The organism is Rubrivivax sp. A210, assembly GCF_904426505.1.
In the GTDB taxonomy this organism is placed as follows: Bacteria; Pseudomonadota; Gammaproteobacteria; order Burkholderiales; family Burkholderiaceae_C; genus Rubrivivax.
Genome location: NZ_CAJGBN010000018.1, coordinates 1 through 45697, shown reverse-complemented (window position 1 = coordinate 45697; position 45697 = coordinate 1). Strand labels below are relative to the sequence as shown.

Below are 45697 nucleotides of genomic sequence, written 5' to 3'. Positions count from 1 at the left end.
GGACCTCCTCCCACAACGCCCGGCACCGATCTGCCAGCCAGGCGTTGAGTTCGGTGAAGCTGCCGAACTTGACCTTGGCCGCGTCGATCCAGATGCGCCGGCGGCTGTCCTGCACGTTCTTCTCGACCACTCCCTTCTCCCACCCCGAGGCCACGTTGCAGAAGTCGGGGTCGACCAGGTAGTGCGCGCACATGGTGGCGAAGCGCTCGTTGACGATGCGGCCCTTGCCCTTCTTGACCTTGTCCACCGCCGTCTTCATGTTGTCGTAGATGCCCCGGCGGGCCACGCCGCCCAGCGCCGCGAACGAGCGCGTGTGGGCATCGAACAGCATCTCGTGGCCCTGGCTGGGGTAGGCCACCAGCCAGAAGGCGCGCGAGGCGCACAGCTTCATGTGCGCGACCTGCACCCGGTAGTAGATGCCGCCCACCACCAGGCCTTCCTCGCTCCAGTCGAACTGGTAGGCCTCGCCGAGCTCGAACGCCAGCGGGATGAAGGCGTTGACCGCAGCACCCTGGCCCTCGCCCTGGCGCCATGCTCGGATGAAGTCCGTCACCCGGGTGTAGCCACCGTCGTAGCCAGACGCCTTGATCTCGGCGTACAGCGCCTTGGCCGTGCGGCGCTCGTGCTTGGGTCGCCGCGCGTCGGCCTTCAGCGCCTGCTTGAGGGCTTCGTGGAAGACCGTGAGCTTGCCGGGCTGCTCACCGCGCCGGTACTTCGGCGGGCCATCGACTTCGCCGTGCAGCCACTTCGAAACCGTGTTGCGCGACAGCCCAGTCATGCGCGAGATCTCGCGCTCCGACTTGTTCTTCCGGCTATGCAAACGCCGGATCCTGCCAATCATGTCCATGGTGATCACTCCTCTCCCCTGCTGCACAAAAATGCAGCACGGTAGGTTGTTCACCTGGCTCAGTTTTGGGTCGGCATTACCCTCAAAATTGGCTCAGTTTTCGGTCGGCGCCAACACGAGGACTCCGTCACCTGGGTCAGCGTGGAGAAGAATCGCCTGCGTGAGCTGAAGTCTTTCGCGGCCCGGCGCACGGTTCCCATGCCCCACTTGCGCGCGCTGGAATTGCGCCTCCTGAAGCGGATGCTGGCCGACGCCAACCAGATCGCACGCGGCCATGAGGGCCCGCACTACCTCTTCGCTGATCCCCTTGAGCCGGGAGCCATGCTCGACGTCGGTCGAATCAAGCGCACCGTCAACGCCGAGATCAAGTGGGTGGCGGCGCAGGACCATCTGTCTATCCACCATCTACGCCATAGCTTCGCCACACGGTTGTCCTTCGAACTGGACACGCGGCTGCACATCGCGATCGGCACCTCTGGCCCGGTCAGGGCGTCCTGGGCAAAAGTCAATTGGGCCAAGTCGGCCGTCAGAACCAGGGCCGTCCTGGGTCTCGGAACTGATGCCACGAGGCTTTCTCGCCGTTCGGCCTGGGTGCTTTGCCGATTGCTCGGCCATGCCCATCCGCGAACAACCTTTGCCAGCTACGTGCACACGCTGAGCGATCTTGCGGAGCATCTGGCCTTTTCACCGGCGGTCGGCCGCTGGAAGGCGCCACGCCGAGGCGGAGGGCTGGATCTCGGAGTGCTGGCATTGGCGAGGACACCGGAACGGCATGAACGTCCTTCGGCACAGCCGTTGGAGGCCGAGCATGTGCTGTCGATGATCTGCGACCTGGACAGCGCAATCCCTCCGGGTCGGCTGCCCTCCCGGTATCCGATCAGCCTCGCCGGGGCAACGAGATTGGCCCGGCTACTTGCTGAGGCCGAGCGGCGCCTTGGCGCAGCCGATCAAGGGAGTCCAGTCGCTGAGGCTCGCGAGGACGAGGACAAGGCCTCGACCGCGGGTCCAGGCCGCTCGCGGCGGAAGGTCCCACTGGCGCGCTCCGGTCTGATGAACCACGTTCTCGAGTCTCACCTGCCGCGGCTGCGGCCTGTCCTTGCACTTTTCTACTCAGAGCGTTGCAGGGCAGAGCTTGCCGCCATCACGATCACCGAGGACGAGTTCGTCGGCATGTTCGGCTCGCGGCGCAATATCAGCATGGTTCGTGACCCGCAGTTTCGGCTTGTTGCCCACGCCATCTCGACCTTATCTGTCGCAGACAGCCGGCTGCGCCTTGCGATCCCACCGGATCTTCGCGTCGCAGTGGCCGAGCGTGCCATCTGCAGCGGCTGGCTTGTGCGCGGGCCGGATGGCGCCCTTTTTCCTGGGAGGCACGGGATGCGTCTGAGGCCAGAGATCAAGCCCGACGGGATCCTGCTCGACGATGAGCGTGTCCGTCACCGTGTCGTTCTCAGCCTTGACCATGGAGATGGTGCAAACGTCCAGACCCGCTGGGAGCTTGCCCTCATGTTGCTGTCAATTGCGCCCCTGCTCAACTTCGTTCGCCCCTCACTATGATGTTCCGGCAGGAAGAGCGCAGCCCTTTCGCGAGCCGAAAGAAGGCACCGATCTGTTGCGGTTGCGGCCAATGCGGTCGATCAGGGTCGATTGTTTAGAGAGCCACGGCGACATGCAGCGCCTTCTGAGCGGCACTACTTGAGGAATCCGTCCTCCCGGGACGCATTGAAGTCCGCCAGAGCGGCCAGTTCGAGTGTGTTGATCTCCTCCTTAAACTTGATAAGGGGGACCATCCCATCATCCTGAATCTTTCCGATGATGCGTGTAATGGTGCCGGCCAGAAAGTCGTCCGCTAACTCGGTTGGAATTGTCGACGGGGCGCACCAGCCGCCAAGCAGCCGCTCACGCAAGCGCCGAACCACCTCAGCCGACACGATCTGGTACACCGCAATGAACCATGTAGGCGAGTCGAACGACATGGCACCGAGGTCTGCAAGCGCGACCCGAACCTGCCTGCGCAGGTAGGCCAAGCTCTGGCGAGCGGCCCGTTGTTGCTCGCTCTCGGACCGAACGAGCAGAACGTTCAGCGTTTCCAACAGGGGCGCGCAGCCATCGCGGTGGGCGTTTATCAACCAGCCCGCCTTACTGGCGGCCTTGACAAGCCTTTGCAGCGAGTCCGAGCGGGCCTGCCTACCCTTGTGGTCAATCGTCTCCGTCACGGTGGACCAACGCAGCCAGTTGCGTCGCAGGGAAGCCGGGGAAAGGCCCATCTCGCCTCCTAGGCGCTCGAAAAGGTCCTTGGGAGCCAGCTCACTGGCCTTCTGAATGGAGGCCAGCAACCCCGGTATGAGATGGCCTACGTGCAACAGGTCAGCTTCGCGTCTGCTCATGGTTGGGCTCTGAATTGAGACACTTAGTGTACTGCAGTATGTGTCCACGTCAAAATAAACTTCTAAACGCCCTAAAGTCATCGACGCAACCGCCGAAGAAGCACACATACACGGACCACTCACTCCTCAGGATTCAACATGGACACTAAAGCACATCTGATCTACGACCATCATACGGTCGAGGCAGCACAGACCTCCTACGCAACGGCAACGTCGGTAACGCAGGCCGCGGCTGCGGTGTCCACGCCGGCCGTCTGCAGTGGGCATCAGGTCTTTCATGTGCTTTCCAGGTGCGTGTACGAGATGACCTGCCTGTCAAGCGGCGAGATGGACCTCAATACCCTCGAAACGAAGTTGCCCAAGGAATCAGCCGCAGCCACTGCCGGCATCGGCTATCTGTGCACGGGCCTTGGGCTGTCACCCCAGGACTTCGCAATCGGCTTCGCAATCGTCCCGACGCACACCACCTCGCACAGCGGGCCACGACGGGTCAATCTGGGGGTGTCCGTCAGCTTCATTAGTAGCCCAGCGGACTTGAACAGAGTCCTCGCCTACTACAAAGATGCAGTTCATCCTCATTGGAACGCCATTTTCGACAGCGTTCAGAACATCACCAAGCACGCATCATCACAAGCCAGTCTCGATCTGGATTCCCGGGCTCCCGCGGTTCCGTCGATGCCATCCGACGCCGAACTGCCATTGCCCGACCGCTGCCTTGAACCAGGGAGGACGACAGACGAAGCAGCAGAGGCTGACGAAACCACGAGAGCACAGCTAACCGCGGCAGCACAGCAGATCGCAGCAAAGGTACAAGGGAAGACACTAAATCTTCTAATTGCCAGCAATGAATGCACGCCCATCGAACGTACAGAGCTGGTTCAAAAGTCCCAACGCAAACCACAGCATCCTGAAGAGGAGCGGATTTACGGCCGTCTGAACTTGATCTGCAAAACTCCAGCGGTGATTCAGATTTTAGGAGTGTCGTCTCGGGACGAGAAACGCAAAAAGAAGCTCCACAAAGTGTCCTACAAGTTCACCACCGAGATGATCCTGAAACTCGCTAAGTGCCTCGTGGCACACGGCGACTCAGAGTTTGTCATCGACCAAACCACGTACAGCGATGCCACGGGGGCCTACCTGTACCGAGAACTCAAGGACTTCGAGTTACCACGCTTGTTGCCGACGGAGACGCGGACCGAAGATTCAATCGCCGCCGATCTGGAATCGACCGAATAGTTCACCGACGGGCACTCGCAAGTCCAAAGGGCAAGCTCGCACTAGGCAAAGGAACGAGGCACTGATCATGTACAGAATCACACAGAACGGCACTCGGACGTTGTTCGGGCGCAGCACGCTCCAGGAGACAGTGGTCCAGCGAATGCTCCGTGCAGCCACGCAGCCCATGGGATCTGTTACCTGCCTCTGCAAGGGTGAACCGGGCGCACCGCTACAAGTAAAGGAAGTGAATGGGAATATCTATCTTGCACGCAAGGATGGCACGGCGGGTCAGCATCTCAGTGGTTGCTTTCACTCCAGTAGCGCGGCGTTCGGCCAAGCCTTTGGGTTTGAACCGGGCACGGTAACGGAGGTAAAAGGAAAGTTCGAAATCAACTTACGCAGCCTGCTTGAAGACCCAAAGTCGAGCGGCGGTACTGGCAGAAATGGAAGCACGCGGCGCCACCCGCCAGCCCTTCTCTCCCTGCTCTGGCTGATCCTCGTCCGATCGGGGCTGAACGTGTTCCACACCAGCTTGTGCCATCGAAATGAGTGGCAAGAGTTTCAGTTTGGGGCCAGCGACATCGTGCTGGTAAGTGGCTCGGACCGGATTCCACTGAACAGCCTGCTGCTACTTCCAGAATCGACGTCCTCAACTCAATTCGCGACCAATCGCGAAAGGCTGCAGGCGGCACTCATTCGCGACGGACGCATCTTCTTCGCAGCAATCTTCCCGAATGAATCCAGATTCAGTGCCAGCAAGAACAAGTTCATCAATGTGATGCCGGGCGGTCGGCCGCCAGTCCTTATCGAGAAGGACGAACTCCCTAGTCACATGCGCAGATATCGCGAGGAAGAGAAGCGTTGGAAGAACGGCTGCAATCTCCTAATGCTGGCAACAGGCAAGGCAGCCAAGGCTCGCAACCCCGGGACCGGAGAGCCCGAAATCGTAATCCTCCAGAAGATGGCCTTCCTGCCAGTTGATTTGACACTGGCGCCAGTACCAACGTCTTCTCTGGAGCAAGAGCTAAGTCGATGCAGAAAGCGGGACGAATTGTACGCAGTCGGACCCGAACACGACAAGCATCTCGCAGTCGGCCGGAAGAGTTGAATAGCGCGAATTAGAGCTGAGATTCAGTTCAATGACGAATAGCTGTCAGGCCAATTCCTACTGTCAACTAGTCTCAGGACAACTCTGTCCAGCCCTCTCACGCTGCGCTTTCAGCGGCGTCATCCCAATGGTCCCGAATCAGGAATGGAGTCTCAAATGAATACCACTACCGGAGAACTGCTTCAAGTGCAGGGTCAGTCATGGCTGTGTGGCGACTACCACGAGCATCGTGAGGCACTTTGCCAGCACTGGGAGCAGCTTCAGCGCGAGGACGACGGGGAAGGAGACGCAACCCATGTCGCGGCAAACTGGCTCGTCCTGAGCCAGGGCCTGTCCGGAGGGTCGTCGGCCTCACTCGGAATTCTGCGTTGCGCTGAGCCGGTACTGCGCAGATCGCATCCGAGGCCGAGCGTCGCGCTAGGGCTCAATCTGCTTATGCAAGCGAGCCTGAGTCTCGGGCCAGTCCAGCAGGACCTGCCCCGCGCGCGTGAGGGACTCGATCTCCTCCTATCCGCCGACAAGATCAACAGCCTCGACGCCGAACTGGGCGCCGAGTTGCTCGCCACGCTTCTGCTGGGCAGCGGCCAGGCACTCGAGGCGATGCGGACACTGGACTTGATGCTGCCGCTCCATCTTGGAACGCTGTTCGTCGAGATGCCTCCGGCCATCGTCAACTACCTGGACATGAGGGCAAATGTGCTCAGGTCAATCGAGACCAGCAGCAAGGACCTGGCGTGCTACCGAACTTGGCCGATTGCGAACGCTGAGGAAGCTGGCGAGGATGCGATCGAAGCCACCTTTGCGCGCGCGGCCACGCTGAGGAAGGCCGGCCGACAGGCTGAGGCCGACCACGAGATCCGGTTGTGCATGGAGTTTTCCTTCGCACAGCGGGGCACGACCTCGAAGGAGTTGCGCTCCGTGGTCTCCTACTTCCGCAAGACTCTGGCCGACGATCGCAAAGCCGGACGGATTCCTCGAAAGCCAGGTGCTAACCGGCAAGTACAGGCTCTTCAGCGGCAACGGCTTCTGCTACAGGAAAAGTTTCAATGAACTGCATCGGGACGGTGCAGATCCATGCCCAGCCTGCATCAAGGATCCTCCAGGACAAGGAGCTGCTGTTTCCAGAGGGCAGCCTTGGAGATCGCCAGCCGCGCGTGTCGTCGCAGGGGCCCGGCGACAGGGGGTCGCCGCCATGGATACCTCATCCACCCGACGCAATCCGGTCCCCGGCACTGGAGCTGGGACGGCATTGCGTCAAGAGACATCTTTTCTCTCCCCTGGCCCCCAATCAAAGGACATGAATGATGGAAGCGATCACTGGCGAAATGCTCATCTCGAAGCCCGGTTCGTGGCTTAGCGCCGACTACAAGGTCTTTCACAATGAGCTGCTGGTGCGCTGGCTGACTCAGCAGGACAGCTTCGGTGCTGATAGCGACGAGGCCCACATCGCAGCATGCTGGTTCGTCCTGAGTCATGGTCTGGCTAGTCCACCGCGGGAGGCGCTGGGCCTGCTGCAATGGGCAGAGCCCGCGCTGCGCCGTGGCGGTGAGACGCAGCGCGTCGGCCTCGGACTCAATCTTGCCCTTCAGGCGCGCCTGCGCGAGGGTTCGACGTTCACCCAACGTCAGTGCTCGGCCGAGGCCGTGGCATTGCTCTGCCACGACAGTGCCGTAAACAGCGCAGACGCCGCGATGACGCTCGAGTTGCTGGCTCGTGGCCAGCTCAAGGAAGGCAAGCCCCTGGAGGCCATGCAGGCGCTCGAGAAGCTTCTTCACCTTCATCTCGGTCGACTGTTGGTCAGCAGGCCGCTGGTGGTAGCAAGCCACGTGGAACTGAGGGCTGATGTTCTGCATGTCCTCGAAACTCAAGACAAGGACGAGGACCTCCAGGCCTACAGGAGCTGGCCCATCGCGGTCCCGGAAGCGACAGACAGCAATCCCATCGAAGACTCGTACCTCCGAGCATGCACGCACCACAAGGCAGGTCGAATGGCGGACTTCGACCGCGAGATGCGAAGCTGTGTCGAGTGCGCTTTCGGGCACCGGAAACTAACGTCCGAAGACCTGCGAAGGCTCGCGCGCGGCTTGCGCGACTCCCCACTTGCCTCGAAGGCACAACTGCCAAGCGCACATCGTCCACGCGAGTCCCGGGCCGAAAGAAGGCGCAAGCGGCACTGAGCACCGAGAATTCCTTCGGAGCTTGTCCTTTCGCGGAGATGTGCAGACGACTTGGACAGCCACGCGCCAGGCCTGCAAGATCATTGCGTGGGCCTGGCGGCCGGCCAGCTCCGTTGGCTATTGGAGCGTCTCCCGCTGCGCCCTTGGAGTCAATTTCCATAGGCAAAAGATTCATGACATTGGACAAGCTCACCTGAAAGGCGAAAAATCATGAGAAAGAGCAAGAAGGCTACGCGCTTCGCGAGGAATCCACTGTCGCGTTACATGCGGACGGCGGTAAAGGCCGTTGAGAAGTTCGACAGCGGGGCCCCGGGACTGCTGCAGGACATCATGGAGTTGTTCTCGCACAATCCATCTACAGATCGTGAATACACTGAGGAAGAGGGCAGTCGTGCTGGCAGTGCCAGCGCCGACCTGTGCTACGCCGTGGAACGATGGTTTCCTGCCGAAGCGGCTTGGTTCGGCGACCAGGACTTCGACGATCAGGTGGCTATTCTGGACAAGTCAATGTACTTCATCACGCGCGTGGCGCGGCGGCGCCTGTGCGCGACGACTGCGGCGGCGCGAAGCGGCCAATCAGAGCTCAGTCCGGCCACGTTGGCGAGTTGGTGGCAGCACCGCACGGATGAGCCTCTCTGTTGAACTGGCGATGCCCCCAGATAGCTACGGCCAACCGTGGAATCTTCGATGAGCAGAACGGAACATTGTTAGCGGGGCGGCCCACCTGGCTAACCAAGGTCAATTGGATGCGATGACGATGGCGCACTCGAAGTTGACCACGGGCGATGCGCGATTGCGCCACCGGCTACCATCGCGAAATGCCTGCCGCCACCCACCTCGGCGTCGACGCCACCATCGCGCTATTGGACGCCAGCCGCGCCCAGGTCGATGCCCGACGCCAGGCCGCCGACATGCTCACAGTCACCGAAGCAGCCGCCCTTGGCGGCACCACAGAGGCGGTCCTGCGCCGATGGATTGCCACCGGGCGGTGCTTAGGCCTTGCCAGCGCCACCGACCGCCAGGACTTCGCGGTGCCGCGCTGGCAGTTCCAGGCCGACATCTGGCGCGCCTTGCTGAAGCTGCCATCCGCGCTCAACACCACGAGCGGTTGGGAGTTGCTCAGCTTCCTTGAGTCACCTACCGGCGCCCTCAGCGGCCGCACACCACGCTCCGCCATCGAACAAGGTGAAGTTGACCGCGTGCTGGTCATCGCCGCGTATGACAAGTAGGTCTGGCGCCGCACCGCACGGCAGTTCCAGTGTCCGCCCAGGTCACCGCCTTCAAGTTAGGGGGACGGCAGCAGTCGCTCGACCTGGCCCGCTCCGATGCGGTCGTTCACTTTCGGCGGTCCCGGCCATAACCGGCCCCTCGTGGTGCGCTCAGAATTTCCCCCACTGTGCTGCCTTGGATGACCGGTTTACGGCGGCCAACTTGAACTCCGCTTTGGCTCGTCCCGGCCATCACCAGACATTCAATACATTGCCGGGAAGCTGCCGTTCGCATCCATCGGGCATGTCTTCTAGCGCCATTTTTGGTCCCCCCTGGAGCCATTCGAAAGCGCCCCCGAATCGGTCTGCACGATGAGAACGACACGTGCGCGGGCATTGTCGGCAACGACACCTGACCAGCCGGGAGGATTCACTGGCTTGAACCGGCAAATGTAGTACCACCGCAAGTGCCGCGCAGGCCGTGCCGGAGTACTCGCCGCAGCGGCCGTCCTCACATCTATGGGTGAGGACCGACTCACCCGCATGAGTGATTGCGATTCACCGCGGCGTGCGATTCGCTCTTCGTGCCACGCCGTCACTATCGACCCCATCGTTCGAAGACTTCGGGCGAACCGCCACCGCAGCCGGCCGCCCGAGCCGGCGCGGCGCCTCGAAACGCAGTACGGAGACACGGCATGGCCCTCTACGAGTACCGATGCGACACGGACGGCACTTTTGATATCCATCGACCGATCGGCACCGCGCCTGAGTCGGTCGCCTGTGCCGCCTGCGGAGCGACTTCGCGGCGCGTAATCTCGGCGCCGATGGTGATGACGTCGAACCGCAGCGCTTGGTCGGCGGCGATCGCGCACGCCGAGAAGAGCCGCTACGAGCCCGAGGTGGTGAGTTCCCTGCCTTCTGCCGGCCCCGGCCGCCGCATCACGACGGCACAGATGACGCCGGCGCTGCGCAGCCTTCCACGGCCGTGACCCACGCGGCTCGCGCGCCGCGGAGGCGGGGCGCGGAATTGGTGGGTTTCCAAGAGCGATCGCACACAGGTTCCGGGACTCCGGAATGGTCAGCAACTGACGGACGAAAGGTCACGACATGCCCAAGAATCTATTTCCCCTGGACAACACCAAGAAGTTCAAGGACCAGAAGCTGGTCGGCCACAACCGCTGGCACCCGGACATTCCCGCCGCGGTGACCATCAAGCCCGGCGAGGTCTTCCGCGCCGACTGCCGCGAGTGGTTCGACGGTGCGATCAAGAATGACGACTCGGCCGACGACATCCGCCATGCGCCGCTGCCGGGCGTGCACGTGCTGTCCGGGCCCTTCTACGTCGAGGGCGCCGAGCCCGGCGACCTGCTGATCGTCGACATCCTGGAGATCGACGCATGCGACCAGGAGGACTCGGGGCCGCTCTCGGGCCAGGGTTGGGGCTACACCGGCGTGTTCGCGAAGTCCAACGGCGGCGGCTTCCTGACCGACCGCTTCCCAGACGCCTACAAGGTGATCTGGGACTTCCGCGGCGACATCGCGACCTCGCGCCACATCCCCGAAGTGTCGTACACCGGCATCCACCACCCGGGCCTGATGGGCACGGCGCCATCGGCCGATTTGCTGGCGCGCTGGACCGCGCGCGAGACCGCGCTCATCGCCACCGATCCGTTGCGGGTGCCGCCACTGGCGCTGCCGCCGCTTCCCGACAGCGCGATCCTCGGCTCGCTGAAGGGAGCCGAGTTCGAGCGGGTCGCGCGCGAGGCGGCGCGCACCGCGCCGCCGCGAGAAAACGGCGGCAACCAGGACATCAAGAATCTCACGGCCGGCAGCCGCATCTTCTATCCGGTGTTTGTGCCAGGTGCCAAGCTGTCGTTCGGGGACCTGCACTTCTCGCAGGGCGACGGCGAGATCACGTTCTGCGGCGCGATCGAGATGGGTGGGTTCATGGACCTGCACGTCGATCTCATCAAGGGCGGCATGGCCAAGTACGGCATGAAGGAGAACGCGATCTTCATGCCGGGCAATCGCGACCCGCAGTATTCCGAGTGGATCGCCTTCTCGGGCGTCTCGGTGGACAGCAGCGGCAAGCAGCACTACCTGGACTCGTGGCTGGCCTACGCGAACGCCTGCAACCACGCGATCGACTACCTGATGAAGTTCGGCTACACCGACATCCAGGCCTACATGATCCTGGGCACGGCACCGGTCGAAGGCCGGCTGTCGGGCGTGGTCGACATCCCGAACGCGTGTTCGACGATCTACATTCCGCGCGCCATCTTTGACTTCGACGTTCGCCCATCGGCGAAGGGCGCGCCGCACCAGGTCAAGCAGGGGCTTCAGGTGCCAAGGTCACCGAACTGACGGCGTGCTGCGCAGGTGCCCAGCCGCCCACGGGCGGCTGACAGATCCGCCGGAGGTTCTGCGCCGGTTCGCAATGGACCGGCGCCGGCCATCGGCTCCGAACGACACACTGAGGGGATACGCCATGCTGGGGCTTGTTCTGTTTTTCGTCGGCGCCGTGCTGTGCCTCAACGGCCTCTGGCTGCTGGGCCGCATCGGCGACAACGAGATTTCGATCATCAACTACCTCGTCGGCGGCATCACGCTGCTGGCCTGTCTGTTCCTCGCCTTCGGGCCCGGCGCAGATGCCGGATCAATCAAGGCCGCGGCGCTGACTTTGCTGTTCACCTTCACCTACCTCTGGGTGGCGGCCAATCGGACGAACGGCGCCGACGGTCGTGGGCTCGGCTGGTTCAGCCTGTTTGTCGCCATCACGGCGGTGCCGGTGACGCTGCAGACGCTGGCTGGCGCCAACACCACCTGGGGCTACTGGTTCGCGATTTGCTGGGCGGCCTGGGCGTTTCTTTGGTTCCTCTTCTTCGTCCTGCTGGCGCTGAAGAAGCCGATCGCCAAGTTCGTCGGCGGCGTCACGCTGGCCGAGGGCGTGTTCACCGGGTGGCTGCCCGGCTACCTGCTGCTGAACGGGCTGCTGCAGTAGCTTGCGACCTCACCGCAGCAAACCAGGAGTCAAGTCCGATGCCCCTGTACGACTATCGATGCTCCGACTGCGGTGATTTCCGTGAGATCCGGCCGATGGCCGAGTCCACTTCTGAGCGACCGTGTCCGGTCTGCGGCACGCCGGCGCCACGATCGCTGTCCGCGCCGTTCCTGGGGGGCGCCGCGCCCGGCGGCTGGTTGCGGCCCTCGGCGTCGAACGGGCAGCGCGTGCCGTGGCGCGCGGCGTGCGGGTTGGGCTGCTCGCACGCGCACTGAAGGCCCGCCCGCGTGGCCTCGCACGAGCAGTGCAATCGGATGCTAGTGCGAGGCCCGCCTGCCGTGGCGCAGGAAGTCGACCACATCAGCCGGCGCGCACGCCGGCGCCAGTGCGTCGCCCTGGCCGATGTCGCAGCCCTCCCACTTGAAGAACTGCGCTTCGGCATCCGTGGAAACGCCGTCGGCAACGGAGATGATGCTCAGTGTCTGTGACAGTGCGATCAGCGAGCGCGCGAGTGCCATGCGTTCGGGGGCATGGACGACGCCGCGAACGAACAGGCGGTGGATCTTCAGCCGGTCAGGAACGAGGTGGTTCAGGCGCTGCAGCGAGATCGTCTGCGCGCCGAAGTCCACCAGCGTCAGGCTGACACCGGCGGCGCGCACGGCGGCCACGGCTTCGCGAATGCCGACCGTCTCGCCAAGCAGCGCGGCTTCGCTGACAAGCAGGTCCAGCGTGCCGGGAGGCAGTCCAGACGCGCGCGTCGACCTCAGCACCGCGTCGAGCGTGGCGCAGTCGCCAAGCGCCTCGCCGACAAGCGGTATCGACACTGTCAGCGGCCGGCCCTGGCCACCCTGCCAGGCGCGACCCCAGAAGCAGGCCTGCCCGAGCATGAACTCAACGATGCGCATACGGGTCGCTCCGTCGGACCAGGCAGCGCCGACGCGTGCCGCAGGCAGCAGGCCCAGCGATGTCTTCCAGTGCGGCACCAGTTCGATGCCGATTGCCTGGTTGGAGGCCAGGGCCACCTCCGGTTGCGCCTGCATCAGCACGGCGTCGCGCTCGTCCAGACCGGCAAGCTCGGCGGCCAGGGCCAGGCGCGCCGGTTCGTGCGGCGGCGGAGCCGCGGCCCGACCGGCGAGGCCTGAATGCCCCCGCAACGAGCGCGCGTTGCGGTAGCCGCGCAGCGCCGAGATGACGATCGAGTGCAGGCGCTGCGCCGTGATCTCGGTCTTCAGGAAGTAGCCGTTGATCTCATAGCGACTCATGATGTCGCCCTCGGGCGCAACGCCGGGCTGGCCGGTGCGCAGCACGATCTGCATGTCGATGTCGCGCCGCTGCACGCGGATGTGCTGGACCAATGCGATGCCGGCATCGTCGGTCTCCATCACGACGTCGAGCAGGGCCAGCGCGATGTCGGCGTGGCGCGCCAGCAGGTCGCGCGCCTGTGCGGCCGAGTCGGCGCTCAGCAGTTCGACTTCGCGGCCCTCGAAAGAGAGGCCGGCGAGGATCAGGCGTGACATCTCGTGCACGGCCGGCTCGTCGTCGACGAGCAGCACGCGCCAGCGCGCGGGGTCGGTGGGTGAACGCGCGTCAGTGTTCATCGGATTGGGTCCTGGGCAACGCCCCGAGCATGCGCCTGACGTTCGCCGATCGCCGGGCGACGCGGGGAAAGTAGGCGACGAAGCGCACGCCGCGTCCGGGTTCGCTCTCCAGCGCGATGGTGCCACCGAGCTGCCGCGTCACGATCTGGTTGACGATGTACAGGCCCAGGCCGCTGCCGCCCGCCCCACGACGCGTCGTGAAGAAGGGCTCGAAGACGCGCGCCTGCAGTGCGGGTTCTATGCCACGGCCGTCGTCGATGAGTTCCAACCGCACCTCGTCGTCGTCACCGACGTGCGCATGCACGGTGATGCAGCCGCCCGGGCGCTCGGCATCGAACGCGTGTTGCGTCGAATTGATGGCCAGATTCGTCACCACCTGCGCCAGCGCGACCGGGTAGCTCTCCAGCTCGATGCCCGGCGCGATGTCGATGCGCACTTCGGCGCCCGCCTCCTCCAGGCGCGGCCGAAGATCGCGCAGCGTGTCCTCGACCAGCGCGCGCAGGTCGAAGCGGCGTCGCGCTTCGCTGATACGGTCCACCGCCAGCTGCTTGAAGTTCAGCACCAGCTGCGCCACGCGCGTCGCGTTGGAGAGCAGCAGGCGCGCCGATTCGGCGGCATCGCGCAGGTAGGTCTCCAACGCCGGCGCATCGAAGCGGCCTGCCTTTTGAAGTGATTGAGCTGCCGCGGTTCGGTCGCTCAGGTACGACGCGGTGCTGACCGAGATGCCGACCGGCGTGTTGAGCTCGTGCGCGACGCCTGCGACCAGGCCGCCCAGCGACGCGAGCTTCTCGGTCTCGACCAGGCTGGCGCGCGTGCGTTCCAGATGCTGCATCGATTCGAGCAACTCACGTTTGGACTGCTCCTGGCTCTCGTGCGACAGCACGATCCACCAGATGCCGAGCGACGCGACGACCAGCGTCGCGACGTACAGGCGCGTCATCACGTGCACCAGGCTCGCGCGATTCGTCACGTCGTGCAGGTCCATGAAGCGATAGGTCAGCAGGAACGCGGCGCCGAGCAGGGCCGCGGTGACGCTGAGCAGGCCCAGGAAGCGGCCAAGGCGGCGCAGCACGTGCGGCTGGAAGCGCAAGACGCCATCGGCGGCCGCAGCGCTGGCCGCCCCTGTCGACGCCGGCTGCTTGCAGTAGTCGTGGCAGTGCAACTCCAGCCCGCAGCACAGCGAGCAAAGCGGCCCGCTGTAGAACGGGCAGTGCGTCATGTCGGGCGCCTCGTACTCGCGTTCGCAGATGCAGCACTCGACGAGCGACGGTACCGGTCGGTCGCGATAGTGCTCGTCGCGCCGAGCGATGTAGTAGCGCCCGCGCGTCGCGTAAGCGATCGCGATGGCAGAAACGAACGACACGCCGAGGGCAATGAAACCGAAGAACGCGCGGCCTGCGGCGCCGAAGACGCCGGCGTAGGCCAGCAGCGCGACCACTGCGGCAATCACTGTGCCACCGCAGCCAACCGGGTTGAAGTTGTAGAGATGGCCGCGCTTGAATTCGATGTATCGCGGGCTTATACCGGTTCGCTTGAGCACGACGAGGTCGGCGACGAGGGCACCGATCCAAGCGATCGCCACCGAGGAGTACACCGAGAGGACTGCCTCGAGCGTCTCGAAGATGCCCATCAGCGACAGCAGAAGCGCGATGACCACGTTGAACACCAGCCAGACGACGCGTCCAGGATGGTAGTGCGCCAGACGGACGAAGCAGTTCGACCAAGCAAGCGAGCCGCTGTAGGCGTTCGTCACGTTGATCTTGACCTGCGACACCGTGACAAAAATGGCCGCCAGCGCGACGGCCAGCACCGGGTCGCCCACCACCTGCTGGTAGGCATGCACGAACATGTGCACCGGCTCGACGGCCTGCGCCGCGCTGCTGCCCATGCGAAGAGCCAGGACAGCCAGCAGGCTGCCCGCGGCCACCTTCAGCGCCCCAATGACGATCCAGCCCGGTCCTGCCGTGAGCATTGCCGTCCACCAGGCGCGGCGATTGGTGGTGGTGCGGTCGGGCAGGAAGCGCAGGTAGTCGGCCTGCTCGCCGATCTGCGCCACCAGCGAGAAGAGCACGCCCGATGCGGCGCCGACCATCAGCAGATTGATGCCGCCGCTGTTGCCGTCGAGCCCGGCATAGGCCGTCCAGGCCGTCAGCAGCGCAGGGTCCTTGACGAGGATGAAGCCGAAAGGTGCGACCAGCATCACCACCCAGATCGGCTGCGTCCATGCCTGCAGCTTGTTGATCGAGGTGACGCCGAAGAACACCAACGGGATGATGACGAGCGAACACAGCAGGTAGCCCACTGGCAGGCTGAGGCCGAATGCGAGTTGCAGCGCCTGCGCCCAAATCGCCGTCTCGATGGCGAAGAATATGAATGTGAAGGTCGCGTAGATCAGCGATGTGATCGTCGAGCCGATGTAGCCGAAGCCCGCACCGCGAGTCAGCAGGTCGATGTCGACGTTGGCAACGCTGCACCAATACGCGATCGGAAAGCTAACGACGAAGATGACGATCGAGACGACGACGATCGCCAGCATCGCGTTCTGGAAGCCGTAGCTCAGCGTGATGCTGGCGCCGATGGCCTCCAGCGCCAAGAACGAGATGCCCCCGATGGCGGTATTGGCCACGGTGGCGGGTGACCAGCGCCGGTACGAGCTTGCGGCGTAGCGCAGCGCATAGTCTTCGAGCGACTCCTTGGCAACCCACGACTGGTACTCGCGCTTGACTCGCAGCATTGCCCGCGCCACTCCTGTCGACGTGCATTTACCGGAATTGGCAAGCGTATCCCAACCGGCGCGCCGGATGTCCCCCTGTTTGACCGCATGGCGGCCGGGGCCTGGGGTGGTCAATCGCCAATTGACAGGCCGTCGGCGACAGTGAGAATTCGCAGGATTCCTCAGGCGCTGACGCAGTGTCTGGGACGCCGGATCTGCCCGCGCCGCTCAGGCGGCGGCCGACGCGGGCTCGGGACACGAGCGAAGCAAAATCCATGGCGAGGTTGAACACCGGTTCCGAAGGCATGCCTGCGACGGCGTCGCTGGTGCGTGCCATCCATGCTGCGGCCGTGAACGTGGGCGATTGGCCAGAGGTCTTGGAGCGCATGCGTGCGCATCTGGACGCTCGCGTTGTCACGCTCGGCCGGCACGAGTTCGTCACCGGCGCCGATTCATTGATGTTCGAATCGCCCGGCAACCGTGCATTCAGCGGCGGCATGGCCGAGTTCTCGGCGCGCAACCCCTGGTTCCTGTCCAGCGAGGACTACGTGCCGAGCCGCGTGATGACCGGTGACGAACTGATCAGCCATGCCGATCTGCGCCGCACCGACTTCTATCGTGGGTTCCTGCAGCCGCGCGGCCTGCTGCATCTGCTGTGCGGCGTGGTGGACCGGCGCCCGCACTGTGCACACGTGCTCGCCGCGTACCGCGCCGAAACGCAGGCGCCGTTCGACGCACGCGAAAAGGCCGAGTTGGTGGGCCTGCTCGACCACGTCACGTTGTCGCTGCAGAGCCAGTGGCGGTGGCAGGAGGCGCACGACCTGGCGCAGGCTCTGCTGGGTCTGTCCGACCATGACGCGAACCCGACCATCCTCGTCACCGCCGACGGCGAGCCGATCTACAGCAATCCGGCGGCGCGGCTGCTGCTGGAGCGCCACCAGGGCCTGCAGCTTGACGGTGCGCGCCTGGTGGCGGCCAGTCCGGGCGAACGGCGGCTGCTCAGCGAAACGATCGCCCGCGTGGCGCGCGACGACACCTCGAAAGATTGCGTCGTACCAGAGGTTTTGACGCTGGCGAACGCGCCACCGCAACCGCCGGTGGTGGTGGTGGTCCGGGCTGCCGGCCAGGCCTTCTGCCGGCAGGTCGGAGCAAGCCGTGGCCTGGTGATGCTGGCAGTGCGCGGCAGCCACTCGGGCCACAACCCGGCGACCTGCGTGTTCGCGCGCCAGTATGAGCTCACGGCGGCGCAGTCGAAGGTGAGCGCGCTCGTCTTCGCGGGCCAATCTCTGTCGACGATCGCGCAGTCGCTGAACCTGTCGGAAAACACGGTGCGCAGCCATCTGAAGCAGATCTTCCAGAAGACCGACACCCACGGGCAGATGGAGCTCGTTCATCTGCACGCGCGCGTGTGCCCGACGCTGCCGTAGCGGCGGCGCGAAAGTGGCGGCTCGACGATCTCACCGTTGCGGGTGAAGCGGTTCTCGCCCGGATGGGTGAGGCACCATGACCCGAGAAGGTGAGTGCGGCTCACCCGGCACTCTGCCCCCTGCCTGCTGCGCGCCGGTGAGCTGGCGTGCCCGTACGAGGGGATTCGCCCCCGCTGCGCGCTGCCTACGATCCGACATGCCGTTGCCGCCACGGCGGTCGGCCATCCTGGGTCGGCAGCGCGGCCGCCGCACCCACGGCAAACGTCCGTGACGGCTCCTGGAGGAGGGAACCCGCCATGACTGGCATCGATGTCGTACTCACCGCCTGTTTGCTGGCCAACGCTGCCGGTCTCGGCGCCGCCGCCTTCGTGCTGTTGCGGCCGCGAGCGCAGCCGACCGGCCCACGCCTGCTCAGCTTCGCGATGGGCGTGCTCGTCGGCACTGTGCTCCTGGACCTGCTGCCGCACCTGTGGGAAGCGACGGGCAGCTTCGTCACGCTCACAGCGTTGTTCGCCGTCGCCCTGCTGGGCAGCTGGTGGCTCGACCGCGTCTGCCCCTGCGTTGGGCATCCACACGCCGGCAGGTCAGGCTCGGCCGGCCATGCTGCGCAAGATGCGCCGGTGGCGCCGGCACGGCGCGGTGTGCTGCTCTGGGTCGGTGACTTTGTGCACAGCGTCGTCGACGGCGCCGTCATTGGTGGCGCGCTGGCGTTGGGGGTGGTGCCCGGCAGCGTCGCCACGATGGCGGTGGCGATCCACGAGGTGCCGCGCCGCATCGCCGTCGTGACGCTGCTTGTGCGGGCGGGTCACCATCCGCTGCGCGCGTTGCTGATCACTTTGGGCACCGGAACCGGCACCTTGGTCGGCGGCGCGCTCGTGTGGTGGTGGGCCCCTGCGGTGTCGCTGCTGATGCCTGTCGCGCTGGCGGTGGCGGCGGCGGCCATGTTCTACGTTGCGCTCGCTCATTCGCCGAGCCTGTTCGGCGCTGCGTGGCGGCAGCGCCTTGCGGTCGAGCGTGCGTTGCCCTTTTCAGCGGGCCTGCTGCTGATCCACCTCTCGCACCACGTGCATGAACTGCTTGGCTAGCGGCGCATAACCGACGGTGCCTTTCTGGGCGGCTTCGTCCGGTCCGGGCTACCGGCACCCCTGCGCAGGGGTGTAGCGAGCGTCAGCTTACCGCGCGGGTGGTCGTCGCCAATGGGTCGACCACTGCCGACCGCGGACGTCGGCTGTCCGGCACCTCAACTTGGGGGTCAGCTTTCCGGCGGTGAGATCGCTCACCCTGCTGTCGCCGGCCGACCCATACCAGCCCATCGACGCACTCCGAAGCTGCCGGATGACCGGTCCGGATCTTTCACGTTCCGCATCTACGAAGCCGCCGTTCGTGGCCAGTAGCCACAAGCAGCACGGCCGTGACCTGCAGTTCGATCCAAAAGTAGCCGACGATGAATGCGGGGCTGGTGTGAAGGTGGGTGGCACGAAGCTCGCCCCAGGTCAGCAGTCCGAAGGCCAAGGCCAGCACGGCCCAGACAAGCGCCCGGCGATCCAGGGGCCACTCGATGCACGTCACGAGGTGCTCTGGGCGGGGCGGAAGGTGTGCAACTGGTCCTTGCGCAGGCGGTGCACGCCGAAAAACAGGCCGCCGGCCGAGGCTGGCTGTGAGGGATCGCCATCGATGCGCACCAGCACCTTTTCGGCGTCCTCCTCGATCAGCTCGGCACCGCGCGCCAGCAACAACGTGGGCGCCACCAGGCCGGCTGCACGGTTGCCCACGAGGTGGAGGCTGCCTACATCCACCCTCGTGGTGTTGCCGCGCAGGTCGCCGCGCGCCGCGCGTTCGACAAGGCCGCGCAACACTGCCGAGCCTTCACGCATCTCGGTCAGCAAGGTCTGCAGCAGCTCGGGCGTGACGCGATGGAAGCTTGCACTGTCGTAGCTGCTGCGCAGGTGCACGGTGTAGCGGCCCGTCCAGTCGCCCCGGCTGAGCTGATGAACCAGCGCGATGCGGTAACGGTCGTCCACGCAGGCCTGCAGAAAAGCGAAAGGCTGCAGCAGAAGGGCATCGGCCGCTTCGCTGAGCAGCGCCGAACCCTGCCAGGCCTGCTGCGCCAGCGCGTAGGGGTCGATGCTGACGAGTTGGGCGGCCTCGGAGGCGGCTTCGCTGCGGTCCATCGCACCAGCGATGGCGCCGGCCAGGAAAGGCACGGGCACCAGCATACCGGCGGCTGATTCGCCGGGCAGCAACACCAGTTGTTCCTGGGGCAGCACCTGGGCCCCGCCGGGCAGCACGGCGGGCAGGCTGCGCTGCAGTCGAATGCCTGGGCGAGCCCGCTCAGGATCCAGCGCGGTGCTGCGCCGAGTGTGGGCGCAGCCGGTCAGCAGCACGCCCGCAGAAGCCATGGTGATGAAATGACGACGCTTCAAGTGGACCCCCTTTGTCAAAATGGCGTGGCTGGCAGTCTGTCATGGCCACTCCGTGGCGTGAACCGTGCAGCGGCCTGGGTAAGCTTGCACAAGGTCAACGAAGGGTAGGCACCTTGCGAACGAATCGAATGAAGGGCTTGACCGAGCTTTGTCGCTGCACGGCGGCATCGTGCGCGCTGCGCGTTCTGACCTTGTTGTTCTTGTTGGCGGCCGCCTGGCCTGCGCTGGGCCAGCCAAAGGCTGTTGGGGCGAGCACTGCTGACAGTACCAGCGCGCCCGCGGTACAGGCTTACCTGAACCACCGCCCGGTGACGGCATTCCGTTCGGACGAATTGGCCGGCACCGCCACGGAGAGGGCGGCGCTGGCGCAGCAGGCCATGGCCGAAGCGCTGGCGGCTGGCGGCCCCGGGGTGGTCACCCGCGTGGACGCGGGCAACGCGGTGCGCTTCGACATCGACGGCCGGCCGGTCTTCTTCATCACGACGAGCGACGTGGCCGCCGCCCGCGGCACCGGCGCCTTGTCGGCCGTGGCCCACCAGGTGCAGCAGCGCCTGCAGCTCGCCGTGGCCGAGCACCACGAGATGCGCGACCCGCGCAAGTTCGGCATCGGCCTGGCTTATGCGCTGGCCGCCACCGCCGTGGCCTGGGCCCTTCTCTGGCTGCTGCTGCGGGGCCAGCGATGGGTGCGCGCGAAACTGCTGGGGGCGGTGCAGGGCATGTGGGCGCCCTACCTGCAGCACGCCCGCTCTGGCCTGCGCTGGGCCACGGCGGCGCTGGCCTGGGCGCTGGGCCTGCTGCTGGCCGAACTTTGGCTGACCTTCGTGCTGCGCCAATTCGCCTACACCCGCCCCTGGGGTGAACGCTCGACGACCTGGCTGCTGGAGGTGGCCGACAGCTTCTTCGCTGCCATCGCCGGCGCCATTCCGGGCCTGACGGTCGCCGTGCTCATCTTCGTGCTGGCGCGCTTGGCCACGCGGGCCACCGCCGCGTTCCTCGAACGGGTGGCGAAAGGCGAAGCCCACCTGGGCTGGCTGGACGCAGACACCGCCATGCCCACCCGCCGCCTGGTCAACGTGGTGATATGGCTCTTTGCGCTGGCCATGGCCTACCCCTACCTGCCCGGCTCGGGCAGCGACGCGTTCAAGGGCGTGAGCGTGCTCGCCGGCCTGATGCTGTCGCTGGGGGCTTCCGGCGTGGTGGGGCAGGCGATGTCGGGCTTGTCGCTCATGTACTCGCGTTCGCTGCGCGTGGGCGAGTACGTGAAGATCGGCGAGACCGAAGGCACCGTCGTCGAACTGGGCCTGTTCGCCACCCGCATCCACACCGGCATGGGCGAAGAGGTCAGCCTGCCCAACACCGTGATCTTCAGCCAGCCGGTGCGCAACTTCTCGCGCCTGGTGCAGGGCGGGCGCTTCGTGCTGCACACGGCCGTCACCATCGGCTACAGCACCCCGTGGCGCCAGGTGCACGCCATGCTGCTGGAAGCGGCGCGCCGCACCCCCGGTGTGGCGCTGGAGCCGCCGCCCTCCGTGGTGCAGACGGCGCTGTCGGATTTCTACGTCGAGTACCGGCTGTGTGCGCAGAGCACGCAGGCTGCAGCCCAGCGCCGGGCTGCAGCCATGAGCGCGCTGCACGGCAACGTGCTGGACGTGTTCAATGAGAACGGCGTGCAGATCATGTCGCCACATTACCGCAGCGACCCGGCCGAAGCTCAGGTGGTGCGGCCGGGCGATGCCTGGGCAGCGCGCGCGCCCCAGCCTCCGCTCAAACCCGACACTTGAGGCCGGCCATATCGGCGTGGAGGGCCTCAGCGGAAGCCTTCCGTGGACGTTGCCCAATGGCGGGCGCGATCGAGCAGCCATCCGCTCTCGCGCTGCATCTCGAGCCAGGCGTTCAGGAAGGCCAGAAAGTCGGGATCCCCCTTGCGCACCGCCATGCCGGCCGAAGTGCGGGCCAGCGGCTCGGGTGAAGGCAGGAACCAGCGTCGCGGCGCCGACGCCACCACGGCATCGGCCGCCAGCGTGGCCACGACCGCCGCGTGGGCCCGGCCTTCGGTGACAACGAGCAGTGGGTCGTCATCGACCGGCGTCACGGTTGCCCTCGGAAAGCGCGCCTTGGCCACGGCCTGCTGCGCCGGGTCGGTGGAGACTGCGATCTTCACACCCGGCTGGTTGAGGGCGTCCAGGCTGCGGCGTTGCGCCGCCAGCGGCCGGCTGGCGATCAGGTACATGCCTTCGCTGGCCGTCGGCTGTGTGAAGTTGGCCACCAACGCCCGCGGCACGTTCATCCACAGCCCGGTGATGATGACGTCGGTTCGGTCGTCCAGCAGGTGCGGGATGACCTCGGTCCACCAGGACTCGACGAACTCGATGCGCACGCCCAGGTCGGCGGCGAGGCGGCGTGCGACGTCGATGCTGAAGCCGACATAGTTGTTGCTGCGGTCCTGCATCACCATCGGCGCCACCTGGACCACGCCCACGCGCAGCACGCCGCGCTGGCGCACGGTGGCCAGGGTGTCCACCGCAGGGGGGCGCAGGATCGGAGCCACGGTGTCGGCCGGTAGCACCCGCTTCACGGCTTGAGGGTCGGCCCAGGCCGACACCGGCATGTCACCGGGGGCCTGCCCCCACGCCGCCGTGGCGCCCAGAAGGCCCAGCACCAGGGCCCATGTCAGCGCCCACCCGCCCGCGCGCGCAAAGCGAGGGAAGGCATGTGTATGGTTCATCTGCATGGTCAGTACCCACTGGCGATACGGTTGAAGGTGACACGGTGTGCGTCGTCGCGTTCATCGATGGCGACGAAGCCGCTGCCCTGGCGTTCGATGCGGAAGACCTGCCGGCCGGCCTCCAGTCGTGCGCCCTGCAGATGGCCTGTGATGTCGTGATCGCCTGCACGGCCGCTGACCTGACCGCCCGGCAGGATGCGCAGGCTGACTCGCACACCTTCGCGCGCGTCGTCGCCGGCGAAGGAGCCCACGGCCCAGCTCTCGACCTCGACTGCCTCGGCCTTGTGCCGGCTGGCGGCGATGGCTGCCAGTGCAGCCAGGCCGACGACCGCGCCCGCCACCGCCGCCTTGTTGTTGTGGCCGTGACGGCCGACGCGGAAGGTGGCTGAGCAGCCCTTGTCCACCCAAACGCCACGATCGTCGTATCCCCAAGAGCGACCCTCGCGGCACGAGGACAAGGAGTGGCGATCGATCAGTTCCACACGGCCGTCAGTGTCTACGCGGCAGTAGTTGTGACCCTGGCCGCGGCTGTCGCAGCGGACTTCCTTTTGCGCAGCGCCGGCCGGCACGCAGCCAGCGGCCAGCGCCAGAGCAGCCAGTACGGCCACGAATTGTTGGCGTCTCGGCTTGGGCATGGTCATGGTTCTCCTCATGGGGCGTGAACGCTTCGGGTGCGCAGGTCAGGAGGGTTCAGAACGGCTTGCCGAGGTAGAGGTACACCGCGGTGGTGCCCTGGCTGGCATGGCCGACGCCGAAGTAGGCAACGCCCAGGGGCGTGTCGGATGCCAGGTAGGCCGTGACGGACTGGAACGTCGAGCGATTGTTGTCTGCGACGGTCTGCGGCATGTCGGCCATCTCGTAGGCCAGTCCGGCGTACACGCCTTCGAAGAGCGGAACACTGCCCAGTCGGGCCTGATAGAGCCCGCGGCCATAGACGAACCGGGTGCCCAGCAGTTGCTGCTGCCTGAACCCCGACATGTTGAGGAATCCGCCCAGCCTGAACATTGCATACACGGGCAGCGCGTCGGCTTTGGTCGAACCGCCACCGCGCAGCGCCAGTCGCAGCGTGTGCGCGCCGTACGAGAAGGCCGCGCGCACTTCAGCGTCGTAGCGGGCGTAGTTCTGGCTCGCCCCGAACTGGGTGCGCGATACCTGCGCACTCAACGCCAGCAGATAGCCCGAACGCGCAAAACTCGTGCTGTCCAGCTGGTCCACGCGCAGCGAGGCCTGCATCAGGCCCAGGTCAGCCTCCAGCTGCCTCGGCAGGAACAACTGCCCGCTGCTCAGCTCGAGTCTGCTGTTTCCGCGGTAGACCCCCAACCGCAACTGGCCGTACTGGTTGAAGTTGAGGCCTGCATCCAGCCCCACGCCAGGCGTGCGTTCGCGGTAAAGCGCCGCCAACACGTCGCGGCTGTAGATGTACAGCGGCGTGTCGCTGTAGGCGACACGCGGTTCCACGAACCAACGCTGGCTGGGTGACAGCGGCTGGTAGAAGCGACTGGCCAGCACCACATCGTTGCCCAGCACGACGTCGTTGCGCCATTCGGCGCCGAAACTGTTCAGCCAGGTCGAGCGCAGCTGCCCGTAGAAATTGAACTGCGCGTCCGCCCCCAGGTCGGACGAGAGTGACAGCCCCAGGCGCAGGTACTGCGGTCCCCAGCCTTTTTCTGTGACGTTGACCACCAGCGTCTGCGTGCCGCCGCTGTCCCGCAGTTCGGGCCGCACGCTCTCGAAGTCACCGCTGCCGTAGATGCGCCGCATGTCCAGATCCAGCGCGTCGAGATCCAGCGGCTGGCCGACCTTCGTCTGCATGGTCTGCACGATCGAATCGGCGCTGACGCGTCGTTGGCCGGCGATCTCGACGGCAGCGATCACCGGCAGCGCCGGTGCCTCGCCGCCTTGCTGCTGCCGCCGAAGTTGCGCGTATTCGGGGGCTGGCATGGCCAGCGCTCGCAAGCGCGGCGCGGCCTGCAGCGCCGCGGCCTCGCCGAAGGGCACCGCCTTGACGAGGTTGTCGAAGTCGGCGGCGGAGAAGTCGCCCAGTGCCGGCTCGATGAGCACGTCATGCGGGCGCAATTGCTGCAGCGACACGCGCACGTTCTGCTCGGTCAGGATGCCCAGCGTCTGCATCGACACACCCTGCAGCCCCTGGATCTGATCGGGCCGCAGCAAGGGCGTACCCAGGTTCACCGCAATGATCACGTCGGCACCCATCGCGCGAGCCACGTCGATCGCCAGGTTGCGCACCAAACCGCCGTCGATGAGCAGACGGTCGCCCACCTTCAGCGGCGCGATCAACCCCGGCACCGCCATGCTGGCGCGCATCGCCGTGGGCAACAGACCCCGGTCGAAAACCACCATCTGCCCGTCGCCCAGGCTGGTGGCCACCGCGCGAAAGGGTATCGGCAGCTGATCGAATCGGCGCGCATCGCGCACCTTGACCAGTCGGCGCAGCTCCCCTTCCAGGGCCACGCCGTTGACCAGGCCCGTGGGCAGCGACAGCCTGCCGTCGTTCAGTCCCAGCTCGGGCGTGGCCAGCGGCAGGTTGTCGTCGGCCTTGATGCGCATCGGCTGGTCCGCGCGCGGCGGCTTGTCGTTGAACAGCCGCTCGCTGGTGATCTGGGCCATCTCCGCCAGCATCTCGTCTGTTCCCATGCCAGACGCATAGGACGCGCCGACGATCGCGCCCATGCTGGTGCCGGCGATGCAATGCACGGGCACGCGGAGCTGCTCAAGCACCTTGAGCACGCCGACATGCGCCGCGCCGCGCGCGCCGCCGCCGGACAGCACCAGGCAGATGCGCGGGCGCGACGGGGCCGATGGCGCCGCACCGGCTTCATGGTTGCGTGCATCGGCCGCCAGCGCCTGCAAGGGCAGGACCAGCACCTGTATCGCGAAGGCCAGCGCGAGGCGTCGCCCAACGGTGTCCTTCATCGCGCTCACGGTGCCGGCGCCCAGGTCACGATGCCGCCGTCGGCCATCAAGCTCAGGTGCAGGTGGCCAGCTTCGATCACGTAGCTGCGCACGTAGGGCCAACTGCTGCTCAGGCGAGGGGCCAGCGAATCGGGTGGGCACATCGCGCGTGTGGTGGCCAACGGTCCCAACAGCAATGAGCCGGCAGCGCGATGGGGCCTGCCCGGGGCAGCAGGCTGGGCCTGCCAGGTGGCCGAGCCCCGGTTGCAGTCCAGGCGCACGGCGACGTGGCCGTCGGCTCCGAACTCAAGCGTGTAGTGCGCAGGGTCGGGAGGGCACACCGTGCCTTGCGCATCGTCCATCGACTGGATGGCGACGAGTTGCCAGCGTGTCCCGGCCAAGGGCGCTGGTGGGGGATCAACCGCAGCGCAGCCGACCAGGCCGGCGGAGATCAAGGCGATCGAGATCGAACCGGTGGGCACCATGGCTTCGCGTGACGGCCCGTCAGACTTTTCCAACCAGGCCCGCGCCGAGCAGGCCGCCGCCGAACAGCAGCCAGTCATTGATGATGTGCGCCCCCGTGGACACCCAGATGTTCTTCGTCAGGATCCAGCCCAGGGTCAGCACCATGCGCGCTGTGCCGATGACGACGATGCACTGGATCAGGTTCCAGTCATAGGTCGGCAGGTGGATGAGGCCGAAGAGCAGGGACGACACCAGCCAGGCGCCCACGACCGCGCCCTTGCGTCCGACACCGAACCGGCTCGACAGCAAGGTCATCACGGCAAGGAAGGGCAGCAGGGTGACCACTTCTTCGCCGAACAATTGCGGGATGGTCTTGGCGAAGAAGGCGATGCGCCCCGCAGTGTCCATGCCACTCAACTGCGCGTTGGCCGCGTTGGACGTGACGTCAGTCAGGGCGTAGACGATGGTGCCCACGCTCATGGTGACGACGATGTTCAGCAACGCGAAGCCGAACATCAGCCGAAGCTCGCGCCCGCCGACCTTGCCGAAGAGGGCTTTCCAATGACCCGGCGCAACCTGCGCCAGCGCCACCATCGGAATCAGCGGGAACAGAACGGCCGGGATCATGGCCCCCAGCGGGCCTGCGGGCCAGGGAATGGGCGCCACCAGCACGGCAAAGCCGACGGCCACCGCCGTCAGGACGAACAGCCACTGCCACGCTGACAGGCCCACCGGCGCGCCGTTGTAGAAGGGAAAGTCGCGGCCCGGGTCTTCCAGCCAGCGCAGCCGCTCGGCTGGCGCCGGGGCGCGTGGGGTGTCCAGGGTCATGGCGCTTGTCCTTCTGTGGGGATGGGCTGGATCACTTCAGCAGCGCCAGGCAATCGTCGGCGCTGAGGGGGATGAGGTATTGGCGGAAGCGCGAGGAGTCCCGCTCGTAACGGCCCTCGCCCAGGTACACGGTGTTGGCCAGGCCCAGGCGTGCCATGTCGGCCAGCGAGAAGCCCCAGCCGATCTGTCCGGCATAGCCCGGGCGCTTTTCCAGCACATCGCCGACCGCACAGACAGCGAAGGCGTCGTTGAGTCCCAAGCTGGCGTAGAACTCGGCCTCGTCCTTCTGGGTCACCGCGAACGAGCGCAGGGCCTCCTGGACGAAGGCGGCGCGCGGCCCGGGCGCGGCGTCCGCCGGCGGGATCTTGGCCAACTGGTCTGTCACGCTGACGCCCGTGCGCGCGGCCAGCACCTCGAACTGCCGCTCGTTGCCATGCCAGCCAACGAAGGCGTCAGCTCGGATCACGCGCGCCCGGCCGGCGGGGAAGACGTAGTCGGCGCAAGACGAGAAGCAGATGACGTCGACCTCGACCACCAGGGCCCTGTCCCGCACCCAGCGGCCGACATGGCGGCCTTCGACCGTATCGCCCCCGCCGGAGCTGATGACCAGGCGCGTGAGCTGGCCGCGGCTGACGCCGGCCACCGCGGCGTCGAAAGCCGCGGAGCTGGCCTTCGACAGATTGCCGGTGTAGTAGACCGTGTCGCCCTGAACGCGGACGACGGCGGGGTCGGCCCTGGCGCGCTCGATCTCCGGTGGCCTGGGTGTCGACGCTGGGTCGGTGCGCGCGGCCCAGGCGGCCGCCATCAGGCACGCTGCCAGCACCGCGGCGACGGGCCCGTGCAGACCCTGCAGCCAGCCTCGCGTCACCAGATCACGACCCGCTGCTTGGGATCGCGCCACATCGGGTCGCCCGGCTGGATGCCGAAAGCTTCGTGGAAGGCATCCAGGTGCAGCAGCGGCGCCACGGCGCGCACCGACGCGATGGCGTGCACATCGATCGACACCAGGAAGCGCAGCCGCTCAGAGCGTGCCTTGAAGGCCCACATCTGCGTCCAGGCCACGAAGCAACGCTGATCGGCGCTGAGACCGTCCACCGTGGGCGCCGGGTTCTTCGCGAGATAGCGCCGCAGCGCCGCGTGGGCCAGCGTGATGCCGCCCAGGTCGGCGGTGTTCTCGGTCACGGTCATGGCGCCGTTGTGCATCAGGCCGGGCAGGATCTCGTAACGGTTGTACTGGTCGACCAGCACGTCGGTGCGCTGCTTGAAGCGGCGGTCGGCGTCGGCCGACCACCAGTTGCGCAGGTTGCCCTGCGGGTCGTACTGGCGCCCCAGGCTGTCGAAGCCGTGGGTGATCTCGTGGCCGATCACCGCGCCGATGGCGCAGTAGTTCGACGCGACATCCGCCCCCGGCTTGTAGAACGGCGGCTGCAGGATCGCGGCCGTGATGTCGATGGTGTTGGTGGTGAAGTTGTAGGCCGAGTTGACCGAGATCGGCGTCGTCTTGGTGGCCACCGCGAAGCGGTTGCCGAGTACGGGCTTGCCGATCTGGCCGATGTCGCGCTGGAAGGCGAAGCGCGTGGCGCGCTGCACGTTGCCGAAGTGATCGTCGGGGCGGATCTCCAGCGTGCTGAAGTCGACCCAGCGCCCCGGGTAGCCCACCTGGATGTCGATCTTGCCCAGCTTCTCGAGCGCCGCCTTGCGGGTGGCGTCGTCCAGCCAGGTGTTGCTGCGCAAGCGGCTGGCGAACTCGTCCTTGATGTGACCGACCATCTCGGTGATCTCGCGACGGGTGGCCTCCGGGAAGTTGGCCTGCACATACAACTGCGACAAGGGGTGGTACAGCTGGGCCCCGATCTGCTGCGTGACCACGCGCTCGCGCGCCGGCGACGTCTTCAGGCCCTGGCGCAGGCGCGAGAACTCTTCCTCCAGCGTGCTGTAGGGTCGCCCCAGCACCGATGCGCGGCTGGCCAGTACTGTCCAGCGCAGCAGCAGCTTCACGTCTTCGGCCGGCCGCTCGGTGAGCAGCCGCTGCAGCGCCTTCATGGCCTGGATGTCGACGACCTGCACACGGGCCGGCGCCGCGATGCCCTGCGCCTTCAGGAAAGCGCGCAGGTCCAGCGCCGGCACCAGCGCTTGCGCCTGCGCCAACGTCATCATGTTGTAGGTGTTGGCCGGCTCGCGCATCTGAAGCGGCGTCATCATGGCGGCGGCCATCCTGGCCTCCAGCGCCAGGATGCGGGCCGCGTGGTTGCCGGCCGCATCGACCGAATCGCCGGAGCCGTTCAGCAGCGCCACCATGTACTGGCGGTAGATCTCCCGCAGGCGCTGGGCTTCGGGCTTGGCGTACTCGTCCTGCTCCAGCATTTGTGCCCCAGGGACCAGCACCAGCACGTAGGTGCTGCTGTCCTTGGCATCGGGCATCGCGAAGGCGTTGATCAGCGGCGACCCGCCGTAGCCGTCCTGCAGCAGGCCGGAAAGTGTGCCGAACTCGGCCGGTGTGCCGCGTGCAGCAGCGACGCGCTGCAGCTCGGCGGCCAAGGGCTGCAGGCCCCGGGCGTCGCGCCGCGCATCGTCCATCGCCGCCTTGTAGTAGTCGCCCACTTGCTGCTGCGGGCTGCCCTTCGGCGCCCCGTTGGCCGCAGCCGCCTGTTGGATCAAGGTCAGCAGTTGCCGGTCCAGCTCATGGGCCAGGAGCGTGAAGCCGCCCACGTCGGGATCGCTGGGTGCGATCTCGGTGTTCCTGAGCCAGTTGCCGGCGGCGTAACGGTAGAAGTCCTGGCGCGGGTCGACCGACCTGTCCATGTTCTGCGGCGAATAGCCCAGAGACGGCACGTCGGGAACGAAGGTCCCGGACCAGGCTTGCTGGCCAACAGCACCCAGGAGAAACAGCGCCAATGCCAGGGGGAGTCGTTTCACGTGTCTTCGCTTCCGTGGTTGAAGTTGCCCGGTCGTCCAGCCCTGTCGGACCCGCACTGAGGCCAACGGCGACGCCTGCTGTGCCGTCCTTGGAGTCGTCCCGCAAGGCCAAGGCGACATTCGGCCGGCCCGCGACGCTAGCCGGCAGATTGCTGGATGGCTATCCCAATTCCGAACAACGATGGCTTCTCCGAGCATCGACCGCAAGCCGAGGACGCGCACGCGCAGATCCGCCCGTGCCGTCTCCGACCAGGCTCAAGCCCTTCGCTTGGCCGCCGCCAGCGTCTGCGACGGCGACTCGCCGATCGCCTGGCGATAGGACACCGAGAAGCGGCCCAGGTGGGGAAAGCCGAAGCGCAATCCGGCCTCGGTCACCGTCGCTGCATGCGAGGCGTCGGCCAGCCATTGATGGGCTGCCAGCAGTCGACGCTCGGCGACGAAACGCATCGGAGAAATCCCGCGCCGGTACAGGAAAGACTTCTGCAGGCAGCGCTCGCCGACACCGGCGACCTGGCACAGGGCCCCCATGGTGATCGGCTCGCCGAGGTGGGCATCGATCCAGGCCTCCAGGTTCCGTGCGCGCTCCAATGCAAGTTCACCAGGGCGTCGGGTCACGGCGTCGCGCAGCACGAGGTCGACCATGCGCTCGATGAATCGCCCTTCTGCCGAGGCCTGTTGCCGATCGTCGCTGCCAGGCTCGGTGGCCAGGACCAATTCCGAGGCGGCAGCCAGCAGCCCCCTGCGCTCGCCGGTGGCCAACTCTGGCATGGCCATGCGCCTGAGGTTCCGATGGACCTCATCGGGTCTTCGAGCCTGCAACTCGCCCATCAGCGCGTGCGCGTCGACTTCCGCCGCGAACAGGGCACCAGGCGGGCTGATGCGCGTGAACGCCCACCCGGGCGGGATCAGCACCGCCGTGTTCGGCCCGCTGTGGGCAGAAGTCCGCAGTCCGCTGCGCAGCACCGTTCCCGGCGGCAAGGCCAGATGAAGCACCCAGCCATGCACGTGGCCGCGAACAACCTGCGACACCGCTGACTCGGATCCGCCCAGATTCGTGTGGTGCGCGCTGACCTGGTACATGGCGTAGCCCAGCGGCCGGTCCCCGTGCACCACGCGCGAGTGCGGGCCATCCTTGTTGCCGATGAGGGCCCGGACTTCCCCCAGGTCGTCAGAGCGGAACTGACGTGACCAGTGCGGCGCCGCGTTGGCTGTGAACATGAGATCCGTTGGCATCTACCTGGCACCCCGCCGCAGCGTCTGGCGCGGCGCTATTTCGCCTTGCAATTCAGGTCCTGGGTCTTGCCCGTGTCCGTGTCCAGGCGGCTGAGCGCCAACACCTCGCCCTGCTGCACCACGCTGACGTTCTGCCCTTCGTACTTTCCGGCAGCGGCGTCGCCCACCCGCCACAGCGTCGTGCTGCGGTCACCGCGCTCCAGCCTGAGCGTCGCGGGGTCGGTGTCGAAGAAGTTCGCCACCACCTCGTTGGCCGCCTCGTTCTGGCAGGCGTAGGTCACCGTACGGGGTGGCTGCAGCCGCCAGACCGCCTGCAGCTCGGCGCTGCGCAGCCGGTATTGCGCATCGACGCAGCCCCGCACGGTGTTGACGGTCCAGGTGGCTGTGATCCAGGTCTCCTGCCCATTGGCCTTCCAGCAATCGTTGCGGCCCTTGACCCAGCCGCGCTGTTCCTCGCGCAGCCGGCGCGCCATAGGACCCTGGGCCTTGGCCAGTGCCGACTTGTAGACCGCGTCGAGCTTTCGGTCCAGCGACGCCAGCGCTGCGTCGTTGCAGATCAGCTTCTCGACGTCGGCTTGCACCTTGCCGCAGTGGAAGGTGGGACCTTCGGCTCGCGCCGACAGGGGTGCACCGGCAACAAAGGCCATGAAAACCAGAACGGACAGGGTGCTCCGGCTCATCGTTTGCGGCTCCCGCGATGACGTAGGGGCCAATGTAGGACAAAAGCTGACTACAGGACGAGGAGGCCGCGCGACGGCCTCGTCGCCTGCACGCCCTTCAACGACACGCCTTGCCGGTCGCTAGCCTTTGCGCTCGAACACGGCCAATTTGGATGAGGCCGTCCCGACTTCCGCGTACTGCGCGTGCCAGTGCTCCTCGAGCTCGGCAGGCCGGCTGGCCGTCAGCCAGGTCAGCTCCGAGACGGCAAGGATGCCACCCGGCTTCAGGAGCCGGCGCCACTGCCTGACACCGTTCTCGAATCCAAGGTTGTAGATCGCGCCCTCCGACCAAATCGCATCCAGGCTGCCGGGCTCGATGGGCAGCGCGCCCATCGATGCGTTCACGGCTTCGATGCGATCGGCAACACCTGCACGTGCAGCGCGCGATCTCAGTACGTCGAGGAGGTCGGGCAGGAAGTCGACGGCGACGATGTGCACATCGAGGCCCTTGGCGATGAAGCCCAGCACCGGCATGGCGCAGCGCAGCTGACTAGATGCCGACGCGCGCTTCGATCCGGCCCGCACGCACGGCCGCCACCAAGGCCGCATGGTCGCGTTCATTCTGATCGGCGTAGCGAACCGCGAAGTTGGCCATCGCGTCCTCGAAGACCGCGCTGCTGCCCATGTAGGCCGACAGCACGACCGCGTCCCCCGAACGCTTGTGGGCCCGCGCCAGCGCCCAGCCGCAAGACTGCGCATAGTCGATCAGGTTCGCGGGGTTCATCAGTTCGACCATCGGCTTGATCTTGGCATCGCGCAGTTGCCGGACGTAGTAGTGCCGTTGCTGCTGGCGCGTGCCGGTGGTCCAGCCCAGGAAGGCGTCGGCAGCAGCTTGCATCAGCCGCTGCCCGAACACCACCCGTTCGCCATGGTGCTTGAACGGCGCCCGGCCGCAGTAAGGCTCCAGCACCGAGGGGCGTGCCTCCTTGAATTGCAGGAACAGCGGGTCGCCGTTGCCTGAGACGAACAAGGCCACGCCGCAATAGGTGCCCACGCTGCCCACGCCGACCACCTTCATCGCCACGTCGGCGAAGCGGTAGCGCTGCATCAGGATGCGTCGCTCGGGTGCCAGCGACGCCACGTAGTCGGCCACCATCCTCTCGGCAACAGCGTGCATGGCCGCCTGCTGCTGCATGTCGGCGTTGTGGAAGATCAGTGGCGGCTCGTCGCGGATGCGCGGCTGTTCACCCTGCTGACAGGCCAGCTTGGTGAACTCCTTGATGTGGGCGCTTTCCGCCAGCGCCTTGCGGATGCGCTTCTGGTTCAGCCGCTTGAGTTCGTCATCGGTGCCGGCTGCTACCAGCTTGGACAAGTCGATGGTCTCGTAGTAGGCATCGAGCACCGGCATCTCAGCGTAGCGCGTCATGTTCTCGCGGTAGCTGCGCACGGCCTGCCAGGCGGCTTGCCGGCAGTCGGCTGCTTTGGAGCCGTTGGCGCGGCCGGCGATGACGAAGCTCGCGGCCAGACGCCGCAGGTCCCACTCCCAGGGCGCCACCGACGCCTCATCGAAGTCATTGATGTCGAACACCAGTTGGCGCTCGGGCGTGGCGAAGCCGCCGAAATTGACCAGGTGGCAATCACCACAAGCCACCACGTTCATGCCGGTGTTGGCCGTGAAAGACAGGTCGTGCGCCATCACTGCGGCTGCGCCCCGGTAAAAGGCGAACGGGCTAGACATCATTCGGCCGTAGCGTATCGGCACCAGCTCAGGCAGACGCCCGGCCGAGTTAGCGATCAGCAGGTCCACCGGATCCGCCCGTTGCTCAGCGGGCTTCCAGGCCGCGACGTCGCTGCGCGGGCAAGTCTGTCGCAGGGCCTTGCCGGCGGCACGGCGCTCGGCGTGAGGTCGTCCGTGCGACTGTGCCGGCAACTGTGCTGTGACGAGCGCTTCGGTCGTGCGCGACCTGGGTCTCTTTGCCGGAAGACTCACGGTTCCCCCTGGATTGCCGCTGACATGGTGCGGCGTCGCTACATCCGCCAGCGGTCTAAAGCCCCGTCATGGCACGCGGGGATGATAGAGGCTGTGGCCGCCGACCACGACCCAAGCCATGAACGCGAGAAATCGCCTGCGCGCGACGGCGTGTCAATGCCAGTGCCGTTTGCCGTCGGACAGCTTGGGGAGCCCGACGGGCGCGTATAGGGTCGGCCAGCGCCAGTCGGGCGCGCGATCTCACCGCCGGAAAGCTGACCCCCAAGTTGAGCCACCGGACAGCCGACGTCCGCGCTCGGCAATGGTCGACCCATAGCCGTCAATCAGTTCATCGGGTCGACAGCCTCTCAAGGAACAGAAATAACGAACACGGGCTTCATAACGAAAAACTGTAGTTCCTTCATGAACACCGGGTCCGCGCGCGGGCTTGGGATGCTCAGAGCTGACATTGCCCACCGCCGCGCGGGCCAATAACGCTGCATTGAGCGGCAAGATCCGGCGCTCCCACGAGGCTTCGAAGATCGCGCAGTTGACTATCGACAAGACGAAGGTCGAACTGGCCTACCTGCGACGCAGGATGTACGGCCGGTCCTCCCCCGGGTCAAATATGCAGCTTGAGATTCAATGATTTGTTGCCTGATGGGTTGTGTTCAAAACTTGGCTTTGGCATTTGGATCTATTGCATTGCAGTCGCCAGTAAAATCTCCCGCTCCACCGCTCAATGACAGTTTGCCGGTCATGCGATCAATGCGAAATTTGGGCTGACTGAGAAAGTTGATGTGCACGACGCCGGTGATTTCCTTGTCGTTCATTCCCAGATTTTCGATGGGGTACCACCCGTCAGTGTCACCACTCATCAAGGCCGGAATCATCGGGTCCGGAACACGCATGCGTGCCGTGCCCGTCTTGATTTCAATTACACCGGTACCGGAGAACGGGCGGCGCGTCGGTGTCGTGGCAACGCCCGTCTGGTTGTGCCCCGCTTTACCGGACTGATACTGGTTGACCGTTGTCGTTTGCGTAGCTGTTACGGAGCCCTTACCGTCACAAGATAGCGACAGGTCGTTGGCACCGGCCATAAGTGGCAAGCAAAAGGACAGGCTCAGGGCGACGTTCTTGAACATATTCACCTCTTCCCAAAATAAACAGTGACTCTGAATTGCCAAACTAACTATTTCATCGCGGCCCAAACTATTGCATCCTGGAACAAGGTTTGGAGCGAAGGTCCTTAACGTAATACAGCATATTGTTCCCAACTTGTACGCATCGGAGCCAGCGATCAGCCTCGCCCCTTCACGTTAGCCGCAGGCTTGCTCGATGGCTATCCAGATTCCGAACAAGACCCAGTGCGTCGACGGTGCGTCCTGATGCGTTTGGTGGCCGCGACGAGCCAAAGCGGACTTCAAGTTGGCCGCCGTAAACCAGTCATCCAAGTCGGGCCAGCGGGGGAAACTCTGAGCGGATCACCAAGGGCCGGTTGTGGCCGGGCCCCGGTGGCCACGAACGACTGCTTCGTAGACGCAGAACCCGAGAGAGTTCGGTCCGAGCGTCGGGCAGCTTTGGAGAAGCCTGACGGGCGGGTTTGGGTCGCCAAGAGAACTTCGAGGCAGCGAGTGGCCTGCCCGGAAGCTGTCCGCCAGCCCATCTTCCGGCCAGGCCCAAGGAAAGCAGGAACTGGGCGTCCGACTCCCGTCGAATGCCCTGCAAAGCCTGACCTGCTGTCGGTGCCGACACTGGATTGAGCCACTTGGGCAGCGTCTGCCAGCTATCGAGTGAGCCAGGTCCTTCGCCGTTCCCGGCGCGGCAGTACTGACCATGGAACGTTCGCAGGTAGCTCATCGGGTCGCCGGCGCCGTGACTCACTTTGAGGTCGGCGCGCAAAGGCGATCACTGGGGCAGCGCCCTTTCCCAGGGCACCTTTGCCGGCACGCGCTGGCTCCCTTTCACACCAAGCAGGCCCTGCGCGCCAGACTGCTCCCCCCAGAACCACAACGCGCCGTCCTTCGTCCGGGCAAACGAGAAGTTGCCTCCAAGCCAGTAAGCCTCGACCTCCGGGAGTTTGATCGGCTTGGGCGTGGGCTGGTGGTCCCCGGAGATGCCGGCGCCGAGTTGCCCCCAGTCGCTGTTGCCCCAGCCGATCAGCGTGCCGTTTCGCCGGCGGACGATCAAGTGGCGGCCGTAACTCCCAGCCTTGACTTCGATCGCGTCACTGATGCCCTTGACCGGTCGCGGAGCCGGCTGTCCGGGGTCGCCGGTGTCACCGTGTAGTCCGTTGCCGAGGCCGGCCTGCCCGTTGTGCCCCCAGGACCACGCCTTTCCATCGCGCGTGACAGCGACGGCCGCGCCGGCCACCGTCGCGATCGACACAACTTCCTTCAGTGTCGGCAGTTCCGTGGGCCGCTGCGGCTCCCGCGTCTGGTGCCCGAGCCCCAGCTGCCCGCGGTCGTTGACCCCCCAGCTGAATACCCGGCCGTCCCTGGTCAGTGCGAAGCCAAGCGAAGGGCTGCCGGCCACGCGGGCTACGTTCTCAAGGCCCGCCAGCGGCAGCGGCTGCGTCACCCCGGGGTGCACCTCGCGGCCTCCGGTCAGGAACGCCGGGAGCGCGCCCCAGGCGCGCACGCTGCCGTCGGCCATGAGGGCCATCACCGTGTTGCCGTTGGCCACGATCTGTGAGACACCCTGCAGGTTCGGGATCACTTCCGGGGTGTGCCGCTCGATCGCGCCTTTCAGGTCAACTCCCAGGGTTCCGGAGTAGCCGCGCCCCCACGCCCAGACCGTGCCGTCGTCGAGCAGCGCGAAGGAGGTGTCCTCACCGGCGGCGACCTGCACCGCCTTGGCGGGTAGGGGGACGCGCTCGGCCGGAAAGAAACGACGGATCGCCTTGGGCCGGCCCAACTGCCCGGAACGGTTCTCGCCGAGCGCCACCAGGGTGCCGTCCGTGAGAAGCAGGAGCACGTGGGCAGATGCGGCGACCTCCACCACCATCGGCGCGGCTTGTGCGCGCGCCGGGAGTGCCGTGCCTGCGAAGGCGAGCGCAAGGGCCAAACCGAGCGTCAGCCGTCTATTCACGGACAACCACCTTCTGCCCCTTCGCCTGCCGCCACCCGCATGGAGGTCCGAGCGACAGTGCCGGGCATCTTGGAAGCGCGGCGGCGGCTGCTTCGTCGCGGGCCTGGCGTCGGATTCCTGAGGCCTGCAGCTCTGCGGCGGATGACCCAAAAGTGCAATCTGAATGCCCACGCACGGTCGGTCCAGTGTAAAGCCGCCTCTTCCAGCAACAAGGGCAGTTCTCCCAAGTCAAGGCGGCGGCGACATTGCCACGGGATAACCGTGCCGGCTGATCGCATCGACCCGCCACATCTTCAGTTGCGCGAAGGCTGGGTTGCCTGCAGCAAGGTCGATCACCCGCATCTCCAGAGCATGTGCTCCAGCGGCGTCCTCCCGTCCCGCAAACCAGCGGCTGCCCTGCCGCCCAAACCCAAGCGCCTCCAGCCCTGCCTGTGCAACCTGTTCACTATCGGGGATCACGCACTCGACCGTAACCCGCGCCGACTCCACGATTAGCCTGTGAAAGCCCGTCTCCGACGACTGCGGCAGCGGCAGCGGCTGGGTCAGGATTCTCACCAGCGCGTGGCAGTCGCCCTCTGGCGTCTTGTCGGTGGGCCCCATCGAGTAGATTTTCAGCAGCATGTCGATCGAGGGATGCGGGACGCCCTGGCCTACCTGCCAGTCGATGTCGGCCAGGGAACATGCCCAGCGCAGCGTTGAAAGCGCAGGCAAGAGCGGCTCCAGGAACGGCCGCTTGAAGGCGGCGTTATGTGCGACGACGAGGTCCGTCTGCGCCAGCAGCGCATCGATCTTCGACCGATCGATGCGGCGGCCTGCCAAGCTGCGAGGGGGAATCTGCGTGAGAGTCTGCGCCGCCTCCGTGTACACCTTGGGCTCCTGCCACTCGAAGGCGGAACCCACCACGCCGAGCATCCGCCCCCGGTGCCGGTCCACTCGTACGCACAAGATGCCAAGTCCGATCACCTCGTCAGCTTCAGTATCGAGCCCGGTGGTTTCGCTATCGACCACGGCGACGTGGACCGTTCCGTCCGGCCTCGTGATCCAGCCCTCATCGAACGCCATCGCTGCCTCCCGTCTGAGCTGCTGAAGGTAGCCGCACACGCGACAGGACACGTCGCATGCCGAAGCCTTGGAATTCCTCGCTCCTGCGATCGGGTTCGTCGCATCGCCCTGAAGATTGGCACTTCCGTCACCCCAGAGGGTTGCGCGCCCTCCGCAATGACCACGCCCCAGAGACGTTGGCGCCGATAGTGTCCTCAAGGAGCCAGGTCAGGGCGTCGTCCAAAACAGGTTCCAGGCACGCGCGATTGGCGCCGAAGGCGGACACATCAGCATGTCGGTCGGCTGGCTCACGATCTAACCGCGCGCCGTTCCTCCCTCGGGCTGGCTGCGACGCATGACGTCGCAGCCAGCGGCATGCTCTCGGCACTGGGCCCGGCTCCGACCCGCAAATCGGGACACATCAGAGCCTCGGGACCACATCAGCAGATCGCCGCCTGCAGACTGGAGCACAAGATGGCCAAGCACAACCCCGGTGACATCCTCACCTCCGATTGGAACCCCGTCGTCGGCTGCCAGCGCTACTCAGCGGGCTGCCGCGACTGCTGGTGGCTCGACGGCATCATGCCGTGGCAGATACGCCTCGGGAACCTGCCAAAGATCGTCGTGGAGGGCCAGCCCACGGACGTGGAGGCACGCTTCGACCCCGCCAAACTGCGCCCCAAGAAGGGGATCGTCGGCGTCGTTCAGCACGGCGACCTCTTCTGGGACAAGGTTCCCGACGCGACCATCGACCGCGTGCTGGACATCGTCGACGAGGTCGCCGCCGAGCGTGAGGCCAGGAACCGGCGGCGCCAGGAGGGCCGCCCGCTGGACACGACGAAGTACGTGCTGTGGAGCAAGCGGGCCGAACGCATGGCCGACACCATGGCGCGGCGCTACCCGAAGGGTGTGCCCGCCCACCTGGCCTGCGGGGTGTCGATCGAGAACCAGGCACTGGCCGACGAACGCCTGCCGCACCTGCTGCGCATGCAGGGCCGGCGTTTCGTGATGATCGAGCCCATGCTCGGCCCCATCGATCTGGCTGCCTATGCCGCCGTCGACTGGGTCGTGCTCGGCTCGGAGACCGGCACCGACCGCGCACGCCCGATGGATTTGGACTGGGCCCGCACGGTCCGCGACTTCGCCGTGGCACGCTTTATACCGTTCTTCGTGAAGCAGGTCGGGCCCAGCCACAAGAGCCCCGTCCGCACCCTGGACGGCAGGACCTGGGACGAGTTTCCGGATGGATTCGTCAAGTGAGCGCCCCGGAAGTCACGGCCAGATGCCGCACGATCCGCAGACAATGATCAAGCCATGCCCGCACAGCCTAAGCACGAAACGCTGTCACGCCTGCTCGAACTTCTGAAGGCACTTCCTCATCAGCGCTGGGCAACCCCGGGCGAGCTTCGGGAGTCGCTGGCTGACCGCGGCTACGAGATCGATCTGCGGTCGGTGCAGCGGGATCTGAGAGACCTGCAGAAGAGCTTCCCGCTGGACCACAACGACAAGGGCAAGCCCCACGGCTGGCGCTGGTCGTCCGAAGCGGCCGGCGGCATCGCGGCCATGAGCACGCCCGAGGCGCTGATGATCGTGCTGGTGCAGCAACACCTGCAGGCAGCGCTGCCGGCGTCGATGCTCGAGGGCTTCGAGATGCTCTTTGCGCGGGCGCGCCAGCGCCTGGATCGGCTGGGCCCGCGAGCAGGCGCCTCGCGTTGGCCCGGCAAGGTCAAGGCCGTGCCTCCCGGCCTGCCGACCTCGCCACCAGCGGCCCCTCCAGAAGTGCAGAAGGCGCTGGCCGAAGCGCTGCTTTCCGACCGGCAGATCGATGCCCTCTACGGCCCGGGAGCCAAGGGTACGCCACGGCGCTACCGGTTGCATCCGCTGGGCCTCGTCCTTCGCGGTGGCACCAACTACCTGGCCGCGACCCGAGGGGGTGCCACGTATGCAAGCCTGTACGCTATTCACCGCTTCCGCCAGGTCGAGGTGCTGCTGGATCCGGTCTCCTTCCCGCCCGGACTTGATCTCGAGGCCGCGTTGAAGCGGGGGCGCGGGCAGTTCGGGATTGCCTCGGCCGGCGCGGGACAGATCACGCTGTTGATCGCATGCGAAGCCGCGACGGCCGACTTGCTCGAGGAGTCGCCCCTGGCGGCAGACCAGCAGTTAAAGCCGATGCCGGACGGCCGAATCGAGGTCCGCGCCACCGTGGCTGACTCCTGGGAACTGCGCTGGTGGATCCTGGGGCGCGGTGCTGCCGTCGAGGTGCTGGCGCCCGTTGGCCTCCGGCGCGAGCTCGCCCAGAAGCATCGCGAAGCGGCCAGCCGCTACGCGCCACAGTGAGCGACCGACTGGCCAGCAAGCCCTCAGTACACGCTCGATCGGTACAAGCCGTGACACACCTGCTGTTCCTGGATTTCGATGGCGTGCTTCACCCGGCCAGTGCCCGGCAGGACGAACTCTTCTGCCGAGTGGATCTGCTCGAGGAAGCACTGGCAGGCGCAGAGTACGGTCTGGTCATCTCGTCCAGTTGGCGTCACCACTACTCGCTGCATGAACTGGTGGATCTGCTGCCGGCGGCCATGCACCCGAACGTTCTGGGCGTCACAGGCGAGCCCTTCATGGGCCGGTGGCCACGCTACCGGGAGATCCTGGCCTTCGTCGAACGCCTCGGGGAGCCTTGCACCTGGCGCGCCCTCGATGACTCGTGGATCGAGTTTCCGGCCAAGTGCCCAGAACTGGTTGCATGTGATTCGAACCTCGGTATGCAACGCCCACAGGTGGCCACCATCCGTCGATGGCTGCGTAGCTGAGACGATCCGCAAAGATTGACGGACAGCCCGGCCACCAAGTAGCAGCCCGGACAGACGGCGTAGCCCGTCGGGAAGCTGCGCCATCAACACGCGTCGAGACGCGCACGCAACCCGGCGAATCAGTCTTCCTTGTTGAACACGATGGGATCGCCAACGGTAGTCGTGAGCTCGTGAAACATCACCTGGTCGACGAGCAGGCGCGGAGTTGAAAAAGGGAAGCCACAGAACAGGAGCTCAGCCAGCTTGGCGAGGTTGTCGGTGGTCACTTCATCGGGGGACCACATCTCGAAATGGACAGAGAACTTCTTCATGATGGGCTTTCAGGGGATATAGAAAGACGACTCAGGCTCCAGTCTCGGGCCGCGTGCGACGCGACGTGTCGCTGAGCGACGCGGCACCCCGGTCAATGAGCGGCATGCGGCATCTGGCAAGTCCAGCCGGCGCCAGCAGAGGTGTCGATAGATGGCGCCGGCTCGCAGACGACGCATTTCGTCGCTTCGGCAATCAGACTGGCCGGCATGACTTCAAGATCGCCCCTTCGCCACCTTTCCCTGTTCCGGCTTCAGTGCTATCTGAAGCTGGCTTGCCTCTACACAAAGCTCCTGCTGGTGAACCTGCACCTCGTCTGGATCGTGTACCAGGCCCGGCGGTGCATCCGCAAGAGCGAGCTGCGGTCCTGAGCGTTGGGCAATACATCTTGCTTCAGCGGTAGCGTCAACTGTCGGCCCTCCGCTGGCAGGCCGAGCTTGCTGGCAAGAGCTACACCAGCGGGACGCGGCTCACGGTCTGGATGAACGTCCCCGGTGAGGCCACGGCATCGGGCAGAAGCCCGGCCTTCGTCAGGCTGCAAAACAGGGCGACCGACCTGGCTTGGCAGTTCAGTGACCGCTCGGGGTTGAACTCGATGTCGGTGAAGCCTTGGTATGCCAAAACCTGAGGCCCCAGCTCGGGGACACGCTGCAGCGCGCTCAGGTAGAGCCAGTCGTAGAAGGCCGTCAACGGCTCCAGAGGCCAAGCATAGTCCTCGAACTCAAAGCGAATGAGGGCTCCACTGTCCTTGAGGCGTGGGTCAGTCTTGGCCTGCCTCGGGTCGGCCCGCAGCAGATCCACGAACGGGCCGCCGCCCGAGAAAACCTTGGAGCCCTGGAAAGCCGACTCCACGCTCGTCAGACTGCCGTCACGCAGCGCCACCTGCAGGTTGAAGGCGCTGAGCCGGCGCCCGAGCTCATCCCCGGACTTGGACGACACCTCCAGCAGCCTCTGCACACCCAACCGCGCCCGAGCCGCGCCATGCAGCGAGGCGATGGACTTCTGCTTCTGGCAGACGGAAAGCCCGGCATGCCAGGTGAAATCCACCGGCACCTCTCGCGTGTAAGCCCGAGCCGTTGCGATGGGCAGGAACACCGGTCTTGTCGCCATGAAAGTCCTTGAATGAGCTTGAGCCACTTCGCCCGCCCGGGCGTCGCGGTGGTGGGACAGCTTGGGCTTCGGGAGACGGCGAGTCTCGTCCGCGGTGCGACACGATGCGTCGCTGACGGAAGCGCCGCCTGCGACACGTTCCGTCGCCACGCTGCGGATCATCTCCAGGCCCAATCAAAAGGAGCCCGCACCATGGCAAGCAAGAACGTCAACGCCGCCGCCAACACCGACCCGGCCTACCTGCCCGTGGTGCGCCTCATCATCCTGCGCGCGCTGCTGCGCTGCAACGGCGTGGCCGCGTTCGTCGACTACGATGACTACAGTGATGGCCGGGTAGCCCGAGTGCTCGGCTGCACCCAAGCTGCGAACCGCAGTTTCTGCAAGCGCTCGGCGCTGCGCACGCTGCAGCGCAAGCTGGCCGGGCTGGAGAGGGATGGCGTCGCCCTCCCCACCGACACGGTGATCGCACACAACATCCGCCTGCTGGGCGACCGCCTGGGCCTGCAGGCGGCCGATCGCGACATCCTGCACCTAGCAGTGGTGGGTGCTGCCTGGCCAGAGATCGACCTGGGGCTGGATCTGTCGGGCAACCTCACGCACGGCGGCGTGTGTCAGTTGCTGGGCGACTGCCTGGGGCACCCGATCGAGGACATCCGCGCCGCGCTGGACGACCGGGCGCCACTGGCGCGCTCCGCCATCCTGGTGATCGACCGCTCAAGGTCCTATAGCTTCTCGTCCAAGCTCGAGATGATGGAGGGCCTGTCCGAAGAGCTGATGCTCCAGCGTGACGAGCTTCTGGACCTGTTCGGCAGCAGCGTGCTGCGCTCGCCGCCGCCGAATCTGCAACTGGACGACTACGCCCACCTCTCGGAGGATGTCGCCATCCTGCGCCAGTATCTGCAGACCGCCTGCAGCCAGCGGCAGCACGGTGTGAATGTCCTGATCTACGGCCGGCCCGGCACCGGCAAGACGGAACTGGTGCGGGCGATGGTGCACGCCATGGGCCGGCAGCTGATGGAAAGTAATAGTCCGACCAGCACCGTCATTGCGCCGCGATCGACGCCGCTGCAGCATCTGACCTGATGGAGTGGGCCCAGGCGATGGTGTCCACCAACAGGAGATGGTGGGCACCATGGAGAGTGGAGCAAGGATCGGTGAGCCGGCGCGCCGACAGCATGATCGGTCGTTCAAGGCGGGCCTGGTCGAGCAAAGCTTGCAGCCTGGCGCGTCCGTCGCCGTCATCGCTCGGAGCAACGGCATCAACGCGAACCTGCTGTTCAAGTGGCGGCGCGATCACAAGGGCAAGACGATCGCCGCCTCGAAGCCGACGGCGGCGCCACCGACGGTCTTGCTGCCGGTTCATGTCGAACCGGTGGCCAGGGCCGGCGCGAGTTCGGCGCTGGAGCCGCTGCCGACCACTGCGGTGGGGCCGGGCAGCCGAGCAGCCACACGCGGCGGCGTCATCGAGCTCGAATTCGCCGGCGCCCAACTTCGGTTGCGCGGCGCAGTCGATGAAGCGGCCCTGTGCAGCGTCTTGCGCGCGCTGCGCCGAAGCGAATGATCGGCCCGCGCGCCGGAACCCGGGTGTGGCTTGCCGCCGGTGTGACGGACATGCGCTGCGGCATCGACTCGCTGGCGGCCAAGGTCCAGACGGTGCTGACCGAGGATCCGTTCGGTGGCCACGTCTTCGCCTTCCGAGGCCGCAGGGGTGACCTGTTGAAGTTGCTGTGGAGCGATGGCGACGGCATGTGCATGTTGACCAAGCGCCTTGAGCGAGGCCGCTTCGTCTGGCCGCAGGCCAACAGCGGGAGCGTCTCGCTGAGCACCGCGCAACTCTCGATGCTGCTCGAAGGGATCGACTGGCGGCACCCCGAGCGCACTTGGCAGCCACGCACGGCGGTGTAGTCGAGCGAGCAAATGGGTTGACGGGACAAGTCCCGTTGCGAGGGATGATCATGACCGGCAAAGTCATGGTCATGACGTTGACGGAACTCTTGGCCAACAACGCTGCGCTGAGCGGCGAGGTCAAGCGCTCGCACGAGGCCTTGAAGATCGCGCAGCTGACCATCGACAAGATGAAGGTCGAGTTGACCTACCTGCGCCGCATGAAATACGGACGCTCCAGCGAGAAGCTCGAACACGCGCAGCTTGATCTCGTTGGTGGCCAGGTCGCAGCGCCCGCGATTGCGCCGACTGCCGACGGTGGCACCGACGACGGATTGAAGTCCAACGTGACGTCGCTCGACGCCGAGCGCAAGAAGCGCGAACCCAAGACCAGACCAGGGCTGCGTGATCTGCCGGCACACCTGCCGCGACGCACGGTCGTTCACACGCCGCAAGGCGATTGTGGCTGCGCGGCCTGTGGTGGCGGCTTGCGGGAGATCGGTCAGGACGTCTCGGAGGTGTTGGACTACGAGCCGGGCACCTTCCACGTGGTGCGCCACGTGCGCCCGCGACTGGCCTGCGCCGGCTGCCACACGATCACGCAGGCGCTGGCGCCAAGCCGGCCGATGGACCGCTGTATGGCCGGCGCCGGTCTGCTCACGCACATGGCGGTGAGCAAGTTCGCCGATCATGTGCCGCTGTACCGGCTGTGCCAGATCTACGGCCGCGACGGCGTCGAGATGAGCCGCTCGACCATCACCGACATGATGGGCAATTGCGCCCTGATGCTGACGCCGCTGGCCGATGCGTTGGGGCGCTACGTACTGAAGGCCGGCAAGGTCCACGGTGACGACACGCCGATCCGTGCGCTGGGTGGCAAGGGCAAGACGGCGCGTACGGCACGGTTGTGGGTGTACGTGCGCGATGACCGCGCGAGCGCCGACAAGGCGCCGCCGGCGGTGTGGTTCCAATACTCGCCCGATCGCCAGGGCGAGCACCCGCAGCGGCACTTGAAGAACTTCAGTGGCATCCTGCAGGCCGATGCGTTCGCCGGGTACGACAAGCTCTACACGAACGGTCGGATCCTTGAAGCTGGATGCTGGAGCCACGCGCGCCGCAAGTTCTGGGACATCCATGTGCGGCAGAAGCGCCAGCCCGGGACGCTGGCACACCAGGCCCTGGTGCGGATCGGCGAGTTGTTCAGGATCGAGGCGCAAGTCAACGGCCGATCGGCGCTGCGACGACGACGAATGCGCCAGGCGCGTTCAGTGCCGGTGCTGACGGAATTGAAGTCCTGGCTGAGCGAGACCTTGGCGCAGGTGTCGGCGAAATCGCCGATGGCGTTGGCGATCGGCTATAGCTTGAGCCACTGGACGGCGCTGACGAACTACGCCCGTGACGGGCGCATCGACGCCCACAACAATGCGGCCGAGCGTGCCCTGCGCGGCGTAGCCATCGGACGCAAGAACTACTTGCACGTCGGATCGGACGCGGGCGGCCACACGGCAGCGGTGATGTACACGCTGCTGGGCACGGCCAAGCTCAACGGGATCAACCCGCAGCGCTACCTGCGCCACGTCCTTGAGCGCATCGGCGAGCATCCGAGCAACCGCATCGACGAGTTGCTGCCGTGGGCGGTTG

The 45697-nt window shown here is 65.9% G+C and carries 44 protein-coding genes; 22 read left to right on the top strand and 22 right to left on the bottom strand.

Annotation, left to right across the window (positions count from 1 at the left end; translation table 11 throughout):
- The coding region (gene istA, locus JMV16_RS13200; RefSeq protein ID WP_201494749.1) for an IS21 family transposase at window positions 1–847 on the bottom strand (847 nt) is incomplete at its 3' end.
- A gap of 141 nt (window positions 848–988) precedes the next feature.
- On the opposite strand from istA, the gene JMV16_RS13195 reads away from it, so the two are divergent.
- A complete protein-coding gene (locus JMV16_RS13195; protein WP_201494748.1) occupies window positions 989–2404 on the top strand; it encodes a hypothetical protein in 1416 nt (471 codons plus the stop codon).
- Between the two features lie 134 nt (window positions 2405–2538).
- On the opposite strand, the gene JMV16_RS13190 is transcribed toward JMV16_RS13195, so the two are convergent.
- Window positions 2539–3234: a hypothetical protein gene (locus tag JMV16_RS13190; RefSeq protein ID WP_201494747.1), complete on the bottom strand. Its 696-nt coding sequence runs from the start codon at window positions 3232–3234 to the stop codon at window positions 2539–2541.
- Between the two features lie 138 nt (window positions 3235–3372).
- Here JMV16_RS13190 and JMV16_RS13185 point away from each other — a divergent pair, with 138 nt between their 5' ends.
- From JMV16_RS13185 to JMV16_RS13140, 10 genes are all read left to right on the top strand, one after another.
- A complete protein-coding gene (locus tag JMV16_RS13185) occupies window positions 3373–4470 on the top strand; it encodes a hypothetical protein (protein ID WP_201494746.1) in 1098 nt (365 codons plus the stop codon).
- A gap of 67 nt (window positions 4471–4537) precedes the next feature.
- Window positions 4538–5560 carry a DUF1173 family protein gene (locus JMV16_RS13180; RefSeq protein ID WP_201494745.1) on the top strand — a complete coding sequence of 341 codons (1023 nt, stop codon included), beginning with the start codon at window positions 4538–4540 and terminating at the stop codon, window positions 5558–5560.
- A 156-nt stretch (window positions 5561–5716) separates the two neighbouring features.
- Complete coding sequence (locus JMV16_RS13175; protein ID WP_201494744.1) at window positions 5717–6610, top strand: hypothetical protein; 894 nt, start codon at window positions 5717–5719, stop codon at window positions 6608–6610.
- Between the two features lie 254 nt (window positions 6611–6864).
- Window positions 6865–7737 carry a hypothetical protein gene (locus JMV16_RS13170; protein WP_201494743.1) on the top strand — a complete coding sequence of 291 codons (873 nt, stop codon included), beginning with the start codon at window positions 6865–6867 and terminating at the stop codon, window positions 7735–7737.
- A 210-nt stretch (window positions 7738–7947) separates the two neighbouring features.
- Window positions 7948–8379 carry a hypothetical protein gene (locus JMV16_RS13165; protein ID WP_201494742.1) on the top strand — a complete coding sequence of 144 codons (432 nt, stop codon included), beginning with the start codon at window positions 7948–7950 and terminating at the stop codon, window positions 8377–8379.
- A 176-nt stretch (window positions 8380–8555) separates the two neighbouring features.
- On the top strand, window positions 8556–8966 hold the full coding sequence (locus JMV16_RS13160; protein ID WP_201494741.1) for a hypothetical protein: 411 nt from the start codon (window positions 8556–8558) through the stop codon (window positions 8964–8966).
- Window positions 8967–9640: 674 nt separating this feature from the next.
- A complete protein-coding gene (locus tag JMV16_RS13155; RefSeq protein WP_201494740.1) occupies window positions 9641–9934 on the top strand; it encodes an FmdB family zinc ribbon protein in 294 nt (97 codons plus the stop codon).
- A 118-nt stretch (window positions 9935–10052) separates the two neighbouring features.
- Window positions 10053–11309: a formamidase gene (fmdA, locus tag JMV16_RS13150; RefSeq protein ID WP_201494739.1), complete on the top strand. Its 1257-nt coding sequence runs from the start codon at window positions 10053–10055 to the stop codon at window positions 11307–11309.
- Between the two features lie 124 nt (window positions 11310–11433).
- Window positions 11434–11946, top strand: a complete 513-nt coding sequence (locus JMV16_RS13145) for an AmiS/UreI family transporter (RefSeq protein WP_009550733.1) — start codon at window positions 11434–11436, stop codon at window positions 11944–11946.
- A gap of 38 nt (window positions 11947–11984) precedes the next feature.
- The gene (locus JMV16_RS13140; RefSeq protein ID WP_201494738.1) at window positions 11985–12221 is read left to right on the top strand and encodes an FmdB family zinc ribbon protein; all 237 of its coding nucleotides are present in this window, start codon (window positions 11985–11987) and stop codon (window positions 12219–12221) included.
- A 42-nt stretch (window positions 12222–12263) separates the two neighbouring features.
- Here JMV16_RS13140 and JMV16_RS13135 read toward each other — a convergent pair whose 3' ends face one another.
- Window positions 12264–13499: an EAL domain-containing protein gene (locus tag JMV16_RS13135; RefSeq protein WP_236580506.1), complete on the bottom strand. Its 1236-nt coding sequence runs from the start codon at window positions 13497–13499 to the stop codon at window positions 12264–12266.
- 34 nt (window positions 13500–13533) lie between these two features.
- The gene (locus JMV16_RS13130; protein WP_236580505.1) at window positions 13534–16278 is read right to left on the bottom strand and encodes an ATP-binding protein; all 2745 of its coding nucleotides are present in this window, start codon (window positions 16276–16278) and stop codon (window positions 13534–13536) included.
- A gap of 254 nt (window positions 16279–16532) precedes the next feature.
- Here JMV16_RS13130 and JMV16_RS13125 point away from each other — a divergent pair, with 254 nt between their 5' ends.
- Both JMV16_RS13125 and JMV16_RS13120 read left to right on the top strand, forming a co-directional pair.
- A complete protein-coding gene (locus JMV16_RS13125; RefSeq protein WP_201494736.1) occupies window positions 16533–17684 on the top strand; it encodes a helix-turn-helix transcriptional regulator in 1152 nt (383 codons plus the stop codon).
- Window positions 17685–17980: 296 nt separating this feature from the next.
- Window positions 17981–18769, top strand: a complete 789-nt coding sequence (locus tag JMV16_RS13120) for a ZIP family metal transporter (RefSeq protein ID WP_201494735.1) — start codon at window positions 17981–17983, stop codon at window positions 18767–18769.
- A gap of 268 nt (window positions 18770–19037) precedes the next feature.
- On the opposite strand, the gene JMV16_RS13115 is transcribed toward JMV16_RS13120, so the two are convergent.
- Window positions 19038–19253 (bottom strand): hypothetical protein, encoded by a 216-nt coding sequence (locus JMV16_RS13115; protein ID WP_201494734.1) that lies wholly within the window; start codon window positions 19251–19253, stop codon window positions 19038–19040.
- A complete protein-coding gene (locus JMV16_RS13110) occupies window positions 19250–20107 on the bottom strand; it encodes a hypothetical protein (protein WP_201494733.1) in 858 nt (285 codons plus the stop codon). Before JMV16_RS13110 ends, JMV16_RS13115 begins: the two co-directional genes overlap by 4 nt.
- A 308-nt stretch (window positions 20108–20415) precedes the next feature.
- Here JMV16_RS13110 and JMV16_RS13105 point away from each other — a divergent pair, with 308 nt between their 5' ends.
- Window positions 20416–21888: a mechanosensitive ion channel family protein gene (locus tag JMV16_RS13105; RefSeq protein ID WP_201494732.1), complete on the top strand. Its 1473-nt coding sequence runs from the start codon at window positions 20416–20418 to the stop codon at window positions 21886–21888.
- 26 nt (window positions 21889–21914) lie between these two features.
- On the opposite strand, the gene JMV16_RS13100 is transcribed toward JMV16_RS13105, so the two are convergent.
- The 11 genes from JMV16_RS13100 to JMV16_RS13050 all read right to left on the bottom strand — a co-directional run bounded on the left by JMV16_RS13100 (window position 21915) and on the right by JMV16_RS13050 (window position 33653).
- Window positions 21915–22832: a transporter substrate-binding domain-containing protein gene (locus JMV16_RS13100; RefSeq protein ID WP_201494731.1), complete on the bottom strand. Its 918-nt coding sequence runs from the start codon at window positions 22830–22832 to the stop codon at window positions 21915–21917.
- A gap of 8 nt (window positions 22833–22840) precedes the next feature.
- Window positions 22841–23473: a DUF3011 domain-containing protein gene (locus tag JMV16_RS13095; protein WP_201494730.1), complete on the bottom strand. Its 633-nt coding sequence runs from the start codon at window positions 23471–23473 to the stop codon at window positions 22841–22843.
- Window positions 23474–23522: 49 nt separating this feature from the next.
- Window positions 23523–25766, bottom strand: coding sequence for a patatin-like phospholipase family protein (locus JMV16_RS13090; RefSeq protein WP_201494729.1), 2244 nt, complete (start codon window positions 25764–25766; stop codon window positions 23523–23525).
- Between the two features lie 5 nt (window positions 25767–25771).
- A complete protein-coding gene (locus tag JMV16_RS13085) occupies window positions 25772–26146 on the bottom strand; it encodes an META domain-containing protein (RefSeq protein WP_201494728.1) in 375 nt (124 codons plus the stop codon).
- A gap of 103 nt (window positions 26147–26249) precedes the next feature.
- A complete protein-coding gene (locus tag JMV16_RS13080; protein WP_201494727.1) occupies window positions 26250–27038 on the bottom strand; it encodes a CPBP family intramembrane glutamic endopeptidase in 789 nt (262 codons plus the stop codon).
- Window positions 27039–27069: 31 nt separating this feature from the next.
- Window positions 27070–27906 carry a hypothetical protein gene (locus tag JMV16_RS13075; protein WP_201494726.1) on the bottom strand — a complete coding sequence of 279 codons (837 nt, stop codon included), beginning with the start codon at window positions 27904–27906 and terminating at the stop codon, window positions 27070–27072.
- Window positions 27903–29954, bottom strand: a complete 2052-nt coding sequence (locus JMV16_RS13070) for a M13 family metallopeptidase (RefSeq protein WP_201494725.1) — start codon at window positions 29952–29954, stop codon at window positions 27903–27905. Before JMV16_RS13070 ends, JMV16_RS13075 begins: the two co-directional genes overlap by 4 nt.
- Window positions 29955–30209: 255 nt before the next feature.
- Window positions 30210–31172, bottom strand: coding sequence for a helix-turn-helix transcriptional regulator (locus JMV16_RS13065; RefSeq protein ID WP_201494724.1), 963 nt, complete (start codon window positions 31170–31172; stop codon window positions 30210–30212).
- Between the two features lie 50 nt (window positions 31173–31222).
- Window positions 31223–31867 carry a lysozyme inhibitor LprI family protein gene (locus JMV16_RS13060; RefSeq protein ID WP_201494723.1) on the bottom strand — a complete coding sequence of 215 codons (645 nt, stop codon included), beginning with the start codon at window positions 31865–31867 and terminating at the stop codon, window positions 31223–31225.
- Between the two features lie 120 nt (window positions 31868–31987).
- Window positions 31988–32380 (bottom strand): class I SAM-dependent methyltransferase, encoded by a 393-nt coding sequence (locus tag JMV16_RS13055; RefSeq protein ID WP_201494722.1) that lies wholly within the window; start codon window positions 32378–32380, stop codon window positions 31988–31990.
- Window positions 32381–32396: 16 nt separating this feature from the next.
- Window positions 32397–33653, bottom strand: coding sequence for a DUF2252 domain-containing protein (locus tag JMV16_RS13050; protein WP_236580504.1), 1257 nt, complete (start codon window positions 33651–33653; stop codon window positions 32397–32399).
- 664 nt (window positions 33654–34317) lie between these two features.
- On the opposite strand from JMV16_RS13050, the gene JMV16_RS13045 reads away from it, so the two are divergent.
- Window positions 34318–34464 carry a hypothetical protein gene (locus JMV16_RS13045; protein ID WP_201494721.1) on the top strand — a complete coding sequence of 49 codons (147 nt, stop codon included), beginning with the start codon at window positions 34318–34320 and terminating at the stop codon, window positions 34462–34464.
- Between the two features lie 22 nt (window positions 34465–34486).
- On the opposite strand, the gene JMV16_RS13040 is transcribed toward JMV16_RS13045, so the two are convergent.
- The 3 genes from JMV16_RS13040 to JMV16_RS13030 all read right to left on the bottom strand — a co-directional run bounded on the left by JMV16_RS13040 (window position 34487) and on the right by JMV16_RS13030 (window position 37967).
- Window positions 34487–34960, bottom strand: a complete 474-nt coding sequence (locus JMV16_RS13040) for a hypothetical protein (protein WP_201494720.1) — start codon at window positions 34958–34960, stop codon at window positions 34487–34489.
- A 763-nt stretch (window positions 34961–35723) separates the two neighbouring features.
- The gene (locus tag JMV16_RS13035) at window positions 35724–36905 is read right to left on the bottom strand and encodes an RCC1 domain-containing protein (RefSeq protein ID WP_201494719.1); all 1182 of its coding nucleotides are present in this window, start codon (window positions 36903–36905) and stop codon (window positions 35724–35726) included.
- A gap of 228 nt (window positions 36906–37133) precedes the next feature.
- Window positions 37134–37967, bottom strand: coding sequence for a hypothetical protein (locus JMV16_RS13030; protein WP_201494718.1), 834 nt, complete (start codon window positions 37965–37967; stop codon window positions 37134–37136).
- A gap of 453 nt (window positions 37968–38420) precedes the next feature.
- On the opposite strand from JMV16_RS13030, the gene JMV16_RS13025 reads away from it, so the two are divergent.
- Genes JMV16_RS13025 through JMV16_RS13015 form a run of 3 tightly spaced genes read left to right on the top strand, consistent with a single transcriptional unit; the run spans window position 38421 to window position 40753 of the window.
- Window positions 38421–39206: a DUF5131 family protein gene (locus JMV16_RS13025; protein WP_201494717.1), complete on the top strand. Its 786-nt coding sequence runs from the start codon at window positions 38421–38423 to the stop codon at window positions 39204–39206.
- 54 nt (window positions 39207–39260) lie between these two features.
- Entirely contained in the window at window positions 39261–40283 is a 1023-nt protein-coding gene (locus tag JMV16_RS13020) for a helix-turn-helix transcriptional regulator (protein WP_201494716.1), read from the top strand.
- 50 nt (window positions 40284–40333) lie between these two features.
- A complete protein-coding gene (locus tag JMV16_RS13015) occupies window positions 40334–40753 on the top strand; it encodes an HAD domain-containing protein (protein ID WP_201494715.1) in 420 nt (139 codons plus the stop codon).
- A gap of 119 nt (window positions 40754–40872) precedes the next feature.
- Here the strand turns inward: JMV16_RS13015 and JMV16_RS13010 are convergent, their stop codons facing one another.
- Both JMV16_RS13010 and JMV16_RS13005 read right to left on the bottom strand, forming a co-directional pair.
- Complete coding sequence (locus tag JMV16_RS13010; protein ID WP_201494714.1) at window positions 40873–41064, bottom strand: hypothetical protein; 192 nt, start codon at window positions 41062–41064, stop codon at window positions 40873–40875.
- A 448-nt stretch (window positions 41065–41512) separates the two neighbouring features.
- The gene (locus tag JMV16_RS13005) at window positions 41513–42157 is read right to left on the bottom strand and encodes a DUF6977 family protein (RefSeq protein WP_201494713.1); all 645 of its coding nucleotides are present in this window, start codon (window positions 42155–42157) and stop codon (window positions 41513–41515) included.
- 207 nt (window positions 42158–42364) lie between these two features.
- Between JMV16_RS13005 and JMV16_RS13000 the strand changes: the two genes are divergently transcribed.
- The 4 genes from JMV16_RS13000 to tnpC all read left to right on the top strand — a co-directional run.
- Window positions 42365–43255, top strand: coding sequence for an AAA family ATPase (locus JMV16_RS13000; protein ID WP_236580503.1), 891 nt, complete (start codon window positions 42365–42367; stop codon window positions 43253–43255).
- Window positions 43256–43304: 49 nt separating this feature from the next.
- Window positions 43305–43733 carry an IS66-like element accessory protein TnpA gene (gene tnpA, locus JMV16_RS12995; RefSeq protein ID WP_236580507.1) on the top strand — a complete coding sequence of 143 codons (429 nt, stop codon included), beginning with the start codon at window positions 43305–43307 and terminating at the stop codon, window positions 43731–43733.
- On the top strand, window positions 43730–44077 hold the full coding sequence (gene tnpB, locus JMV16_RS12990) for an IS66 family insertion sequence element accessory protein TnpB (protein ID WP_201494710.1): 348 nt from the start codon (window positions 43730–43732) through the stop codon (window positions 44075–44077). Before tnpA ends, tnpB begins: the two co-directional genes overlap by 4 nt.
- A gap of 65 nt (window positions 44078–44142) precedes the next feature.
- Window positions 44143–45697: IS66 family transposase (gene tnpC, locus JMV16_RS12985; RefSeq protein WP_201494750.1), on the top strand; the 1555-nt coding region annotated here is incomplete at its 3' end.

Bases quoted from the DNA above. Each gene is read 5' to 3' on its own strand.
- JMV16_RS13120 (WP_201494735.1), top strand. From the start codon at position 17,981: ATGACTGGCATCGATGTCGTACTCACCGCCTGTTTGCTGGCCAACGCT.
- JMV16_RS13080 (WP_201494727.1), bottom strand. From the start codon at position 27,038: ATGACCCTGGACACCCCACGCGCCCCGGCGCCAGCCGAGCGGCTGCGC.
- JMV16_RS13160 (WP_201494741.1), top strand. From the start codon at position 8,556: ATGCCTGCCGCCACCCACCTCGGCGTCGACGCCACCATCGCGCTATTG.
- tnpB (WP_201494710.1), top strand. From the start codon at position 43,730: ATGATCGGCCCGCGCGCCGGAACCCGGGTGTGGCTTGCCGCCGGTGTG.
- JMV16_RS13030 (WP_201494718.1), bottom strand. From the start codon at position 37,967: ATGGCGTTCGATGAGGGCTGGATCACGAGGCCGGACGGAACGGTCCAC.
- JMV16_RS13185 (WP_201494746.1), top strand. From the start codon at position 3,373: ATGGACACTAAAGCACATCTGATCTACGACCATCATACGGTCGAGGCA.
- JMV16_RS13090 (WP_201494729.1), bottom strand. From the start codon at position 25,766: ATGAAGGACACCGTTGGGCGACGCCTCGCGCTGGCCTTCGCGATACAG.
- JMV16_RS13020 (WP_201494716.1), top strand. From the start codon at position 39,261: ATGCCCGCACAGCCTAAGCACGAAACGCTGTCACGCCTGCTCGAACTT.
- JMV16_RS13140 (WP_201494738.1), top strand. From the start codon at position 11,985: ATGCCCCTGTACGACTATCGATGCTCCGACTGCGGTGATTTCCGTGAG.
- JMV16_RS13190 (WP_201494747.1), bottom strand. From the start codon at position 3,234: ATGAGCAGACGCGAAGCTGACCTGTTGCACGTAGGCCATCTCATACCG.
- JMV16_RS13170 (WP_201494743.1), top strand. From the start codon at position 6,865: ATGGAAGCGATCACTGGCGAAATGCTCATCTCGAAGCCCGGTTCGTGG.
- JMV16_RS13000 (WP_236580503.1), top strand. From the start codon at position 42,365: ATGGCAAGCAAGAACGTCAACGCCGCCGCCAACACCGACCCGGCCTAC.
- JMV16_RS13130 (WP_236580505.1), bottom strand. From the start codon at position 16,278: ATGCTGCGAGTCAAGCGCGAGTACCAGTCGTGGGTTGCCAAGGAGTCG.
- JMV16_RS13100 (WP_201494731.1), bottom strand. From the start codon at position 22,832: ATGAACCATACACATGCCTTCCCTCGCTTTGCGCGCGCGGGCGGGTGG.
- JMV16_RS13025 (WP_201494717.1), top strand. From the start codon at position 38,421: ATGGCCAAGCACAACCCCGGTGACATCCTCACCTCCGATTGGAACCCC.
- JMV16_RS13165 (WP_201494742.1), top strand. From the start codon at position 7,948: ATGAGAAAGAGCAAGAAGGCTACGCGCTTCGCGAGGAATCCACTGTCG.
- JMV16_RS13145 (WP_009550733.1), top strand. From the start codon at position 11,434: ATGCTGGGGCTTGTTCTGTTTTTCGTCGGCGCCGTGCTGTGCCTCAAC.
- JMV16_RS13040 (WP_201494720.1), bottom strand. From the start codon at position 34,960: ATGTTCAAGAACGTCGCCCTGAGCCTGTCCTTTTGCTTGCCACTTATG.
- JMV16_RS13155 (WP_201494740.1), top strand. From the start codon at position 9,641: ATGGCCCTCTACGAGTACCGATGCGACACGGACGGCACTTTTGATATC.
- tnpA (WP_236580507.1), top strand. From the start codon at position 43,305: ATGGAGAGTGGAGCAAGGATCGGTGAGCCGGCGCGCCGACAGCATGAT.
- JMV16_RS13180 (WP_201494745.1), top strand. From the start codon at position 4,538: ATGTACAGAATCACACAGAACGGCACTCGGACGTTGTTCGGGCGCAGC.
- JMV16_RS13065 (WP_201494724.1), bottom strand. From the start codon at position 31,172: ATGTTCACAGCCAACGCGGCGCCGCACTGGTCACGTCAGTTCCGCTCT.
- JMV16_RS13175 (WP_201494744.1), top strand. From the start codon at position 5,717: ATGAATACCACTACCGGAGAACTGCTTCAAGTGCAGGGTCAGTCATGG.
- fmdA (WP_201494739.1), top strand. From the start codon at position 10,053: ATGCCCAAGAATCTATTTCCCCTGGACAACACCAAGAAGTTCAAGGAC.
- JMV16_RS13010 (WP_201494714.1), bottom strand. From the start codon at position 41,064: ATGAAGAAGTTCTCTGTCCATTTCGAGATGTGGTCCCCCGATGAAGTG.
- JMV16_RS13125 (WP_201494736.1), top strand. From the start codon at position 16,533: ATGGCGAGGTTGAACACCGGTTCCGAAGGCATGCCTGCGACGGCGTCG.
- JMV16_RS13060 (WP_201494723.1), bottom strand. From the start codon at position 31,867: ATGAGCCGGAGCACCCTGTCCGTTCTGGTTTTCATGGCCTTTGTTGCC.
- JMV16_RS13055 (WP_201494722.1), bottom strand. From the start codon at position 32,380: ATGCCGGTGCTGGGCTTCATCGCCAAGGGCCTCGATGTGCACATCGTC.
- JMV16_RS13095 (WP_201494730.1), bottom strand. From the start codon at position 23,473: ATGACCATGCCCAAGCCGAGACGCCAACAATTCGTGGCCGTACTGGCT.